The organism is Hyphomicrobium sp. DMF-1 (assembly GCF_027886585.1).
GTDB classification, from domain to species: Bacteria; Pseudomonadota; Alphaproteobacteria; order Rhizobiales; family Hyphomicrobiaceae; genus Hyphomicrobium_C; species Hyphomicrobium_C zavarzinii.
On the sequence record NZ_CP115706.1, the window covers coordinates 974,328 to 1,031,998 of the forward strand.

Genomic DNA, 57,671 nt, shown 5'->3' on the forward strand with positions numbered 1-57,671 from the left:
AGGAGGCCGTTGGGCGATTTGAGACCTTCGCCTTCGACCCACTTCTCGAACTTGCCGTCGGCGAGGCGCCAGATAGCGTTGCCCGGCCAGTCGGACGTGTAGATCTGGCCGTTGCCGTCGGCGGCTACGTCGTTCAGAATTTTGGCGCCGGGGGCTTCGTGCTTGGCGACGATGGTGCCGTTTGCGGTATCGATCTCCACGAGCTTGTCGATGTCTGCGACGTAGAGCTTGCCGCCGAACAGCGCGAGGCCCTTGGGGGCGTCGAGCCCGGTCACCCACTTTTCGGCGATGACCTTGCCATCGAGGGACAGCTTGGAGATGTAGCCGTTGCCGTCCCGATCACCCGGGCCGCCGGCCACGTTGCTCACGTAGATGACATTCGCGGCCGTATCGGGCAAAGCGGATTCGGGGTTCTGAAAGCCGGTCGCCTCCCACAGCTTGGTGGGCTCTTTCGAGCCGCCGCACGCCGCAACGGCGGACGCCAGGGTTAGAGCTGCAACATGGTAAAGCCGCATGGGGAAATGACCTCCGCTAGGGCCGGCGCGCGAAGGCCCGGCAGATGTTGAGGATTTGTTTTATCGGGCGTGAACCGTCGAGCGGTTGCCCGACATATAGGCAATAGCGGCGCCTGTTGCCAACGCCTACGATCCCTGCGGTGGAACGGCGCTGGTATGCATTTTTCGATGGCTCCGGCGCTGCCGATATCAAATAATCGCAATGCTGGGGCAATGGTGCGTATGCGTGCTGGTTGAGCGCTCGCCAGCCCGGTTGTCGGTCGATTGCGCCCCCGGGGATGTCTTTATGGACTGGGACAAACTCAGAATTTTTCATGCCGCCGCCGCGGCCGGCAGCTTCACGCACGCCGGCGACGCGCTGCACATGAGCCAATCGGCAGTAAGCCGACAAGTTTCCGCGCTCGAGCGAGACCTCAAAGTGTCTCTCTTTCACCGCCATGCCCGCGGCCTGGTGCTGACGGAGCAGGGGGAGCTTCTCTATACGACGGTCGCGGAGGTGATGAGCAAGCTGCAGACGGCGGAAACGCTGCTTGCCGACACCACCACCAAGCCGTCCGGACAGCTCAGCATCGCCGCACCCGTGGGGCTCGGCACGGTCTGGGTATCTCAGCGGCTCCGGGAGTTCATGGATCTCTATCCGGAGATCAGCATCGAGCTCATTCTTGATGACGATCAGATCGATATCGCCATGCGCGCGGCCGACGTGGCGATCTGGACGCGCGAGCCCGAGCAGTCCGATCTCATCCGCCGTCCCCTGTTCTCGGCCAGCGTGCGGCCGATGGCGTCCACGAAATATACGCGCCGCTTCGGCGTGCCCGAGACTTTTGCGGATCTCGATAGCGGCAATCATCGCGTTCTCTCCTACAGCGGGCTGCCGCCTCAGCTCCTGCCGGCCATAAGCTGGCTGGAGACTGCGGGCCGGGAGGGAAAAGAGCCGAGGGCGCCGGTGCTGCGCACGAACAGCGTGGTGGCGATCAAGCAGGCCGTGCTCGCAGGCATCGGCATCGGCATGATCCCCGACTACATGACCGAGCAGGACAGCGATCTCGTGCCGGTGCTCACCAAATGCGAAGCCGACAAGCCGAGCCTGCCCGTCCTGTTCGTCTATCCGGAAGAACTGAAAAGCTCGAAGAAGGTTCAAGTACTGAGGGATTTTCTCGTCGCGAAGGCCCGGCACTGGCGGGAATAGGAGTGACGAAAATTTAAGCCTCGGGCGCTGATCCAAAGGCGCGATTGGGATGTAATAATGTTATCCGGACAGTCCGTGCTCCAGGGTTATTTGCCACCACCCGAGAGCGTCGGATACCGGTGTCCTTTGGGTCGGATGCACGGGGTTTTCCGGGTGTCCGGCCCATTTCATTGGCCGGACGGTCAAAAAGTCGCGCAATCGCCGCTTCGACTTATGGACGGAACAAGGCCTGCTGATTTGCAACACGGGCCGCGAGACGCTATCTGATAGGTCTCATTTGATTGTCGTGCTTCTCACCGGAAAGCTGCTCCCGCTTTCTGGAAGCACCTAAGTCTCGGAAAATAGAGCCTTATCCATGGCCAAGACGCTTTACGACAAGATCTTTGAAGACCACGTTGTCGACCGGCAGCCGGACGGTACGTGCCTGCTTTATATCGACCGCCATCTCGTACACGAGGTGACGAGCCCGCAGGCGTTCGAAGGGCTTCGGATGTCGGGGCGCAAGGTGCGCGCGCCCGAGAAGACGCTGGCAGTGGTCGATCACAACGTGCCGACGACCGACCGGCGCAAGGGCATTGCCGACGAGGACAGCAGGATCCAGGTCGAGACGCTCGCGACCAACGCGCGGGATTTCGGCGTCGAGTACTACAACGAGCTCGATAAGCGCCAAGGCATCGTCCACGTGGTCGGGCCGGAGCAGGGCTTTACGCTGCCGGGCACCACGATCGTGTGCGGCGACAGCCACACGTCGACGCACGGCGCATTCGGCGCTCTGGCCCACGGCATCGGCACGAGCGAGGTCGAGCATGTGCTCGCCACGCAGACGCTGGTGCAGAAGAAGGCCAAGAACATGCGCGTGTCCGTGGACGGGAAGCTTCCCGCGCACGTGACGGCGAAGGACATCATCCTCGCGATCATTGGCGAGATCGGCACGGCCGGCGGCACCGGCTCGGTGATCGAGTACGCGGGTGAGGCGATCCGCGATCTCTCGATGGAAGGCCGCATGACGGTCTGCAACATGTCGATCGAGGGCGGCGCGCGCGCCGGCATGATCGCACCGGACGAGAAGACTTATGCGTTCATCAAGGGCCGCCCGAAGGCGCCCAAGGGTGCGGCCTGGGACATGGCCCTCAAGTATTGGGACACGCTGCGCACGGACGAGGGCGCACACTTCGACCGCGAGGTGAAGCTCGACGCCGCCAAGCTGCCGCCGATCGTATCCTGGGGCACGAGCCCGGAGGACGTCGTGTCCATTTCGGGCCTGGTTCCCAATCCTGGCGATGTGGCCGACGAGAACAAACGCGCCTCGATGGTGCGCGCGCTCGAGTACATGGGGCTCCAGCCCGGCACGAAGATGACGGACATCCCGCTCGACGTGATCTGGATCGGTTCGTGCACCAACGGCCGCATGGAGGATCTGCGCGAGGTCGCGAAGATCGTGGAAGGCAAGAAGATCTCGGATCGTCTCGCCTATGCGATGATCGTGCCCGGCTCCGGCCTCGTCAAAGAGCAGGCAGAGGCGGAAGGTCTCGACAAGATCTTCAAGGCGGCCGGTTTCGAGTGGCGTGAGCCCGGCTGCTCCATGTGCCTTGGCATGAACCCGGACCAGTTGAAGCCCGGCCAGCGCTGCGCCTCGACTTCGAACCGCAATTTCGAGGGACGCCAGGGCTATCGCGGCCGCACGCACCTCGTCTCGCCTGCAATGGCTGCGGTCGCGGCGCTTGCCGGCCATTTCGTCGATATCCGGACCTGGCAGGCCTGACGTCCGTATTCTCACCCCCATGGCTGGGCTTGCAGTCGTGGGGGCGAAGCGCCTATCTCTCCCGTTCGCAAAAAGAAGAGCGGGAGGCGAATAATGGCGGGACCTATCGATTGGAAGTCAGCAGCGGCACCGAGCCTGGCTGATTTCGAGGTCATCGCGGCCAGTGCCTGGGAACGGATCCAGCCCGAGTTCCGTGAGGTTTGCGGCGATCTCGTCATCCGCGTCGAGGACTTCGCGCTGGATGAGGTTCTTGACGAGCTCGATATCGAAAGCCCGTTCGATCTCATGGGGCTCTATCAGGGCCTCAGCCTCGACAAGAAAAGCGTGCTCGACGTGCCGCGCGAGCCGGACATGGTGTTTCTGTACCGGCGCGCGATCCTCGACTACTGGACGGAGAATGGCGAGGAGACGCTGGGCGAGATCATCACCCATGTGCTGATCCACGAGATTGGCCATCATTTCGGCTTCTCCGACGACGATATGGAAGAGATCGAGGATCAGGCCACTCACTGAGGGGGCACGAGGACACGGGAAGAAACTCCGCCGTTTAATTGGTCATGCGCGGTAATTCCGCCACACGGCCGGAATGTCGCCTCGTGCGCGCCTTGTCTGGGTGATTGTTAACTTTTGCAGCGGATGTTGGACCTGCTAGGGTGCCGGGGCTTTCGATGCAGCGCTCGGATCATTCTGCCGTCCGATGGACGTACTTCTCATCGGAAAACGAAAGCTAAATCAGATTCTCCGGGGCGCGTGCGGGTGTCACGTAGAGGTGCTCAGTTGACGACGGCTTGCCGTCCAGTGCTCGGCTTGTTCGGGCGTGTGGCCTTGGGCGTTTGCCTCATGGGTCTTGCGTTTTTTGCGCCATCCGTCGCGATGGCCGATGACGTTCCAACACCTGAGGAATATGCGGAGCATGTGGGCGGGGACGCGCACGTGCTGAAGCCGGGCGAGCTCAAGCTCGACGGGCGCCAGCAGGTGTGTGGGCAGCGGCCGACCGTGATCGACAGCCAGCTCGACGACTACGGCGCGGCCTATCCGGGCTTTCTCATCCTCAACCCCAGGCTGCTTTCGAAGGTCTCCACGCCGGTGAAGCTCTGGATCTTCGCGCACGAGTGCGGCCACCAGTTCCGCGGCCCGGACGAGGAGACGGCCGATTGCTTCGCCGTGCAGCGCGGGCGCCGTCAAGGCTGGCTCGACGAGGGCGGGCTCGAGGAGATCTGCCAGTTCATCGCGCCGGCCAAGGGCGACAGCATGCATTTCGCGGGATCCCATCGCTGCGAATACATGCGCAAGTGCTTCGCGGATCCTTCCATCCGCTGACGGGCGATGTTGTCCCCGCACGTACGTGAGGGCCTAGGATCGGGCGTCGATCCCATTTTGGCCCGCGCCCCATGCAGCTCGTGGACTTTCCCAAACGTCTGCTCTCGATTGCGGAGACGCTAAACCGGTGGGCCGGCGCGATCAGCGCGCTCGACCGGAAACGGCGCGCCAAGGTCGCGCGTTACGCCGATGCGGTGGCGGAAACCCTGGCCCGGGCGGGGCGATTTTCCGTAAGATTAACGGCGAAGCCTGACGACAAGTCGGCCCAGCGGGGTCTCATGCGCGAGTTGGGGCGGATTTCCGGGTATCTCGAGACACTGGTTGGCGTGCTGCAACACCATCTTGACGGACGAAAGCTAGCTGGCGTTAAAAGACGGCTTGAACAGCTCGGTCCCCATGGACAGGCTGAGGAACCATCGGCGTCGATGTCTCTAATCCGGGTCGACCGCCTACTTGCCGCCGAAGGATATTTTCGAGCGCTGGCCGACAGCTTGCGCGTCTAACGCTCCCAGGGACGATAAAAAATGCAGAAGTTCACGAAGCTGACGGGTGTCGCGGCTCCCTTTCCTTTGCGGAATGTGGACACTGACATGATCATCCCGAAGCAGTTCCTGAAGACGATCAAGCGCACGGGTCTCGGCAAGGCGCTTTTCTACGAGCTGCGCTACGACCAGTCGGGCAAAGAGAACCCGGATTTCGTGCTCAACAAGCCGGCCTACCGGAAGGCCGAGATCCTGATCACGGGTGAGAATTTCGGCTGCGGTTCGTCGCGCGAGCATGCGCCGTGGGCGCTTCTGGATTTCGGCTTCCGTTGCGTGATCGCGCCGGATTTCGCCGACATTTTCTTCAACAACTGTTTCCAGAACGGCATCCTGGCGATCAAGCTGCCCCAGGAACAGGTGGACAAGCTGCTCGACGATGCGAACCGCGGGGCCAACGCGACGCTTTCGGTGGATCTCGAAGCCCAGGAAATCCGCGGGCCGGACGGCGGCGTGATCCGCTTCGAGATCGATCCGTTCCGCAAGCACTGCCTGCTGAACGGTTTGGACAACATTGGCCTGACGCTCGAAAAGGAAAAAGCGATCAAGGATTTCGAAGGGCGCGATGCGGTTGCGCGGCCGTGGGCCTAGAGACTTGGCGCTCTCTTTTGCGTTAGCATGACCACATGTGCGGGGAATTGCGCCCGCTGCGGATTGCGACTGCGCCCCCGAATATGTTAGGTGCCGAACTCGTCTCGGCATTCTCTAAGGAAGGCCATGAGAGCCAGGTGGATCCTTGCCGCTTTGTCGGCGCTGACACTCATGTCCGGCGGGGTTGCTGTGCTCTCCGCCAGCTCCGCGCGGGCCGGCGGCCCGGCGCTCGTGTTTGATGCGGCCGACGGCAAGGTGCTCTACGCGGAAGACCCCGACGATCACTGGCACCCCGCGTCTCTCACCAAGATCATGACGGCCTACGTGACGTTCGAGGCCCTCAAGAGCGGCAAGCTGAAGCTCGATCAGCGCATTCCTTATAGCGAGGCTGCTCAATTGCAGCCGCCGAGCAAGCTCGGGTTGCACGTGGGGGCGAACCTCACGGTCGATCAGGCGCTCAAGGCGCTCATCATCAAGTCGGCCAACGACGTGGCTGTGATGCTGGCCGAGGCGATCAGCGGATCGCAGGCGGCGTTCGTCTCGCGCATGAACGAAACCGCGCGCGGTCTCGGCATGACGCGCACCATCTTCGTCAACCCCAACGGCTTGCCTGCGCCGGAACAGGTGACGACGGCCCGCGATCTCGCCAAGCTCGCGCGCGCGGTCATCAGGGACTATCCGGAGCATCTCGCCTACTGGTCGATGTTCGATGCACGGATCGGTAAGATCCGTATCGGCACGCACAACGGTCTCCTTCGCTCGTTCGAAGGCGCGGATGGCATGAAGACCGGCTTCATCTGCGATTCCGGGTTCAACGTGGTCGCCAGCGCGACGCGCGACGGCCGGCATCTGATGGCGGTGGTACTCGGCGAGTCGACGAGTGCGTTGCGCACAGTGCGCGCCGCCAACCTTCTGGAGCACGGCTTCCAGAGCTATGAGTGGAAGCAGCTCTTCAATCACTCGGCGAGCCTCGACACGCTTCCGCTCGCGGACAGTGCCAAGGGCGTCATGAGCGTGCGCAATGACGTGCGCTCGTTCGAATGCGGCACCGGGCACCGCAAGACGCCGCGCAAGAACAAGATCGTGAAAAAGAAGCGCTCGGACGGCGCCGAGCAGCAGACGCTGGACAAGGCTCCGTCCGGCACCACCAAAGTCGCGGCTGATCCGGACAATGCGCCCGCGGGCGCGAAGGCCAAGGCCGAGGTATCGCCGGGGGATCGGCCGCGGAAGCCGGTGCACGCCTCCTCCGAGGCCCAGGCGCCCGCTGCCAAGCCTCTGAAGGCCAATTCGGCTTTGCCCTAAGGGCAAAAGGCATTTCCCCGCGACAAGCTGACCACATGCTTCGGGCGTTCGTTAACGGCCGGAAGTGGAATTTCAGGCTGGGACAGGTGGGCGGCGAGGCGGGTTGGCTTTTCGCCGAAAATGGGACGTTAACGCTCGCGCCGGGCGCTGTTTTCGGCTGCGGGGCGGCTCAAACCCGGTATTCGGCCCGGTTTGGCTGGCATGGCCAGTTGGCTTCGATCTTGCTCCTCACTTCGCGACAACGAATTCAGAGGACCGCAATGCGTAGCTCGTCGCCCGAAAAGAAAGAGGATCTGTCCACGCTCCAGGACGCCGAGCTGATGGCCGTTGTGCTGGAAGGCCGGCATGGCTCGTTCGCGGCGGATGTCGCGGAGTTCTTCGCGCTCCTGCACCGGCAGCTCGGCGATCTCACGCGCTCGAAGGCGTGGGGCGGCGTGGCACGGATGGTGAGGCGGCGCGAGCACGACCGGATGCTGGCCGCTTAGATCGGCGTCTAGCCGTAAAGGATCACGCCGAGGCGGCGGGGCCCGTGGGCGCCCTTTACGATGCGTCCTCCGATGTCGCCGGTGCGCGATGGGCCTGACACCAGATTGACGGCGCGCGGGAAGCGCTGGTCCACACGGCTTTCCGCAATGCGTTGGAACGCTTCCTCGAACGAGCTCACGATGCTCTCCCGTGCCAGCGCGACGAGGTGAAACTCCGGTAGGAACGTGAGCGAGGCGGGGCTCGCGGCTCCCGAGAGGAGGACGAGCGTTCCTGTTTCCGCGACCGCGCCCCAGGCGTGCGTGAGAGCGGCATCCCCATCCTCGAGCGGCGCGCTGGCGTCCCATTGTTCAGGGCGTGCGGTGAGGCTCGTTTTCTCCCATGACAGCCCGGCAAGGCGCGCGTCGTCTCCAATCACCAGACGCGGCGGCGTGGGCTGGCTTCGGCCGAGCAGGGTCGCGACCGCTGCCGGTACGTCGCCCAGGGAGGCGACTTCGATCACATCCGTGCCCTGGGTTTCGAGCGCCGCGATCAGGCGGGCGTGGCGTGCCTCTCCGGTCAGGCTCGCAAACGCAGGCCGCGGATGGTGGGGCGGGTTTGCCAGGCGTTGTGCGACGGCGCGAGGACGTTCGTCCTTCCGGCCCGCTGCAGCGGGAAGGGCGCTTCTGATGCGGGCAAGAATGGTCTCGCGGCTCATCGAGGCACACCCCGCTGGTGCTCAGCCCAGAGCTGCTGGAACGTGCGTCCTTGCGGAGCGGGGAAGTCGCGGCGTGCCGTCCAGCCGCCTGCGAGCGGCAGGCGCTTGAACGCACCGCGCGGACGGCCGAGCACCGAGAGCGTGGCTACGGCAAAGCGCGTTGCCAGATGGTACAGCCGCGGCCGCCTCGCGAAGAATGCCCAGGCGCCGAGCAGCCAGCGCTCGTGGCGCCGCTTGCCGGTTTCCAGGCTCTTCTCGCGCCAGCCTCTCAGCAGCCGCGTGATGGGAATCTTCACTGGGCACACCTCCTCGCATTTTCCGCAGAAGGTGGAGGCGCTGGGCAGGTCCTGCGCCGCGTCTATTCCGAGAAACGCGGGTGACAGCACCGCGCCGATCGGCCCTGAATAGACCCAGCCATAGGCGTGGCCGCCGATGGCATTGTAGATGGGGCAATGGTTGAGGCAGGCGCCGCAGCGGATGCAGCGGAGGGCTTCTCCGAGGCCGTTCTTCAGCATTTCGCTGCGGCCGTTGTCGAGGATGACGATGTGGCATTCGGCCGGCCCGTCAGGATCGCCCGGTGCTTTCGGGCCGGTGAGCAGGCTGGTGTAGGCCGTCATGTCCTGGCCGGTGGCCGAGCGGGCGAGCACGCGCAGCAGGGTGGCGGCATCCGCGAGCGTGGGCACCACCTTGTCGATGGCGGCGAGCACGATGTGGGTCTTCGGAAGATGGGCCGAAAGATCGCCGTTGCCTTCGTTGGTGACGATGATGGCGGAGCCGGTTTCGGCGACGAGGAAGTTCGCGCCCGTGATGCCGATGTCTGCTGCCAGGAAGCGTTCCCGCAAGACAGCGCGCGCTTCGGCGACGAGGGATTCCGCGGTCGTGAGGACGCGATCGGGCGCGAGGTGGTTGTGGTGGACGCGAAAATCCGCCTCCACCTGGTCCTGGCTCAGATGGATGGCGGGGGCGATGATGTGGCTCGGCGTCTCGCCGCGGATCTGGAGCAGGTATTCGCCGAGGTCGGTCTCGACCGCCGTGATGCCGAGATCCTCGAGATGCCGGTTGAGGGCGATCTCCTCCGACACCATGGACTTGCCCTTGGTGACGAGGCGTGCCCCGCGTTCCTGGCAGAGGCGGGCAATGATGGCGCGGGCCTCCTCCGCGGTTTCTGCCCAGTGCACGCGGCTGCCAGCCGCTTCGGCTTTCTGGGCGAAGGCTTCGAGGTAGAGATCGAGGTGTGCGAGCGTGTGGTCGCGGATGTCGCGGGCGGTGTTGCGGAGGGCCTCGAACTCGGGCACGCGCCCCTTGGCGGCCGTGCGCTGGGCGACGAGCCCGCCGGGCAGACCGGCGAGCGCCTTGGCGAGCTTGGCGTCGGCGAGGGCGGCTCGCGCATTCGATTTGAATGTCTCGGTCGATGGCGTCACCGGGCGTCCTCTTCTCCCCAGGCTATGGGGGGATCGTGAAGCTCGCCGGCCAGAACCTCCGCCACATGGCGGCAGGGCAGGTGGATGCCGGTGCGGCGCAACCGGCCCGCGAGGTTCATCAGGCATCCCAAGTCGCCGCCGGTGACGAGATCGGGCGCCGGGGCTCGCAGATCCTCGATCTTGCGGTCCGCGACGGCGCCAGAGATCTCCGGGTATTTGACCGAGAACAGGCCGCCGAAGCCGCAGCAGGGGCTCACCTCGCGCGCCTCCACGAGCTCCAAGCCTTCGACGGCAGCGAGGAGCTGGCGCGGCTCGCTACGGATGCCGAGCTCGCGCAGGCCCGAGCAGGCGTCGTGATGGGTGACGCGGCCCGAGAATTTCGCGCCGGTCTCGGTTTTGTGGCGCACGTTCACGAGGAAGGATGTCAGCTCGTGGACGCGCGCGGCGAAGGCTTCGACCTCGCTTTCGACCCCTCCGCGTCCCTTGAAGAGCGCGGGATAGTGGATGCGTAGCATCGCGGCGCAAGAACCAGACGGCGCGACGACGAAGTCGCATCCCTCGAAGGCGCGGACGGTTTGCAGCGCCAAGTCGCGGGCGGTTTCGGGATCGCCCGCATTGTAGGCGGGCTGACCGCAGCAGGTTTGACCGGCAGGGACGACCACGACGCATCCAGCCTCCTCGATGAGACGGGCGGCTGCGAACCCGACAGAGGGGCGCATCAGATCGACAAGGCAGGTGACGAACAGCCCGACACGTGGCTTCAAGGCGCGCTCACGAATTGCTGGAGGTGGAGCTGCCGTTCAGACTACAGCGGCGGCGCTATCTCCGCCACAGGCTGTGAAATTTTCCGATCGCGTCACGAAACGGCTTGGGATTGGCCGCCCGTCGCGTGCGCCGGAATGTTGCCGCTTTCCCCTGCGCATGCGAGACTCCCGCGCGAATTGATCGCGCATCGCGAAACGGGGCGCGGTTTCCGCGCGTTCTCCGTTTGGCGCAAATCCGTTTGCCACAGTCCGGTTTCGATCCGAGAGGAACAGAAAGATGTCGTCGATCGAGCTGCCGCTTCCCGATCTGTCCATCGTCGGGCGACGGGATGCGATCGTGCGCGATCTGGTGGCCCTCTGTGGCGCTGACGCCGTGATTTCTGACGAGGACGGACGGCGCGCGTTCGAGACGGACGCGTTGACCGCCTATCGGCGCATGCCGCTGGCGGTGGTGCTGCCGACCTCGACGGAAGCCGTCTCGGCCGTGCTGAAATACGCCAAGGCCAACCGCATCCGCGTGGTTCCCCGGGGCGCCGGCACGTCTCTCTGCGGCGGCGCGCTGCCGCTCGAGGATGCCATCGTGCTCGGCGTCTCGAAGATGAACCGCGTGATCGAGATCGACTTTCAGAACCGCTTCGCCCGGGTCGAGGCGGGCATCACCAACCTTGCCATCTCGGGAGCTGTGTCGGCCGAGGGCTTCTTCTATGCGCCGGACCCCTCCAGCCAGCTTGCCTGTACGCTCGCCGGAAACCTGGCGATGAACTCGGGCGGTGCCCATTGCCTCAAGTACGGGGTTACGACCAACAACGTGCTTGGCGTGAAGATGGTGACGATGGACGGCGAGATCGTGGAGATCGGCGGCTCGCACCTCGATGCGGAGGGGTACGATCTGCTTGCGCTGATCATCGGCTCCGAAGGTCAGTTCGGGATCATCACCGAGGCCACCGTGCGCATCCTGCGTGCCGCGGAAGGGGCGAGGCCGATGATGATCGGATTCGAATCGAGCGCGAAGGCGGGGATCTGCGTGGCGCGCATCATCGCGTCCGGCATCATTCCCGTGGCGATCGAGTTCATGGACAAGCCGGCGATCGAGGTCTGCGAGGCGTTCGCCAAGGCGGGCTATCCGACAAACGTGGATGCGCTGCTCATCATCGAGGTGGAAGGCTCGGAACAGGAGATCGCCGACCGGCTCGCCTATATCGCCAGCATCGCCCACGAGCTGAAGCCGGTGGCGCTGGCCGTCAGCGGATCGGCCGAGCAAAGCGCCAAGATCTGGAAGGGCCGGAAAGCCGCGTTCGGTGCGATCGGGCGGATCTCGGACTACTACTGCATGGACGGCACCATTCCGCTCGCGCATCTGCCGCACGTGCTTGAGCAGATCTCGGAGATCTGCCGCCGCTATGGCCTCAGGGTGGCCAACATCTTCCACGCCGGCGACGGAAACCTGCATCCGCTGATCATGTACGAAGCCAACACGCCGGGAGAGATGGAGAAGGCAGAGCAGGCAGGCGCCGAAATTCTCAAGCTGTGCGTCGCGGTCGGCGGATGCCTCACGGGCGAGCACGGCGTCGGCATCGAGAAGCGCGATCTCATGCGGGTGCAATTCAACGACGAGGACATGGCGGTTCAGCTTCGCATCAAGTCGGTGTTCGATCCGGACTGGCTGCTCAATTGCGGGAAGGTGTTTCCGCTGGATGCGGTGGAGACGGCCAAGGCTGCCGCCACAGCGCAGGGCGTGCCCGCCGGACACGTCGACGGCAATCCCGCGGCGGCGGCTTGAGGGCAGGCATCATGGACGACATCATGAGGCCAGCGACCGAGTGGGAGCTCAAGAGCATGATGACCGCGCTCTCCGAGCGCGGCATTCCCGTCGAGATTCTGGGAGCCGGGACGAAGCGCGGTGTGGGGCGTCCGGTGGCGGCGCCCGTTGCGATGACGACAGGGGCCATGCGCGGCATCTCGCTCTACGAGCCGTCGGAACTGGTGATGGCTGCGCGGGCGGGAACGCCGCTGTCGCAGATCGAGGTGGAGCTCGCTTCGCGCGGGCAGATGCTGCCGTTCGAGCCGATCGATCTCGGGCCCGCGCTCGGGACCGATGCAGGGCTGCAGACGATCGGCGCGATATTCGTGGCCAATATCTCGGGCTCGCGCCGTATCGCGGCGGGGGCGGCGCGGGACTATCTGCTTGGCGTGAGGGGCGTGAACGGGCGGGCGGAGATCTTCAAATCCGGCGGGCGCGTCATGAAGAACGTGACGGGCTATGACGTGGCGCGCGGCCTTGCCGGGAGCTGGGGCACGCTGGCCGTTCTCTCCGAAGTTACCTTCAAGGTGCTGCCGCTGCCGGACGACGTGCTCACGCTCGTCTATCCCGATCTTACGGAGGATCTCGCCGTCGAGCTGATGAGCCTTGCGCTCGCGCAGCCCTACGAGGTGTCGGGCACCGTGCATCTTTCGCAGGCGCTCGCGGGGCGGCTCGCGCACAAGGGGCTTTCCAAGGAGCCGCGGTCGCTCACCGCAATCCGGCTCGAGAACTTCACCCGGTCGATCAGCTATCGCAAGCTGAAGCTTCGCGAGGTGCTTTCGGCCTATGGCGCGCCGCTCGAACTCGAGCTCGAAAGCTCGCTCGAGTTCTGGGCTGAGGTGAGGCGGCTGTCGTTCATGCCGCCCAACGGCACACACCTGTGGCGGATTTCGACCACGCCAAGCGCGGCGGCTCCTTTGGTGGCGGCGATCCGCAGGCATATGAAGGTCGAAGCGTTCTACGACTGGTCCGGCGGCCTCGTGTGGCTCGAAACGCCCGCGACGGCAGATGCGGGCAGCGCCGATATCCGCCGCGCTGTTGCCACGCACGGCGGGCATGCGACGCTGATCCGCGCGGATGAAGCCGTGCGCCGCACCGTCGAGGTGTTCCAGCCGCTCGGACCCGCGGTGGATCGCATCACACGGGGCATCAAGCAGGCGTTCGATCCGTTGCGCCTGCTCAATCCCGGCCGCATGTACGCAACGATGTGAGCAGGACGCGACCCGTCACGGCGAGATCTCTTCGGAGCGAATGACCAACGATGCAGACCAACTTCACGTCCGAGCAGCTCGCTGATCCGCGTGTGGCCGAGGCCGACCGGATCCTGAAGCGGTGCGTGCATTGCGGGCTCTGCACGGCGGTCTGCTCGACCTACGTGGTGCTCGGGGACGAGCGCGATTCTCCGCGCGGGCGTATCTACCTGATCAAGGACATGATGGAGCGCGGGACGGAGCGCGCGCCGACGCATCAGATCCGCCACCATATCGATCGTTGTCTTTCGTGCCTCTCGTGCATGTCCACCTGCCCGAGCGGCGTCGACTACATGCATCTCGTGGATCTGGCGCGCGCCGAGATCGAGGAGAAGACCCCGCGCAGCTTCAAGGAACGGTCGCTGCGCAATCTGCTCGCGTTCCTCATTCCCTATCCGAGGCGTTTCCGGCTGGCGCTCAAGGCCGCGCCGCTCGCGCGTCCGTTCATTCCGCTGTTGGAACGGGTCGGCCTCAAGGAAGTGGCCGCGATGCTCGCGCTGGCACCCACTGCCGCCATCACGCGGGAGGCGCGCTTCGGCGGACCGGGAACGGCCGTGACCCATAGCGAACGGCGTGCCCGCGTGATCCTTATGACGGGGTGTGTGCAGCCGGTGCTTCGCCCGGACATCAACGATGCCACCATCCGGCTGCTTGCGCGGCGTGGCGTCGACGTGGTGGTGGCGAACGGATCGGGCTGCTGTGGCGCCATCGTGCAGCACATGGGCCGCGAAGCCGAGGCGATGAAGCTCGCCCGGCGCAACATCGACGCGTGGTCGAAGGAGATCAACCGCGGCGAGATCGATGCCATCATCGTCAATGCCTCAGGCTGCGGCACGACCGTCAAAGACTACGGGCACATGATGCGCGGCGATCCGGCCTATGCGGAGCGGGCGGAGAAGATCTCGAGCCTTGCGAAGGACGTGTCGGAATTCCTCTACGAGTACCAGCTCGGCGCGCCGGAGCGCTGGTCGTCGCTCAGGGTGGCCTATCATTCGGCCTGCTCGCTGCAACACGGGCAGCGCATCCATGACGAGCCGCGCGCTCTCCTGAAACAGGCCGGTTTTGCTGTGGTGGATGTGCCGGAAGGTCACATTTGCTGCGGGTCGGCCGGAACCTACAACATCCTCCAGCCTGAGATCGCGGGCCAGCTCAAGAAGCGCAAGCAGGACCACATTCGCTCCACGCGGGCCGATGTGGTGGCGGCCGGGAACATCGGCTGCATGACCCAGCTCACCACGGGCCTCGATATTCCGCTCGTGCATACGGTCGAGCTGCTGGATTGGGCCTATGGCGGCCCGGTTCCGGCGGGTCTCGCGCACCTTGCGCCCTTCGTGACGGACGTTCCGCGCCCCAGGCGGCAAGTCGAAGATTTTATTGAAACTTAATCGTCATGTGCGCGACATTGTGCGCACGTATCTGACCATCGCCATGACCGACATCGAGCTTGACGATCCACGGGCCCGCTCCGACCGGAGAGAGGTTAGCGGTCCGTTCGACATCATCGGAGACGTGCACGGTTGCGCGGGTGAGCTCGAGACGCTGCTCACGCGTCTCGGCTACGATGTGCGCTGGAGCGGAACGCCCGGCACGGCTTCCGTGGAGGTTGTTCCGCCTGCTGGGCGCCGGGCCATTTTCGTCGGCGATCTCGTGGACCGCGGGCCGCGCTCGCCCGACGTGCTGCGTATCGTCATGAGCATGGTGGAAAGCGGGGCGGCTTTTGCGGTGCCCGGCAATCACGACGTCAAGTTCCTGCGCTGGCTCGACGGCAAGGACGTGAAGCCGACGCATGGGCTCGACCGCACGATCGCGCAATTCGAAGGCGAGACGAAAGCTTTCCGCAATCGCGTGCGGGAGTTCTTCACTACGCTCCCGATCTACGTGTGGCTCGAAGGCGGGCGGCTTGCCGTGGCGCATGCCGGCATCAAGGAGGAGATGCTGGGGCGCGTGTCCGGCGAGGTTCGCCGCTTCTGTCTCTACGGGGAAACGTCGGGGGAGACCGATGAGTTCGGGCTTCCGATCCGCTATCACTGGGCGGCCGAATACCGGGGCCGCACAGCCATCGTCTACGGTCACACGCCCGTGCCTGCGGCGGGCTGGGTCCACAACACCATCTGCATCGATACCGGATGCTGTTTCGGTGGAAACCTCTCGGCCTTGCGCTGGCCCGAGCGGGAGATCGTCGCCATCGCGGCGGAGCGCGTCTACACGGTGCCGGTGCGGCCGTTCGGCCATCCGCCGCTACGCCCTGGCGCAATGGTCTAAGTCTTATCGCCCAGCTTTAGACGGCGGCGGCGCGCTGCCGGCAGCGGGTGCGGCGTCGGTCGCGGCCACGTCCTTCTCGGGAGGCGCCGCAGGGCCGGCATTCTTACTCGTATCAACCAATTGAGCGGGCTCGGTCGGCGGCACGTTTCCGCCTGCCGTCAGCACCGTGCGGCAATCGGCCGGAAGATCGGCGAGCGTCATCTCGGGCTTGGGCGGCGCAGGCTTGGAAGGCTTCGGCGGCGGCTTCGACGCATCGACCGGCGGCTTGGGCTTCGGCGCGACTTTCTTCAGCCAATCCTTCAGTTCCCCATCGCAACCGTCATCGCCGGGAACGGGGGGCTGATGCTGGCAATTGGCGGATCCTTTCGGGCAGCCGATGCGCATGTGGAAATGGTAGAAGTGCCCGAAGTAGGGGCGCACCTTGCTCAGCCACGCCCGATCATCCTTGGGGGCGGCTTCGCAGAGCGCTTTCTTGATCGCGGGGTGGACGAGAATGCGCTCCACGGCAGAATAGGACGCGGCGCGCTTGATCAGCTTCACCTGACCTTCGCCCCAAACCTTCGGATCGACCGAGCTGTAATTCGAGATCATGGAAACGGCCGACATGTCCTCACGCTCGCGGCGCGTGAGCTTGCGGTCCGGCATGGGCGTCAGCCAGATGTCGGCGTCGAGCCCCACCTGATGGCTTGCGTGGCCCGAGATCATCGGGCCGCCGCGCGGTTGCGAAATGTCGCCGACGAGAAGACCCGGCCATTCCTTGTTGGCGGTGCTCTCACGTGCTAGGCGTTCGATGATCTTGATGAGATCGGGATGTCCCCACATGCGGTTGCGGGACAAGCGCATCACCTGCCAGCCGGGGCCGTCGACGGCGAGCGGCTTGGCGCCTGCCAGGCAGCCTTTGGCGTACCAGCCAACGGCGCGGGCCGCGAGGGGAGCTGCCGACTTCACGGAGCCGAAAAGCTGCTTGGCGGAGAGAGCCGGCTTCTTCGGCTTTTCCTTGTCGGCAGCGGCGTCCTTTGTATCCTTCGGGTCCGCCTTCGCGGCCGCGGCCTTTTCGGCGGGTGCGGCGGCAGCCGGCGCTTTTGCGGGGGGTGATGCCGGGGCGGCAGCTTTTGCGGGCGCTTGAGGAGCGGGCCGCTCTGCAGGCTTGGGGGCGGGCGGAACTACGGCGTCCTTGGCGGCCTCGGCCGCTGCGGCGGCTTCAGCGGTGGCCGCGGCGGGGCCGTGCCACGTGCGCGCGGTTTCCTCGCTCGCGGTCTGGCTCGCACCTCGGCTGTCCTCGGCCGCGACGGGTCCGGACAGCACGAGCAACGGCGTGAACAGCCAAATTGCGACGCGTCGGGCGAATGCCATGAAACCCCGCAGCAAATCAGATGGGGTCATCCTAGCCGATGGCGGGGCCAAATTGCGACGACCTCGTCGAATCGCGTGGAAATTGTTCTGACGGGCGATCAGTTTTTGTCGTCGCGACCGTGACCGGACCGAGAGCCTATGTGATGATCCGGAGGCGTTGTCGCGAAATGTCTCGCGCGGCTCGTCTGCGATCCATCAGCCCCGCAAATCCGAGTGTGCCGTGACCGATCTGCTCATCACAGGACCTCGTAACGCCGAGACAGTGCTGGTGCTGGCGCCGGGTGCGGGCGCGCCGATGACGAGCCCCTGGATGGGGCGCGTTGCCGAGCTTCTGGGCGAGGCGGGTCTTCGCGTGGCGCGGTTCAATTTTTCTTACATGGCGGCGCGCGTTGCCATGGGATCGCGCAAGCCGCCTCCGAAGGCAGAGGCGCTGATCGCCGAGTATGACGCGGCGCTCGCGCGGATTTCCGCTGAAGCGGGGGCTGGAAAACGAATCCTGATCGGCGGGAAGTCTCTGGGCGGGCGTGTTGCCAGTCTCGGGGCACAGGCCTTTTTCGACGCCAAGCGAATCTCGGGGCTCGTGTGCCTCGGCTATCCGTTTCATCCGCCGAAACAGCCTCATGCGCTGCGAACCGCCCACCTCCTCGGCCTCACTTGCCCGACGCTGATCGTGCAGGGCGAGCGCGATCCGTTCGGCGGCGTGGAGGAGGTTGCGGCCTACGGCTTGCCGCCTTCGATCGCGGTTGCTTGGGCGCGGGACGGCGACCACGATCTGGCGCCGCGGCGCAGCTCCGGCGTGACGCTGGAGGATAACCTCGCCATGGCAGCGGGCGAGATTGCGCGTTTCGCCGAGCGCTGCGCTCAGACTGTCTGATGGCGCGCGCGGGCGCCACGCAGGAGCGCGGCGCAGGTCGGCTTTTCCAGCTCAAGCGTGTCCGCGAGCAGGGTCAGGAAGCGCTCCTCGTCATTGTGAACAGAGAGATCCGACACGGCGACCTCTGCGCACAGCACGTAGGCGGTCTCGTAGAGGCGCGGTGACAGGCTCCGCTTGACGATGGCGAGGACGTTGTCAACGCCGCCTGGCTTCTTCAGAAGCTTGCCGCATTCCTGCGCGGCATCCGCCAGCCAGTTGTCCGTATAGGACTGGAAGGGCGGCAGCTCGCGCACGATGGACCCGATGCGGGCCAGTTCCTCCGTTGTGATGGTGCGGTCGGCGGCCGACACCGTCACCATTGCGTAGATCAGCGCCTCGGGGGCGGAGATGCGGTCTGGCGTGTGCGTGCGGGTTTCGGGTTCATCCGGTGAGGACATGGAACGGTCAGGGCTCAAGGGGTTGAAGGAAGCGATGTGAGGGCATCGAGCAGCGCGGCATTGAATGCCTCCGGCTCCTCAATGTGGGGGGCGTGTCCGAGCTTCGGAAAGGCGATCAGGCGCGCGCCCTTGATACGGCTTTCGGCTTCACGTGCAAGCTCGGGGTAATTGCCGAGTGTCTTGGCGACCTCTGGGGATGCGCGGTTTTTGCCAATGGCGGTGGTGTCTTTCTCGCCGATCAGGAGGAGCGTGGGCACGGCGAGCCTCGGAAACTCGTGTACGACCGGTTGCGAGAAGATCATGTCGGAGGCGCGGGCCTGCGAGAGCACGACGCTGTCGCTGCCGGGCACTTGGTACATTGATGCGAGCATTTCCACCCAGCGATCGAACTCCGGTCTCCAGCGGCCATCGTAGTAGGTTTTCTGCTGATAGGCCTTGATACTCTCGGCCGTGGTCTTGCGTTCGCCTTCGATCAGCTCGTCGATGGTGCTCGGGGGGACGCCCTTGGCGCTCCAGTCCTCGAGCCCGATGGGGTTGACGAGAACGAGAGCTGCGGTCGCGGCCGGGAAGCTCAGCGCGTAGCGGGCCGCCAGCATGCCGCCCATCGAGTGACCGACGAGGATGGGGCGGGTGACGCCGATGCTGTCCAGAAGCGCGTGCGTGTTGGCTCCGAGCTGGTGCAAGCTCATCTGATAGGCGGCGGGCTTGGTGGACCGGCAGAATCCGATCTGGTCGGGCACGACCACCCGATAGCCGGCCGTGGCCAGCGGCGCGATCACGCCCTCCCATGTGGCACCGCAGAAGTTCTTGCCGTGAAAGAGCACCGCCGTTTTCCCGTTGGGGGTGCCTGCGGGGGCGATGTCCATATAGACCATGGTGAGCGGCTGGCCCTGGGAGGTGAAGACGAACTCCCGGACCGGGTGCGGATAGGGGAAGTCCTTCAGCATGGCATCCGCGCGGGCCTCGCCGGCGAACATGGCTAATCCCATCGCCAACACGAAGGCGCCTCGCCAATCCATCGTGTCCCTCTCTGCCTGTTTTCTGCGTCTCGGCGGGATATGGCGTCTATCTTGCGGTGCACAAGGTTGCGGCCTGGTGCCGCGTTCCCGCATTAAGCATGGTGCGAGCGGGGCGCGCGCAGGGGCGGCCCAACTTCTTTTCTTTCCCTTTGGCGACACTATGTTATTGGGAGGCCAAACGTCAGGCTTCCCTTTATTTTCCGGACCTCGTGGGGCGGATCGCAGGGTGCTTTCCGTGTCCCGCGAAACTGATCCGGGACGGCACCGGTTTCGTAACACACGAGCAGTTCCGTTATTTCTCTACAAGGCAATCGCCCACACCCATGAAAAGTAAGATCATCAAAGCTCCCGCCGCCGAGGCGCCTGCTCCCACGCGTGCCGAAGCCGAGGAGGCCGTGCGCACGTTGCTTCGCTGGGCTGGCGATAATCCGGAGCGGGATGGACTGCTGGAGACGCCCTCGCGTGTCGTGAAGGCTTACCAGGAGTATTTCCGCGGCTATCACGACGATCCGGAGGCCATCCTCCAGAAGACGTTCGAGGAGATCGAGGGCTACGACGAGATGATCGTGCTGCGCTCGATCCGTTTCGAGAGCCATTGCGAGCATCACATGGCGCCGATCGTCGGGCGTGCCTGGGTGGGTTACATCCCGAACGGGCGCGTGGTCGGCATATCGAAGCTCGCGCGTGTCGTCGAGACCTATGCGAAGCGTCTCCAGATCCAGGAGAAGATGACGTCTCAGATCGCCAACACGATCGACAAGGTGCTCAACCCGCAAGGCGTGGCCGTGGTCATCAAGGCCGAGCACCACTGCATGACGACGCGTGGCGTGCACAAGCCGGGCACGGACTTGGTGACGAGCCGCATGCTCGGCATTTTCCGGGACAACGCGATTACCCGGCAAGAATTCCTTTCCATGATCGACTGAGTAAGTCCTGGGTTTCTTTGGAGTTGTCTGCGTGAGCGCCGACAAGACTGTACTTATTACCGGCGCATCCAGCGGAATCGGTAGAGCAACGGCAGAGCTTTTCGCACAGCGCGGCTGGACCGTGGCTGCAACCATGCGCAAGCCCGAGACCAGCGATCTCGCCAGCAAGTCGGATCGCATCCGCCTGTTCAAGCTCGATGTGACGGATCAGGCGTCCGTGGATGCGGCCGTCGCCGACGTGATCGCCCAGTGCGGCGGCATCGACGTGGTCGTCAACAACGCGGGCTATGGCCTGATGGGGCCGTTCGAGGCGCAGACGGACGAGCAGATCCGACGCCAGTTCGAGACCAATCTGTTCGGTGTGTTGAACGTGACGCGCGCTGTGCTGCCTCACATGCGCGAGCGCCGTCAGGGGCGGATCGTCAACGTCGGATCGGCGGCAGGCCGCATGACGCTGCCGCTCTATTCGATGTACAGCGCCACCAAGTGGGCGCTCGAAGGTTTCTCCGAGGGGCTCTGGTTCGAGCTCCGCCAGCACAACATCAAGGTCAAGATCATCGAGCCCGGCATGATCAAGACCGATTTCTTCGAGCGCTCCCGCGAGGTGGCGACGAAGCCGGGGCTCACGGCCTACGACGACTTCGTGGCGCAGGTCGCGCCCAACCTGAAGGCGTGGGAAGAGGCGGGCGCAGAGTCCGATGTGGTCGCGCGCAGCATCTGGCGCGCCTCCACCAGCATCTGGCCGCGCCTTCGCTATCAGCCCAACGCAACGTTTACCGTGTGGGGCCGCGGGTGGGTGCCAGGTCACCTCTATGTGCGCCTCATCCGGCGCCTCTTCAATGCGTGGTAACGAGGCGCGCAAAACACGCGCGTTTGTTGAAGCATTTTCTACAATGCTCCGCGTACCCGTTCAGTAATCGTCCTTTCGGTTGATCTCACTCAATGTCTGCTATGATGGTCGCTGCGATCCTGTGATCCGACGAGCGAAAGTCAGTAGGAAAGAGGTGGATCATGACGAAGATTCTCTGCGCAGTTGACGACACGGAGCATAGCAAGCCGGCAATCGATCTCGCCGCGAAGCTCGCCCTTGCTCTCAAAGGGGATCTCACCGTTGCGACGGTGAACCAGTTGATCGGCGGATACGGCCGGGGTGGAGCGGCAACGCTCTTCTGGACCGAAAACGAGCTGCAGAACGTCCTTCAGAAGGCAGCCGCAGAGGCGAAGTCCGCAGGCATCGCGAACGTGAAAGCGGTGAGCATCGAGAGCCGCGATCTTGCGCTGGCGATCACCGACTATGCCCGCGAGGGCAACTTCGATCACATCGTAGTGGGTACCGGCGGCAAGAGCGCCGTCTCTCGCATGATGCTCGGATCGGTGTCGCGTGACGTGGTGCATCTGGCGCATTGCCCGGTGACGGTCGCGCGTTAATCCGCGTTCCATTAACGGGATCGTTGTTTCGTTTTCAATCAGTCGTGGCAGACGGGCCGTAGTCGACCGCCATCAGGTAAAGGCCTGATGCGGGGGCGACCGGCCCGCAAGCCGTTCTGTCGCGCGCTTCGAGTGCCTGGCGAAGATCGTCACGGGTCCATTTTCCGTCACCCACGAGCTTCAAGCTGCCGACCATCGAGCGCACCTGATTGTGCAGAAACGAGCGCGCGGAGGCGGTGATGCGAATTTCCTCTCCGTCCAAACTCACATCGAACCGGTCGAGTGTGCGCAGCGGCGACTTGGCCTGGCATTGAGCGGCGCGGAAGGTCGTGAAGTCGTGGCGGCCCACAAGCGCGGAGGCGGCATCCCTCATGGCTTCGCCGTCGAGCTTGCGCGGAACCCACCATACCCGGTTGCGATCGAGGGCAGGCGGCGAGCGCCGTGCCAGGATGCGGTAGAGATAGTGCCGCGCGGTGGCGCTGAAGCGCGCGTCGAAGTTGCCCGGTACCTCCGCGCAATCGATCACGACGATCGGCTGCGGCTTGAGATAAAAGTTGATGCCATCGCGCAGGCGCGAAGCGGGCCATTCCTTCTCAATATCGAAATGAGCGACCTGCCCGCGGGCGTGTACGCCTGCGTCCGTGCGGCCCGCGCCACGGATGCCGGCGGGCGATCCCGTGAGCTTCAGGATTGCGGTTTCGAGCGCGCCCTGCACGGAGGTGCCGGCAGATTGGATCTGCCAGCCGACAAACGGCGTGCCGTCGTATTCGATAGCCAGGCGATAGCGGGGCATTGCGGAGACTTGCTTGTTGGCGAAGGCCCCTGCCTACTCTTTCAGGCGCAGCACCTCAAGGGCGCGCAGAAAAGGGGCTCGCCCGGGCTCAGCGTGCCGCCACGGCCTCAGCGCGGGGCGGCGCCGCGGACGGGAACGCCGGTGACGGGATCGTAGTAGTTGAGGCTCAGCGGCGTGCGGCCGCCGGGGTTCACGATCACATGGCGCTCGGAGGGCAGCGGGCGGAAGACGCGGACGCCTTCCTCAATGGTTACGGTGGCGCCGTATGCGTTCGACGGCTCGATACGGGTGGTGTGGGCGTCCTGCGCCTGGACGGTTGCGGCGGTGAGGAGAAGGGCGGCAGCGCCGGCTGATAGGCTACGGATCATCGTCGGCTCCAAAAGCTCGTTTTGCCGCGAGTTTAGGAGACAACGGCGCTCTGTGCTGGACGTTCGCGCGCGATGCTTAATGCGGCGCGCGCCGTCAATCCGCGCGGCCGATGCGGGTGCCGCGAGGAATGGTGAAGCCGCGCAGGAATTCGTCCGCGGTCATGGCCCGCTTACCGGCGCGCTGGATCTCCACCAGGCGGACAGCGCCATCCCCGCAGGCGATCGCGAGCTTGTCGTCGAGCACCGCGCCGGGGTGGCCCTGGCCTTCCACGAGGGTGGTGCGCAGCACCTTGATGCGCTCGGGCTTGCCGCCTTGGAGCGTCGCCTCGAACCAGGCTCCGGGAAACGGCGAGAGGCCCCGGACGTGGTTATGGACCTCGGCGGCCGGCTTCGAGAAGTCGATCTGGCTTTCCTTCTTGTCGATCTTGGCGGCGTAGGTCACGCCTTCCGCGGGCTGCGCGAGCGTGGCGAAGGTTCCGGCTTCGAGGTCCGCCAGCGCCTTCACGATCAGGGCGGCGCCGCGCTCGGAGAGCAGGTCGTGCAACTCGCCGGCCGTGAGGTCGGGCGTGATCGGCACCACGTCCGTCAGGCCGACGGGGCCCGTATCCAGCCCCTCGTCCATGCGCATGACCATTACGGCGGTGTGCGCGTCGCCTGCCATGATGGCGCGTTGGATGGGAGCGGCGCCGCGCCATCGCGGGAGCTCCGATGCGTGCACGTTGAAGCAGCCCAGGCGGGGGGCTGCGAGCACGGCGGCCGGAAGCAGCAAGCCATAGGCGATGACTACGGCCGCATCGGCACCTAGGCTCGCGAAGGCCGCTTGCTCTTCAGGCGATTTCAGGGATTGCGGCGTCCGGACGGGGATGCCGAGAGCCGCCGCCTTGGCATGAACGGGAGTGGGGCGTTCGGCCATGCCCCGCCCGGCCGGGCGGGGCGGCTGGGAATAGACCGCGACGACGTCGTGGCCCGCGGCCACGATCGCCTCCAGGGCCGGGACCGAAAAGTCCGGCGTTCCCATGAACACGAGCTTCAAAGGCATGAGGGCTCCGGCTGTCCCGACGGGGTGGCGGCTCAGGCCGGGGCTTCGCCGCGGGCCGCCTTCTTGAATTTGCGGACGACCATATCGCGCTTCAGCCGCGACAGAAAATCGATGATGAGCTTGCCGTTCAGATGATCCACCTCGTGTTGGATGGCGGTGGCGAGCAGGCCCTCCGCCTCGAGTTCACGCGGCTTTCCCTCACGGTCGATGTAGCCGAGGGTCAGGGTGGCCGGACGCTCGATATCGATGCGAAAATCGGGAATCGACAGGCAGCCTTCCTCGTGCACGCGGGTGGCCGTGCCGAGCTTCAGGATCTCGGGGTTGAAGAGGGTCAGCGGCCGCGGCTCGTTCTCGTCCTCGGAAACATCGAGCACGATCAGACGTTTCATGACCCCGACCTGGACGGCTGCCAGCCCGATGCCGGGGGCGTCGTACATCGTCTCCAGCATATCGTCGGCGAGCTTCAGCAGCTCGGCATCGACCCTCTCGATTGGGTCCGAGATCTTGCGCAGCTTGGGATCGGGCAGGGTGATGATGGGCAGCGTGGACATGGTCTTGAAATAGGGAAGTCCGGGGCGGCGGTCAATCTGCTGACCTGGTACAGTCCGGTGCGACCTCTTCTTCGTTAATGGCTAAGTACTATTACCAAGCTCGACAATCCTCCTGCATTCGTCTTCAACTCTCATGTAATATTGCGTGAGTCCCGCACTGAGACGGACGCATGAAGCATGATCTCAAACCGCTGATCATCGGACGCCGCGAGTGGGTGGCGCTGCCGGATCTCGGGCTTTATGCGATCAAGGCAAAGGTCGATACCGGAGCCAGGACATCGGCGCTGCATGCCGAGGCGGTCGAGACCTTTGGCCCCATTTCCGCGCCGCGCGTGCGGTTTCTCATTCACCCTCTTCTGGAACAGCCCGAGGTCGCAGTCTGGTGCGAGGCCGAGCTGCTCGGCGCGCGCGACGTGACAAGCTCGAGCGGCGAGCGGGAGAACCGCTGCATCATCCGCACGATGCTGCGCGTCGGTATGCGGGAGTGGCCGATCGAACTCGGGCTCACCAATCGCGAAGGGCTCGCGCACCGGATGCTGCTAGGCCGGCAGGCCATTAGACCGGGTATGCTGGTGGACCCGGCGCGCTCGTTTCTGCTGCCGAAGCTGAGCCCACGGCTTTATCGCGCGCCCGCGTAACCGGGTTTTTTCAATCGAACCAGATCAAGTAAGGCCCAGCGTGCGCAGCAGCGCGGCGTTGACATCGTTCACGTCGAAGCGGCGCTCAGCCTTGAGACGGGCGGCGCGCGATCCGGCGGACAGAAGGCCGGGGTTTCGCAGATAGCTCTCCATGGCGACCACAAGCTCTGCCACGTCGGCGGGAGCCACGAGGCAGCCGCTCACCTTCTCGTCGACCGTTTCCGCGCATCCGGGTGTGCGCGTGGTGATGACGGGTCGTCCCGTCGCGAGCGCTTCCAGGATGGAGCGGGGCATGCCCTCGGCGTAGGAGGGATAGACGTAGACATGGCAGGCGGCGAGGGCGGGGCGCACGTCGTCCAGTTGGCCCAGGTATTCGAGGGTGCCGCCATCGTCCAGGCTCTCGGGGGGCACCGCGTCGCGTGCGTCGCTCGGTGAGCCTGCAAGGCGAAAGACGGCGTTCGGCCAAGCTTTTTTTATGCGCTGGGCGGCCGCCTTGTATTCCAGGACGCCGCGGCGGCGCTCCAGGCGGCTCAGCATCAGGAAGACGAGGCCTTGATCGAGTGTGGGGAGCGGCTCGGCTCTGAACTCGGTCAGGTTTATGCCGCTGCCAGGCACGACCACGGTTTCGAGGCTGGGCCTCAGCAGACCGAGCCTTGCGAGCGTGCGCTCGTCGTCGCGGTTGTGGAACACGACGGCGTCGCTGGCGCGGAGCGCCTCGGCGAAGCGGCGACGACCCACGCTTTCGATGCCGTCGCTCGGCAAGCCGTTGACCATGGTGACGACGCGGCGGACATCGGCCCGGCGCGCGGCGTGGGCGGCCAGCATGGACGTTCTCAAGCCGAAGCTCACGACGACGTTGGGCTGCCAGTCCTTGAACTGGGTGACGAGGCTCGAAATCATCTGCCAGTCGGTCACGAGGCGGAGCGGGGAGGGAGGCGGTTCGAGGATGCGCTGCTGGGCACCGGCGGCCCGCAGGATGCGCGCATATTTTCCAAGGCCGGGCGGCGTGAGACAGAGCACGCGATGGCCGCGGGCGGTGAGCGCCTCGATGAGATCCCGCCGCAGGATGGCGGCTGACTCGGCCGATGGGGCGACCAAGGCGATGCGTTCCGATACTGGTTTGGTCACTGCGCGAGGCCGCTCATGTCGATTCGTATATCGGGGTAAATCCTATCCCACGGCAGCGCGCATCGCCAAGGAAAGGCGACCGGTATAAGCGCCGGGATATGCACAGCTTCAGATGTGCCGGAAGGGCTCGGATAGCAGTTTCTCGATGAGGTGCCTGCAAAGCCAGACGCTGAGGCACCCGAACAGGATGCCGCCAACCATGTGCCCGGCGAGTGCGCCCTCCGCTCCCGCGAGCGAGCTGCCCAGGTGAACCACGGGGATGGTTCCGAGCGTGGCCCGGCCCCAGTTCAAGAGCGTCGCGTAGTGGGGGAAGTCCAGCGTGTTGAAAACGGCGTTTGCGACGAACAGGGCGCCCATGAAGGCAAACAGGGGGGCGAGCCAATAGTTGAAGAGGTTGATCAGAGCTGCGGCGTCGCCTGTCGCTCCGAACAGACGGACGAGATGGGCTGACAGCAGCGCCAGCACGATCCAGGCGGCGAGCGTGAACGCGCCGTTGACGGCGAGCGCCAGCCTGAACGCTTGTCGCACGCGGTCTCCCTCGCGGGCCCCGTAGTTCTGGCCGATGATGGGGCCGATGGAGGACGAGAGCGCGTAGATGGTGCCGAACGCCACCGGAAGGATGCGGCCGATGATGGCCCAGCCCGCGACCGCGTCGTCGCCGTGCGTCGCGATGGCGGCGGTGACGTAGGCGTTGGAAACGGGTGTGGCGACGTTGGTAAGGATGGCGGGGACGGCGATGGATGCCATGGCCGGAATGTCGACGAGGAGCGCGGGCAGCCGGGGCCTAGCGACGAGCCCGTGCACGCCAATGACGCCGTAGAGCCCCACCAGCATGAAGACGATGCGCGCGATGACCGTGGCCCACGCCGCGCCTTCGATGCCGAGGCCCATCACGATGATGAAGATGGGATCGAGGATGGTGTTGATGATGGCGCCGTAGAGCGTGATGTTCATGGCGCGGCGCGCGTCTCCGATGGAGCGGAGCACGGCGGCCGACGTCATGGCGAGCGTCAACACGGGGATCGACGGCACGAGAATGTAGAGATACCGCGCGGCGAGATCGTGCGTGCGCCCGGTTGCGCCGAAGAGCGTCAGGAACCACGGTATGGCGAAGTAGATGAGAGCGGCGGCAGCGAGGCCAGCGACGAAGTTTGCAATGTGTGCGTTCACCGAGAAGCGGCAGGCGCGCAGGCGGCGGCCCTCTCCGAGGGCGCGGGACACGAGCGTCGTCGACGCGATCGAGAGGCCGATGCCGGTTCCGATCATCAGGAAGAGAATGGAGCTCGCATAGCCGACGGCGGCCAGCACGGCCTGATCGTCGAGGAGCGAGAGGAAGGCGATGTTGGCGAGATCGCTCAAGAAGATCGCGCCGAGCCCGACACCACCCGCGCCGCTCATGACCAGGATATGGCGCAGGAGCGATCCCACGACGAACTTCGCCGGGGCGCGTGGGAGAGCTTCCGCTTTTGTGGGGGCGTTCATCGTTGTCCTTGCGGGCGGATGCTCGGGGTGACGCGCGAGGTGTTTCAGATGCGTGCTGCTCGGCCGGCTTTGCCCGGGGCCTTTCGCTCAGATCCGTTTGCGGGATTTGATGGCGGCGGCCAGCGTTCCTTCGTCGAGATAGTCGAGCTCGCCGCCGATGGGGACACCCTGGGCGAGACGCGACACCACGACGCCGGTGGGGGCCAGTTGCTCAGTCAGATAGTGCGCGGTGGACTGTCCTTCCACGGTGGCGTTGAGCGCCAGGATGACCTCCTTCACCTCTCCGGAGGCGGCGCGGTCGATCAGCGTCGCGATGTTGAGGCGGTCGGGTCCGATGCCGTCGAGCGGCGAGAGGTGGCCGCCGAGGACGTGATAGGGCGCGTTGATGACGGCGGCTCTTTCGAGCGCCCAGAGATCTCCCATCTCCTCGACCACGACGATGAGCGACCTGTCCCGCCGCTCGTCGCGGCAGACGGTGCAGGGCGCCACGGTGTCGAGGCTGCCGCATACGGGGCATTCGACAATGGTGCGGACGGCGACGGCAAGGGCATCCGAGAGCGGTACGAGCAGATCCTCACGCCGCTTCAACAGGGCCAGCGCCGCCTTGCGGGCAGAACGCGGCCCAAGTCCGGGTAGACGTGCTAGGAGCTGGACAAGCCGCTCGATCTCGGGGCCGGCTATCTTTTTCGACATCTAGGCTTCTTGCAGGTTCTCAGAGCGAGGCTCCGAAGCGGCGTTCGGCTTTGGCTCGCACCGATGATTGGCTATTCGGAGGCATTGGGTCCGAAGCGAGCTTCGGTCTAAGCACGCTCGGCGCACGTTGTCACCTTGCGTCACGGCGCACTGTTCGTCCGCCGTCGGGGGAGATCAGCTTCCGGGAAGGCAGAGTGCCGAAGTTCTCTGGCCCTTGCGGATGCGGGCTTCCAGCGCCTGCGCGCTCTCCGTTTGCCGCTCCATGTGGCGGCGGAAGTCCGTCGGCGTCAGGCCGTAACGGCCCTTGAAGCGCCGGCCGAAGTGGGAGAGATCAGAGAAGCCCCATTTGAACGCGATCTCGCCGATGCTGCGGTGGGACTGAGCCGCATCCTCGAGCGCATTGCGGCATCGCTCGAGCCGCCGGTCGACCAGATAGCGCTCGAGAGACGTGTTTTCCTCGGCGAGCAGGGCATTGGCGTAGCGTACGGAAATACCCGCCTCTGCGGCAATGCGCTCAGGCTTGAGGCCCGGCTCGATCAAGAGCCGCTCGATGGTGGCTTTCAGGTGAAGGAGCGCGGTCGCCTTGGGCGAGGAGAGCGTGGTCTTGCGCTCGCGGCTGCCGTTCAGCGTGAGAGCTGCGAGATCGAGAATCTGCTCCGCCACCTTTAGCCCCGATACGCCGTCGAGCGTTTCGGCCTGTTGGGGAAGCATCTCGATGAACCCCATCGTCAGCGATCCGATGCCCGTGGAGGTGTCGATAGGACGGCCGGTCAGATCGGCGGTATTGCCGATGCGCGCTTCGAGCGAGGAGCGCGGGATCTTGACGATGACGTGTGTGCAGTGCTCGCGCAGCGTCAGCTCGAAGGGGCGGACGGGGTCGACCAGGTAAAGGCCGCGGCCCTGGAGCGTGCTCTCGCGGCCGTCCTGCATGAAGCCGACCTCTCCCGCGAAGAGGCCGCTGAGCAAGAGGTCGCCGCTGTCCTCGTGGGATGCGTTGCGCTCAGAGCGCTGCACGTGATGCGCATCTGCGTTAAATGTTGAGAGGCCTAGCCCGGGCAGGCTCGTGATCTGCACGCTGCCCCGGAACGAGGGGGCATCGCCGGGCTGGAAATCGTGCTCGACGTAGCCGCGCGTGGCAACCTCACGCCAGTAGCTGAGCCGCTCTCTCGGGTGCACGCCCTGGGTCGAATAGATCATAGCGATCGTCTTCTCGTGCTCGGATTGCCGTGTCAGTCGACAAATAGCGCCGCGTGGTGCGAGCGCCCTGCTCCCCTTTGCATTTCAATACAATTTCTCCACTGAGGAGTCGAATGGCGTTTTCCGCTTTCCCATCTTGGTTTCCGCCCACTGTCGATCCCCAGGCCAGGACTACCCCTGCGAGCAAAGGACGTTTAGAGCAGCCATGACGCGAAAAACTACGGGGCCCGATCTCGGACAGTCTCCTTTGCACCTGTTCCACCGAGCCGTCCAAGTGGTCACCGAGATCTATCAGACTGAGATGTCGTCTTACGATCTGACGGCCCGGCAGTATGCCGTGCTGTTCGCCCTCGCCCATTCGGAAGGGCTCAGCCAGAGCAAGCTGGTCGATGCAACGGGCATCGACCGCTCTACGATGGCGGACATCGTGCGCCGGATGCTCAAAAAGGGCATTATTCAGCGCAAGCGCGACAAAGAGGATGCGCGCGCCTACGAGGTGAAGATCACCGAAGAAGGCACGCGCCTGTTCAAGGCCGTGACGCCGATCGTGCACCGCATCGAGGAGAGGCTTCTTTCCTCGCTGAAGGGCGGCCGGGTCGAGGAATTCCTTGACGATCTCGGCACCATCGTCGGCGCAGTGGCGCCCCCGGCGGCGCCGGCCGCCAATGGTCACTTCGCCGAGAGCGAGGCCCGGTAACTCCGGACAAGACGAGCGCGGAACGGGCTGTCCCGTTCCGCTTTTGACCCCGTCTTTCCTTTTCCAAATTTTTCCCTTCCCCGATCGTTCCTGCCGCTCTCCCAGGTGGCCCGCCCCGCGATTTGCGGCAGGCTCGCATAAGCTCCTGACCTTATAGCTCGGCAAGCTGCCTGCGTGATTCGCGGCCTGTGGCCCGTCGTGCCGTGCTCCGGCCATCCGCGCGCCTGATCGCGATCTGCTTCAGCGACACACAGAGGCTGGGCGCGATTCGGAAAGCCGAAATGGTTTCCACATACCTCTCCTACAAGATGTACACCTCCGACCTTTCGAAGAGCGTCGCGCGCACGCTCTCGGATCCGCAGGTGTCGCGGGAGCAGACCTACTATCGCGACAACATCGGCAAGGTTACGTCGGTCGACGACTTCCTCAAGGATCAGCGTCTCTATTCCTACGCCATGAAGGCGTACGGCCTCGAGGACATGACCTACGCCAAAGCCTTCATGCGGAAGGTTCTGGAGAGCGATCTCACGGACGACAAGAGCTTCGTGCGCAAGCTCGTAGACCAGCGCTACATCACGTTTGCCAGGGCCTTCAATTTCACGACGACCGGAGATGTCGCCTCCGGCACGACCATCGCGCAGGACGCTTCGGACGAGGAGGACACTGTCGGGCTTTACTCCGAGCAGCGCGTGCGCAAGGGCGCCGCGGTTGCGGCGGAGGTCGAATACTATCAGGCCCGCATCGGATCGATCACCACCGCGGATCAGCTCGTTTCGGATTCGCGGCTGTTCTCGTTCGCACTCAAGTCCTTCGGGATCGATCCCAGCACCGCGTCCGAGGCAACGATCAAGAAAGTGCTGACGAGCGATCTGTCCGATCCGGACAGCATGGCCAACAAACTCAACGACAGCCGTTATCGCGAGCTTGCCGCCGGATTCTCTTTCGAGAGCGACGGGAGCGTTCCGGCGGGCCAGACGGCGCAAACGGCCGCGCAGCGCCGCGACACGATCCTTCTGCACTATGAAGCCACCGGAAACGGCACCTCGCCCGCCGCCGCGGCATTCAAGTCCCAGGCTTATGCCGAACTGATGGCGGGCGTCACGTCGGTCGACGATGTGGTCAACGACGATTTCCTGAAGACCTACGCCGCGACCGCCGCGGGGCTGGATCCGATCCTGCTCTCGCCCCTCACCCTGCGCGAGGTTCTGACCAGCGATCTTTCCGATCCCGACAGCCTCGCCAATTCGCTGGACAGCTATCGGACGCTGGCAGAGGCCTTCAATTTCAACACCGACGGTACGCTGGACGATGGCGTGCCGGCGCAGACGGCGGCTCAACTCGATAATTTCGCCGATGGCTATATCGAGAACTACGACAACAAGGTGGTGAGCACCGAGGAGCAGGAGACCAGCTACTACAAGCTCGCCATGTCGGAGGTGAAGTCGGTCGACGACCTTCTGGCCAACGCGAAGCTCTACAATTATGCGCTGAAGGCGTTCGATCTGGATCCGACGCAGGAATCGGCTTCCAAGATCAAGCAAGTGCTGAAGAGCGATCTTTCGAACAGGGACAGCTTCGCCAACAAGCTCGGCGATTCCCGCTATACCGCGCTGGCCGCCGCCTTCAACTTCGGCACCGATGGCGAGGCTCAGGGCGCCATCCGCGCGCAGATCACTCACTCCAAGTCGGAGACGATCACCCGCTACACCGTCACGCTCGGCAAGGAGGAGGCCGACCAGGCGCGTGGCAAGACCGAGAGCGAGTACTACAACCAGCAGATCGACACCATCACGTCCGTCGACGAGCTGCTCAAGGATACGCGCGTCGTCGCGTACATCAAGAAGGCGTTCGGGTTCGAGAAGGAGAGCATCTCGGATCAAACGCTCAGGCAGATCCTCACGAGCGATCCGTTCGACAGCAAGAGTTTCGTGAACAAGGGCGCTAACACCAAGTACCGGGATATGGCGGCTGCCTTCAATTTCGGCGCCGATGGCAAGGCGCAGCGTATCGCGTTGGGAGAGGCGCAGGACAAGGACGAGCGGATCCGTACTCAGGACATGTACATCCGCCAAACGATGGAAGAGCAGGCGGGCAGCCAGAACGAAGGCGTGCGGCTTGCGCTCTACTTCCAGCGCAAGGCTTCCAGCATCGTGTCTCCCTACTCCATCCTCGCCGACAAGGCGTTGCTCCAGGTGGTGCTCACGGCGCTGGCATTGCCCGACAGCATCGCGCAGGCGGAGGTCGACACTCAGGCCAAGGCTATCTCCAAGCGGCTCGACGTTGCCGATTTCAAGGATCCGGCGAAGGTCGAGAAATTCCTGGCGCGCTTCACCGCACTCTACGACGTCAACAATCAGCAGACGTCCTCATCGCCGGCTTCCATCCTGCTCGGCCAACAGCAGGGGGGCGTCATCAGTGACGCGCTCTTAAGTTCGATCCAAGCCACTAAACTTCGCTTCTAGCTAAAGTTGCGCCGTTGCTCGCGCGGGATCTCCGCTGCTTCTCGCGGAATGGATGCCCGCGCGCCCCGGGCAATTTCGAATTCCCGCTTCGCTATCTCATAAGTCATATCCTGCAACGGTTATCCATCATCCTGCAGCGATCCGTATGCTTTCGAAATGTAAGAAGAAGCTCAGTGAATGGCTGTTTAAATATACAATTTATGGTTGCATAAATGTGTTCTCACCCCTAAGACTTTTTACGAGCAAAGGCCGCTTCGTGAGATTGTCAGTTTGCTGAACGCAGCGTCGCTGAGGCTCGCTCTCAAGAGCTCGGGGGATCGGCATGCCTGATTTGGAAACACGCCTTGCGGCTCGTCCGCTCTATCTGCAGGTTCGCGACGTTCTCGTTCAACGCATCGTTGTCGGTCACTGGAAGCCGGGTGCTACGCTTCCCAACGAAACACAGCTTGCTCAGCAGCTCGGTATCAGCATCGGCACAGTGCGGAAGGCGTTGGACCTCATGGAGGTCGAGCGCATCGTCACGCGGCGGCAGGGGCGCGGCACCTTCGTCAACGACTATGCGGCTGCTGAAAATACCTTTCCGTTCTCGATGTTCCACGATTTCTCTGGTCACCGTATCTCCGGCCAGAAGCGTGCGCGGTCGGTGACGCGCATTCAGGCGTCTCTGCACGAAGCCGAACGGATGGGTGTGCGCAAGGGTGATGAGCTGATCAAGGTCGATCGCGTGCGCGAGCATCAGGGGCAGATCTTCTTGTCGGAGATCTGTTTACTGCCTGCGAAGCTCTTTTCGCGCATTCCGGAGGATTTCGGCAGCTATCGTCTTTCCGCGCTTGCGCAGCTCAACGCCATTCTCGTGGGGCGCGCGGACGAGAGCGTGGATATCGTGATGGCGAGTGAGGAGGACGGAGAGAACCTCAATGTTCCGCCCGGCACGCCTCTCCTGCGGCTGGATCGCCTCATCTACTCGGACCACGAGGATGTGCTCGAGTGGTGGGTGGCGCACTGCTTCATGCGCAATGAACGGTATCTCGTACGCTTCAACTGAGAGCAAGGCCGCGTGTCTGGAGATCCGCCGCGGGTGAGCATTCTCCATCCAACAACGGACGGTGGATGCGCGTTCTTCTTTAAATGATGTCCTTCTTCTCTTTAGCAGCAAAATAAGTTTGTCATGACTTCATCGATGGTTTTCCGTCGATCCGTTATTCGCCGTTTAGCATTAGGCGCCTAGGTTGTGACGCATGTCATGGCGAGGGTGTGTGATGCGTAATTTTCACAGACGGGTGCGAGATGCGGCGCAAGCCGATGCGGGATCCGCAGCAGTGGAGTTCGCGCTAATTTTTCCGGTGGCGTTGATTTTTTTCTGCGGCCTTCTCGCCTACGGGCTCTATTTCGGAGCTGCGCACTCCGTCCAGCAACTCGCCGCCGATGCGGCGCGTGCGTCGGTGAGCGGCCTCAACGATTCGGAGCGGGCATCGATCGCGAGTGCGCATGTGGCGGCGAGTGGCGGGGTCTATCCCTTGTTGCGTGCCGACCGCATCGCCGTTGCGGCGCATCCTCTCGCCGCCGATCCCTCGCAGTTCGAGGTGAAGGTCTCCTTCAACTCGCAGGATCTGCCGATCTGGCTTCTCTCCGGACTGGTTCCGCTGCCGGGAAAAGTCATCGAGCGAACAGCCGTCATCAAGCGCGGCGGCTATTGACCGCCTTTCTCAGTCCCCCAGGAGGAGGTGCATCCCGTGGCCCTCAAATCATTTGCGAGAAGAATATGCCGTAACCGGCGCGGCTCCATCGGCGTTCTGATGGCGCTGTTTCTCACGGTCAGCGTCGGGTGCTGCGCGATCGCGGTCGATATCGCATCGCTCTACCTAGAGCGGCGCACAGCGCAGGGTGTGGCGGATCTCGCCGCAATCGCGGCCGCAGGCGACATTGTGCGCGCCCAGGAGGCCGCGCACGCCACGCTTGCGGCAAACGGTTTCAGCGCGATCCGCTCGCTCGATGTGATCAAGGGGCGTTACGAGATGGATCCGGCGCTGTCGCACGAGAGGCGTTTCGAGGCCGGCAAGCAGCCTTTCAATGCAGTTCGCCTCAATGTGGCGATGGGGGGACAGCTCTATTTCGCGAAGTCGTTCATGCCGGAGCCCGAGATTTCTGTGTCGGCGATCGGTACTGCGGATGCGCAGGCGACGTTCTCCATCGGCAGCCGATTGGCTTCGGTTCAGGGCGGACTGTCGAATGCCATTCTCGGCGCGTTGCTCGGCGGCAACGTCTCTCTTTCGGTGATGGACTATCAGGCTCTTCTCAACGGGAACGTCTCGCTGTTGAGCTTTCTCTCGGCGTTGTCGACGGAGGTCGGCGTGACGGCGGGGACCTACAGCGACGTGCTCAATGCGAACGCGACGGTGGGACAAGTTCTCTCCGCGTTGGCCAAGGCCGCGGCTTCGAGCGGTCAGTCGCAAGCAGCTCAAGCGGCAACCGTGCTGCTGGGCCAGGCTAATGCCTCCGTCACGGTGCCATTGCACTCGCTGGTCGATCTCGGACCCCTGGCGCAAGCCGCGGTCGGACAGCCACAGGCGGGGCTGGCGGCGGACGTCAACGCAATGTCTCTCGTTACGGCGCTTGCTTCGCTCGCCAACGGGAACAAGCAGGTCGCGGTGAACCTCGGCACGACCATTCCAGGTCTGCTCAGCCTCAAGGTCGATATCGCCATCGGCGAAGCGGCCCAGCATTCGGGCTGGGTCGCGGTGGGGCAGCCCGGCGCGATCGTGCGCACGGCGCAGACGCGGCTCCGGCTGCTCGCGGAAGTCGGCGGAAGCGGGATCCTGAGCGGGGTTCGGATCAGGCTGCCTCTCTACCTCGAGATCGCGAGCGCCGAGGCGCGCTTGAAGAGCCTTGCGTGCACGGGGGGAGCCTCCAACGCGCAAGCGACCGTGGAGGCGCGTCCCGCGGCAGCGAGGGCCTGGATCGGCGATGTCGCCCCGGGCGGGCTTTCCTCCTTCGGGTCGAGCGTTCCCGTGACGAGCGGCACCATCGTGCAGGCATTGCTGGTGAAGGTAACGGGGAGCGCTTACACACAGATGAGCAACACGTCGGCGACGGATCTCACTTTCACCATGAGCGATGTGAACGGGCACGTGATAAAGAGCGCGGAGGTTCGCGACTTTCTCTCTTCGCTGACCTCGCATCTTTTGCAAACGATGGACCTTCACGTCGACATTCTGGGCCTCGGCGTTGGCCTCTCGGTCTCCGCCGTTAAAGGCGTGGTTCTTGCGGCGCTGACGCCCGTCACTTCGACGCTCGATGCTCTGCTGGTGCCTCTTCTTCAACTCGTGGGCGTGCGCCTGGGCGAAGTCGATGTGCAGGTGAACGGTATCCGGTGCGGCGGGGCCGTGCTGGCTGGATAGATGGATCGCGAGTGGCGCGAGGCCAGAGATCGCCGCTCAGACTTCCTGTCCGCGCTCGCTCAGCACGCGATTGATCGCTCGTGCCAGCTCTTCCTGCCGGTAGGGCTTCGAAAGACGGAACAGATCCGGCATGGCGTTTTCCGGCAGGTCGGCCCAGCCCGTCGCCAGAATGATCGGCATGTCGGGCCGTTGCTCGCGGATTTTCGCAACGAGCTCTATGCCTGTCATGCCGGGCATGGCCTGATCGGTGATCACGATGTCGACGGGTGCGCCGGAGTCGAGAACGGTGAGTGCCTTTCGGCCGGACGAGACCTCAATGGTGCGATAGCCGAGATCCTCGAGCATGGCGACGGTGCCCATGGATACGAGCGGATCGTCGTCGACAACGAGGACCTGGCATTCCTTGACGGCCTCGTACATATCGGGCTCGGGCGGCGAGGGGAGGGTCGCTTCACCGTCGGATGCGGGTATCCATACGCTCACGGTGGTGCCTTTGCCGACCTCGCTCTCGATTTTCATGGACCCGCCGGATTGTGCGGCCAGGCCTTGCACCATGGAGAGTCCCAGTCCAGTTCCCTTGCCGATGCCTTTGGTCGTGAAGAACGGCTCTATGGCGCGGCGCAGCGTATCGGCGTCCATGCCGGTGCCCGTATCCGTGACCTCAATCAACACGAAACGGCCGGGTTTGAGCTCGGTGCCCGGCAGGCTCTGCGTCACGATCTCGTCGCTGATCTCGATGGTCAGCGATCCGCCGCTCGGCATGGCGTCGCGGGCGTTGAGTGCAAGATTGAAGAGGGCGAGCTCGAATTGTGTGGGATCGACGGTCGCCATCGTGCGGTCGCTATGTAATCTCGTCGTAATGGCGATGGAGGGGCCGATCGAACGGCGAAGAAGCTCGGTCATTCCGGCGATAAGCTTCTGAATGTCGACGGTTTCGGGCTTAAGGTCCTGCCTGCGCGCGAACGTCAGAAGGCGCTGTGTGAGGGAGGCGCCCCGTTCGGCCGCGCTCAAGGCATTGTCGAGCAGCCGTTTCGATTGCGGCTCGGCGGGAAGCTTCTTTTCGAGCAGGCGAAGGCTCGAGATGATGGCGGCGAGCAGGTTGTTGAAGTCGTGCGCGACGCCCCCCGTCACTTGTCCGATGGTTTCCATCTTCTGGGCCTGGGCGAGCTGATCGCGCGCTTTCTCCAAGGCGAGCATCGCTTCGCGCTTTTCCGTCACGTCCCGCGTGATCTTGCCGAAGCCGACGATGTTGCCGTGGGAATCGTGGATGGCGTCGATCACGACGTTGGCCCAGAAGCGCGTTCCATCCTGGCGCTGCCGCCAGCCTTCGCCTTCGTAGCGTCCCTCGCGGGCGGCCGTTTTCAGGGCTGTGCCGGGGAGATCGATCGCCTTGTCCTCGGGCGTGTAGAACATGCTCACGTGCTTACCGAGCGCCTGCTCGCGGGTGTATTGCTTGATGCGGGCGGCGCCTGCGTTCCAGCTCACGATGCGGCCCTGCGGGTCGAGCATGAAGATGGCGTAGTCGTGAATACCGTTGATCAGGCGCTGGAGCTGATCTTCGCTTTCACGCAGGCCGGTATCGCCGTCCTTTGCCTCGCTGGCACCGCTCGTCTCCTCGTAGTCCGCGAGAGCCAACTTCTGCTCGTTGGGCTTGGAGCGCCTCTCGGCGGACAAGGCGAGGCTCGGAAGTGCGATGCTGGCCAGGAAGACGAGTCCGGTCAGCAGGGCATTGTTGAGAAAGAGGGGGCTCAAGGCGTTGCTTCCGGCGAGCGTGGCCCAAATCATGCCGGCGGCGAGAACGAGCGCCACGGCGGCGGTGTTGCGCGGGCTCTGGTAGAGCGCGGCCCACAGAAGCGGGATGAGGGCGATGAACGCCAGGAGCCCGCGATCGAGCCACGCCGCCAATGCCGGGCTGAAGGCGATGACGCCTGCCAGGAAGGCGATCGCCAGGATTTGCAGCAGCGGACGAAGCTCACCCGATGCCAGGGGGTCGCGCAGGAAGAGGACGATAGCCGGCGCGACGAGCACTGCGCCGGCAAGATTGCCGAGCCACCATGTCAACCAAAGCGAGGGGGCTGATTGCGAAAGCGTGCCCTCTGCAACTTGGAGCGCGCCCACGCCAACGGTTGCGCTGATGGGGGTCGAGATTAGAGCGACGACGAGCGCGAAGACGGCAATGCCCGGGGCGGTGTCGAAGGTGCGGATGCCACCGGAAAAGCGATTGATGAGGAGCCCGGCGGCGATGGCTTCGAGCGTATTGCCGGCGGCGATAGCGAGGGACGGCGCCACGGTGCCGGTGGTGGTAAAGTCGGCGAGGAAGGCCGCGACAAAGATCGCGGGCGAAATTCTCAAGCCCCATATCAGGATAGCAGCCAGAGCCAAGCCCGCCGCCGGCCAGATGGCGCTGGCGCTCGGATGTGCCGCTGCAAGCAGCATTCCGCCCTTAGCCAGCAGGAAATAGGTGATGCCCACCCCAACCTGGTCAAGTGCACGGGCGGAGCCAGTCGTCAACGCGATCTCACTTGAATTCATTGGGATGCCTCAGGAGCGAGACATTCGCACTAAATTCCGGACCGCGAAAACGGTTCCTGCCTTTCACAACTATTTCTTTGCGCGCTGGCTCGGGGATCCCGCGGCTTGAACCCGGGCTTTGCGCGAGGGCTCAGCCGGCCTTCCGGGTCGCCGGCTGATGGGGATCTACGGTGACCACCTCGGGGTCAAGTCCGTCGAAGATCTGGAGGCGGCGCAGGATGATCTTTTCCATCTCCAGAATGACCATGAGCAGGACGCCCGCACCCGCGATGACAATGCCATCGGCGAAAGCGATGGGACGCGTGTCGAACAGCTCCTGCATGAAGGGTGCGTAGGTGAACGCGAGCTGCGCGATGACGACCGCGGCAAGGGCGAGCAGCACGGGCGGGGTGCCCATGGTGCCTCGGAAGGTAAACGACGTCATGTGCAGATAGCGCACGTTGAAGAGGTAGAAGATCTCGAACACAACGACGACGTTGACTACCATCGTGCGAGCCATCTCGATGCCGAGCCCGCGATTGAGGGCATAGAAGAAGATTGCAAGCGCGCCGATGGTGAAAAGGGCCGAGACGAAGAAGATGCGCCAGACGAGGAATTGAGAGAGGAGCGGCGCGTTGGAGCGGCGTGGAGGGCGGCTCATGACACCGGGCTCGGTCGGCTCGAACGCCAGCACGAGCCCCAGCGTCACCGTCAGGATGAGATTGATCCAGAGGATCTGGGCCGGCGTCATCGGCATGGTGAAGCCGAACAGAATGGCCGCGATCACCGTCAGAGCCTCGCCGCCGTTGGTCGGGATGGTCCAGGCAATTACCTTGCGGATGTTGTCGTAAACCGTGCGTCCTTCGTGCACGGCCGAGACGATCGAGACGAAATTGTCGTCCAGCAGCACCATCTCGGAGGCTTCCTTCGCGGCCTCGGTGCCTTTCCGGCCCATGGCGATGCCGACGTCTGCCTGCTTGAGGGCGGGGGCATCGTTGACGCCGTCTCCGGTCATGGCGACGATCGCGCCGGTTGATTGCAGCGCGCGCACGATGCGAAGCTTGTGCTCGGGGTTCGTGCGGGCAAATACCTGCGTGCGGGTGGCGATGGTCCGCAGCTCGTCGTCCGTTGCCTTGTCAAGCTCGGCGCCGGTGACGACTTCGGCCGTGCTCGCGAGGCCGAGCTGGCGTGCGATAGCGGATGCCGTTGCCGCGTGGTCGCCTGTGATCATCTTGACGCCAATGCCGGCGGAGCGGCATTCGGCGATGGCGTCGATCACCTCGTCGCGCGGGGGATCGATAAAGCCGACGATGCCGAGAAATACGAGGCCGTGCTCGACGTCCGCGAACGTGAGGCACTGGTCCGTGCCTTCCGGGTGCTTCATGGCGAAGCCAAGAACCCGCTCGCCTTCCGCTGCGGCGCGGGCGATCTCCTCGCTCCAGTAGGCGGGATCGAGGGGCTGGGTGGCGCCGGACGCGGTGGCTTCGGCCGAGCACATGGCCAGGAGCGCTTCCGGAGCACCCTTCACGAAGATCGCGTCGCCGTGATGGTGCTTCGTTCCGTGGTTCGGCGTGGTGGGAGCGGGCGAGACGCTTGCCGCCGTGGCATGGCGGGTGGCCATGAAGCGATGCTGCGCGTCGAAAGGGATCTCGTCGGCGCGCGGCCACTCGGCGCGCACGTGCTCCGGGTTGAGCCCGGCCTTCATGGCGAGCGCGACGAGCGCGCCCTCCATGGGATCGCCCTCCACACCCCAATGCCCGTCCGCATGGCGAAGGTGCGCATCGTTGCAGAGCAGGCCCGAGCGAATGAGCGGCGCGGCGGCTTCGAGCGCTGCGACGTCGTCATCGCCGTCGAGTGCCGTGAGGTCGCCCACGGGCTCATAGCCCGAGCCGCTGACGAGGAGGGCATAGTCCGGTGTCACGATCCTGCGCGCCGTCATCTCGTTGCGCGTGAGGGTGCCGGTCTTGTCGGAGCAGATGACGGAGGTTGCGCCGAGCGTTTCCACGGCGGGGAGGCGGCGGATCACGGCATTGCGGGCCGCCATGCGCTGCACGCCGATGGCGAGCGTGATGGTGATCACGGCCGGCAACCCTTCCGGCACCACGCCGACTGCCAGGGCTACGACGGCGATCAAGGCATCAGGCCACGGGTAGTCACGCAGGAGCGTGGCGAACGCGAAGAGAAGCGCGGCGGCGGTAATCGCGACCCAGGTGAAGCGCTCTCCGAAGCGGTTGATCTGGCGAAGCAGAGGTGTCGTGAGCAGCTCGACGCCCTGGATCAGCGCGCTGATGTGGCCTATCTCGGTTTCGCCGCCTGTGGCCACCACGACTCCCGTTCCCTGGCCCGCGGCGACGAGCGTGCCTGAGTAGGCCATACCAGTGCGATCGCCGAGGGGGGCGTCCGTGGCAACGATGCCCTCGCGTTTCTCTGCCGTGACGGATTCGCCGGTGAGCATGGCTTCGTCGATCAGCAATCCGCGCACGCGTATGAGGCGCAGATCGGCGGGTACGCGATCTCCCGCCTCGATAAGCACGACGTCTCCCGGAACGAGGCCGGCTACCGGAATGCTGGTGCGGTGGCCGTCGCGCCAGGCATTGGCATGGGGCGAGATCATTTTGCGGATGGCGGTGAGCGCCTTCTCAGCCTTGTCCTCCTGGATGAAGCCGACGATGGCGTTGATGGTGACGACGGCGACGATCACCGAGGCGTCGATGTAGTGGCCAAGAATCCAAGCGGCCACGGCGGCCATCAGAAGGAAGTAGATCAGGACGTTGTTGAACTGTGCCAGGAAGCGGAGCAGGGGATGGCGCCGCGCGGGCTCGGGGAGGCTATTGGGCCCATAAGTCTTGAGGCGGCGGGCCGCTTCTGCCGTCGTCAGTCCGGCAGTTGTGGTTTGCAAAACGCTGAAGAGGGTTTCGGCCGGTTCCGCATGCCAGGGGCGCAAATGCGAGCTCGTTCCCTGGTTGCCGGTTGTGACTACGGTCTCTCCACCCATTCAGATATTCGCTCCGTGTTTCGTGCGCTTCGCCTTCTAAGAGGATCGAGCCCTATGCCGCCGCCGGATCGCAAGGCTCGTCTCCCTCGGTGTGAGTCCGTCGGGATCGCGATATCACGAAACCGCATACGCCCGAACGGTCGGCGTTCGAACTCTTCTCACTCTTGTCCGTATAGGTGCGAGGGGAGAGGCAAACTTTGATCTCCATCAACCGGTGCTCGGATCCTTCCTTTTCTCCAAAGAGATCGCGCTCGCGAAGCCCATTGGACGGACCTCGCGAGCGCGCAGCTATGCGGATTTTAGGGAGATCGGCTCAGAGCCGTATCACACGCCGGTAGAGGATGATCAGATAGAAGAGAATGAACATGTAATAGAACGTCTCGGTGACCTCGCTCGGCCGAGCGATGATCTCAGAGATCAGGCTGTTCTTCTGCAGCCGGTCGGTCCCCTTGAACGCGATGGCGCCAAGCGACACCGGCAGCATCGCGAACGGCGGTGTCAGGAACGCAATGAGGTCGCCTCCTACAGGGCCGTGGCGTCTCGTCACGAAGGGCGCGATCACGCCGCCTGCGACGATGGCAATCTCCAGGATGAGTTGGGGTAGCTGGTTGAAGACATAGGAGGTGTTGTGAAGATTGGTCTCGTCCTGCCGGTTGTGCTGAGACCACGCTTCAGGCGTCTGCCACTGGAACAGGTGCTGGCCCCAGCTTTCCTCTTCGCCTGCGATATAGATGCAGGCGATCGCGAAGACGATGATCGCGGCGCGCAAATAGGTCAGGCGCCGGACTTGCTCCATCGTCAATAGCTTGAAGCATATGACGGCGCCTGCCGCCGGCATTAGGAAATGCAGGCGTTCCAGGTATCCGACGTGCTCGGGCAGGACGTGTGTCTCGTAAAACGCGGGTGCGAACGTCGCAACGGCCATGACGATCGCGGCTGTCGCGAGCGGGATCGCCCACCACCACACCTCGCCGACGCCCGGCCCCCACATCGTCGCTGCGCGAAGCCTGCTTGCGGCTTCAGGAGGCCGGTTGTCAGTTGTCATGACGCCCTTTCCTTCCTCCGAGTCCGGGAGACTTGCGGGCGGAGAGCGGAGCGGGTTCGGCCTTCGGCAGAAGGAAAAGCACGACGACGAGCGGGGGCACCAGAAGGCACCAGGCTGACCACGACGAGAGATTTCGGTTTCTGTTCTTTGCGAGGATGGCACCAGCGATCGCGGCTGAAAAAGCGATGGCGCCCCAAATGACGATTGTGAGCATGGAATGTGTCCGTTGGCTTGAAAGGGTGAGGTTGGCGATATGGCCTTGCGCATGCCGCAGACGGGAGGCTGCGAGCGATCTCGGCGGGCGAGACGCGGTTGCCGGATTGTCGTCGGCTTGCGCAGGCGAGCGGATCAGGCGGCGCGCGGAGGGGCTCGCGGTGCGTTGCTCGTCTCGCGGAGGTGATAGGTCAGCGTGCCAAGCAGCGACGACGCGCCCGGCTGAACCCCTTCAGCGGCGCGAGACGGTTTTGGGCACGGAACTGCGGGCGGCTGCGTTGCCGGCTTCATCGTGTGCAGGCGATGGCAGGTTGCGACGGGGGTGTCCTCGTCGCTGGTGTCCTCGCCCTGCTCGGCGTGCCGCGGTTTATGGAGCGGGCGCTCGTAGCCCGTGGCCGCCTGCCAGGATCGGAATTCATCCGCGCAAGCAGGCGTCGATCCCGCCGCAATCCAGGTTGCGACGAACAGCGCCAGTGATGCCAGCAATGTTCGGGCGATCGGCAGGCTAGGCTCCGTGGGTGCGGCGACGGGGGTGTCGGGGTTTTGGCGGATGGCACGCTCGCAACGCGCCGTATCCAGGTTCACAAAGTAGGGTTTACCGCGATCCTGGTCCAGGCCCGTGTCATAGGCAAGGCGAGCGCTTCTGAAGCGCGGGAGTGGGCCAGCCGGCCATGGAGCGGGGTCTCCGGAGTTAAATTAATATAATAACGATCAAAGGCTTGCCGGACGACGGCAAAGCCTTCTCTGGTCTGATCGGTCTTGCGCTTTGCGCGAGGTCCTGACGCCGGAGTTTCTGCCTTGATCTCGTTCCGTCCCGCCTTGCACGCGCTGAAGCAAGCCTGTGGCCTGCCGCAGGCGGAGATCGAATCCGCTGCGGTCGAGCGGTGGGTGGTGGCGCCAAGTGAAACCCGCTTCATCCCGCCCGCCAAATTCCTGCCTGGGCAAATCGAGCGCATCCGCGAGGCCGAGTTCGGGTCGGTCGCGAGCGTCGTGCGCGATTTTCGTGGCGGATACGACGCCGTTCAGGAAGACACGCTCGGGTTCCGCCTCAAGGATGTGGACCTGGTGGATGGCGTTCTCTACGCGTCGGGCGCCATCAAGCATCTGAGGCCTCGCCACAGCAAATGGCCCGCGTATCTTCAGCCGCGGGAGGTCGTAAGCGGGGCGCTCTATGAAAGCTGGGTTGGCAACACCTGGTTCGGCTCCTGGCTCTCGGACGATTGCCTGACCTATCGCCTGGCTGAAAAGTACGGCGCGCCGGTCACCACGACCATGACCACGGGCGGGCACGTTCCAACCTATGAAAGCAAGCTCGGGATCAAGCCGCGCCGCATCAATCGCGCGCATTTCGAGCATCTGATCCTGTTTCGAGATCTCTCCCAGAATAGCCACAAGAAGGCGCGCGCCGATCAATTCCGGGAGCGGGTGATTGCCGGCATTCCTCATGACGCTCACGCCGGCGTCTTTCTGCTGCGCGGGAGCACGGGCATGCGCCGGGTGCTCGCAAACGAGCGCGCAATCGCGGAGGAACTCGCGTCAAAACGGGGATTTCGCATTCTCGATCCGTCGATGGCGCCGGTGGAGGAGATCGTTTCGGCTTGTGCGGGCGCGCGGGTCGTGGCGGGCGTCGAGGGCAGTCATCTCGTCCACGGCCTACTCGTCATGCCGCCCGATGCGACGCTGTTCGTCGTACAACCTCCGGAGCGGGCGGTCTCGGCGCTGAAGGTGATCACCGACCGGCAGGGTCAGACGTTCGCGTTCGTGGTCGCTACGGGCGGGGAGAACGAGTTCATCGCGGACGCCGGAGAGATCCAGCGAACTCTGGATCTCGTTTCGGGCTGATCGCGCGCCTCAATTTTGGGCAGAATGTTAACGGCGTTTCCCTGGTATTTCCGGCGTACATGGCGCCAATCTCTGCGGCCGTTTACTTCATTTCCCGAAACAGAAGTTACAGAATCCTGTTTCTCATAAAAGTACTCCCAATTGTCATATCATGGAAATGACCTGGGGCTTGAGTGGGCTGTCGTTCTTGGCTGTCCGGCAGAAGCGGGCTCCAGATAATTCAGGCGGTCGAGGGCTGCGCCGACACATGATTGTTCCGCATGACCATCACGCATGCTGGGGGCTTTTCTCACCGGGAGCCTGTGGGAAATGTCCGTGAAATTTTTGAATCTGGTGCGGGGAGATTACGAGCGGCATGGACGCTCGGCTCTCAATGCCGCCTTCGTCTCGCTTCTGGTCTATCGTTTCGGGCGCTGGGCGATCGAATTGCCCAATCCAATCGCGCGGCGCGTCGCACAGAAGATCTATGGCGCGATCAATGTCGTTGTCGCGAACGTTACCAAAATCTGGATTCCGCCGCAGGTGACCATCGGCGACGATTTTCACATCATCCATGCGGAGGGCTCGCTTTCGATCCATCCGGAGGTGGTGATCGGAAAGCGGCTCGGCGTGATGCACAACGTGACGATCGGCACCAATATGGGGCCGGGTACGCCCGTGATCGGCGATGATGTTTTCATCGGCGTCAACTCGACGGTGCTCGGCGGCATCAAGATCGGGGACCGGGTGCGTATTGCCGCCAACACGGCGGTAACGACGAATGTTCCCTCGGATTCCATCGTGGTCGGCTCGCCCGCAAAAATTTATCCTCGTCTCACTCCGTTTCCCAAGAAGGACCGTGCTCAAAGCGCCGGCCAGGGATAGAGCGATTGCGGGATGAAAGACTTCCCGGAGAGTTTGTCGTGAACGCGCTGACAACGACTTTCTATCACCTTCTCGCGGACAACCTGGAGGTTCGTCCGCACAAGCAGGCTTTGGTGGATGCCGACCGTTCCGCGACCTACGAGGAGGTGTCCTCAGAGGTCGACCGCATCGCGGCTTATCTCAAGGCGCAGGACATAAAGCCGGGAGACCGGGTGATCGTGCACCTGCGCAAGAGCATCGCCGAGGTTACGGCGATGTTCGCCGTCTCGAAGATCGGGGCGGTGGTCGTCAACGTGAACACGCAATGGACGATCGAGCAGCTCGGCTATGTGGCGGACGACTGCGAAGCGCGTCTGATCATCATGGACCCGCGTCCGGCGAAGGCGCTGGCGCGTAGTGCGCTTCCTGCCTCCGTCGCGCGTGTGCTCGTTCTCGGTGATGCGCCGGACGACGCGCGTTTCGACGGGTGGACTGCCACGGCGGCGAACCCGAGCACGCCGGAGGTGGCGCGTCTCGAGACCGAACTCGCGATGATCATCTACACCTCGGGATCGACCGGCAAGCCCAAGGGCGTGATGTTGAGCCATCGCAACATCGTGGCTGGCGCAAGGTCGGTCGCGCGCTATCTCCAGCTTGCCGAGGACGACCGCCTGCTCAGCGTGTTGCCTTACAGCTTCGATTACGGCCTCAACCAGCTCACTACGATGATGCTGATGGGCGGCACGGTGGTGCATCAGCCGGTCGCGATGGCGACCGAGATCGTGCAGGCGATCCAGCGCTATGAAATCACCGGCGTCGCGGCGGTGCCGCCGCTCTGGAACCAGATCGTGCGGCTACTCGACGAGAAGCCCGCGAACCTTCCGATGCTGCGGCGGATCACCAACTCGGGCGGAAAGATCCCGCTCAATATTCTCGAGCGCATGCCGGATGTGTTTCCGGACGTCGACATCTACCTCATGTACGGCCTGACGGAGGCGTTCCGCTCAACCTATCTCGCGCCCCAGAAGTTCAGGGCGAAGATGGGCTCGATCGGCCGGGCCATTCCCGGATCAGAGATCTACGTGATCAAGCCCGGCGAGGGTGTCGCGGGGCCGGGGGAGCAGGGCGAACTCGTCCATCGCGGTCCTCTCGTGAGCCTCGGCTATTGGGGGAAGCCGGAGATCACGAGCGAGAAGATCCGTCCTTGTCCGGAGCTTATGGATCTGATAGGTGCCGAGCCGGTCGTCTACAGCGGCGATACCGTTCTGGTCGACGCGGATGGTGATCTCTGGTTCGTCGGGCGCAACGACGCCATGATCAAGACCAGCGGGTTCCGGTTGAGTCCCGACGAGGTCGAGGATCTGATCTACCGGAGCGGGCTCGTGGGCGAGGCGGTTGCTTTCGGTGTGAGCGACGACGATCTGGGCGAGGTGGTGCATGTCGCCGTCACGCCGCTCGCGGGCTTCGACGAGGCGGCCTTGCTCAAGCATTGCCGGATCGCCATGCCACACTACATGATCCCGCGCTCGATCCATGTGTGGGACACGGCCATGCCGCGCACGTCCAGCGGCAAGCTGGCGCGGCCCGACGTGATCCGAAGCTGCAAGGAGCGTATTTCCAGGCAAGAGGCGCTTTCGGGCGCCAGCGTCTGATCTATTCGTCAAACTGGTGAGTGAAGGGCACTCGAGTGGACACAATGACTTTGACTGAAACGCAACTTCTTTCATTCCTCAAGGACACGCTCAACGTGGATGGCGACGTGAGCCTCGAGAGCGAGCTGTTCTCCTCCGGCGCGCTCGATTCCGTCGCGATGCTACAGCTCATCACCTTCGTCGAGGAGACGGCAGGGGTGCGTGTGCGTCCCGAAGACGTCACGCTCGAGAATTTCGATTCCGCTCAGCGCATCCTGAGATTTGCAGAAAGCCAGCAGTGATATGAGCGGCGCTTCCGTCGACGAATGCCTCCTGTGCGTCGCTACGTCGATCGGCACGCCGTCGTTCGTCTATTTCACGGAGCCCATCGTGGCACGGGCGGCGGCCTTGCAGGCCGCGTTCGGCGGCCGCTTCGCGCTCAGCTATGCCGCGAAGAGCAACCCCAATCCGGCGTTGCTCGGCTGGCTCAAGGATCATGTCGCATTTCTCGACGTGTCGTCGATCGGCGAGTTCCGGCTCGGAACGCAGGCCGGGTGGGAGCCCGCGCGTGCGAGCTTCACCGGCCCCGGCAAGCGCTGCTTCGAGCTCAAGGAGGCCATCGAGGGTGGTCTCGGCGAGCTGGTTCTCGAGTCGGTTCGCGAGGCGATTGCGGCGGACCGGATCGCGGGTTCGCTCGGGCGCGTTCAGCATGTTCTGGTGCGTATTGCGCCCTCGCGCGTGCCCAAAGGGTTCGGCGACCAGATGGCGGGACGGCCGAGCGCATTCGGCATCGACGTGGAGGAGATCTACGAGGCGTTTCCGAAAATCCTGGCGCTTCCCAACCTGCGCGTCACGGGGCTGCACATCTACTCCGGCACGCAATGCCTCAAGCCCGATGCGATCGCTGAGAACTACCGCACCTTCCTTTCGATTTTCCGCGAGGTCTGTGACCGCTACGATCTCGCGCCGGAAAAGCTGGTGTTCGGATCGGGGCTCGGCATTCCCTATCACGATGGGGACAAGCCGCTCGATCTCGCCGCGGTCGCGGGCGGCATCATCGGCGATCTCGACGCCTTGAAGGGTGAGGCGCGCTTTGCAAGCACCCAGCTCGTTCTGGAGCTTGGCCGCTATCTGGTGGGTGAGGCCGGCTACTTCGTGACGCGTGTCATTTCCGTCAAGGAGTCGCGCGGGAACCGCATCGGCATTTGCGATGGCGGCATGAACAATCACCTGCCGGCTTCCGGTCACTTCGGGATGGTGATCCACCGCAACTACGCCATGCACAAGGTTGGCGGCGGAGATCCCGCAGAGAAGATCGACCTCGTGGGCCCGCTCTGTACGTCGATCGACCGGCTCGCCAATGGCGTCGTGCTGCCCAGGATCGAGGAAGGCGACCTCATCGCCGTCCACAACAGCGGGGCGTATGGGCTGACCGCCAGCCCCATCCACTTCATCAGCCATGCGGCTCCGCGCGAGGTGCTGGTAGAGGCGAACGCACCGCGCGATGTGACGCGCCAGCTCGGCGATATCGCCTAGCCTCCCGCTCCGCCGTGGCGCAGCGGCCGACACGGCCGGAGGACGCGACAGCATCGCTCGGCGCAGGCAGGCTCGGTCCGTATTTTAGAAGATGGATTTGTAGAGGATGTTGGTTGCGGGAGTAGGATTTGAACCTACGACCTTCAGGTTATGAGACTTATGATCTGATCCTTTGTGGACTTTTCGACACGATCTGCATTTCTGCAACCACGCATAAATTATATATGCAACATATGTAGTTGGCCTATCCTGGTCTCATATTAGGTTTTCCTTTTGTCAACCGGTAGGGCCAGGGATGATCAGCAATGAATGCCAGGGGAATACCAGGAATTGTTGACTGTGATGTGGTGTTCCTGGCATCATTGACCTGAAGATCATTCAGCGAGGGCTGCAAATGCCGAGGGTCAGCACAAATAACTTTTCAACGGACGGCGAGCTTGCGGCGATAGTCAAAAAGTCGCTCAATCAGCCGCAAAAGGAATGGCGGGACACGACCACTAAGGGACTCGTGTTTGTCACGCAGCCGAGCGGCAATCACGCTTGGTATCTCTTCTATGTCCCTAAAACGGGCGAGCGGCTGCGTAAACTAAAGCTCGGAGACTACAGCCGCGAGTTCGGGCTGAAGAAAGCCCGCGAAGTTGCAGTGGCTCGACGCGCGGAAGTCGACCAAGGGGCGGACCCTGTTGTGGTGGCTAGGCAAGCCAAAGCCCGTCAACAGGGTCTCAAGTTCCAAGGGCTGGCTGAGCGCTTCCTCGCTGAGAACCATCGCCTGTCCGCTTCAACGCGAAAGGTCTACGAGTATGCATTGAAGAAGGACGCCTATCCGCGCATCGGCTCCAAGCTCGTCGACGATGTGACGCGCGAAGACATTATCAGCATCTGTCAGGCAATCGAGAAACGCGTGAAGGTCGATAAAGAGACCAAGGTGCGCCACAAGCCTACTTCGCAGTCCGACCACACGCGCCTGACTATCAGCGCTGTCTACACGTGGGCGGCCGAAGAAGGGCTCGCGAAAGCCAATCCGGCTCGTGATATCAAAAGGCGTGGCGAGAAGCTTGCCCGTGACCGCGAACCGACTGCCGACGAAATCAAAGCTCTATGGAACGGTGTTGAAGGCGGGAAGCTTTCGGATGCCATGCGGTACATCATTCGGCTGTCGATCCTCACCGGCCAGCGGCGCACTGAAGTAGCCGGTGCCCGTGTCTCTGAAGTCCAAGGGCTCGACACAGATGCGCCAATGTGGGTAATCCCAGGCGACGTGAACAAGCGCGGCAAGGTCATTGAAGGCCGAACCAAGAATGGGCTTACGCAAACGCTGCCCTTGTCTAAGCAGGCCGCTGCCCTGTTCAAGGAAGCTATCGAGAAGTGTGCGGCTGAAGATCAGATATTCCCCGCCGATCTGAGCCGGGTGAAGACGGGCAAGGCGTCTCGTCTGCCGCATATCCACGGCGAAAGCGTCACGATGGCCATGCGCAGGCTTCGTGAAGACATGGAGTTAGACGATATCTCCATACACGACATGCGTCGTGGTGTGTCCAACTGGCTCAAGAATGAAGGCGTCTCGCGCGAAGTCCGCGACCTGATCCTGAACCATAAGGACCAGAGCGTGACGGAGAAGAGCTACACGCAGAACGCTCGAATGGAGAAGCAAGTTCGGGCAGCGCTACAGGCGTGGGCCGATCATGTCTGCCAGATCACCGGTCAATCGGCAGACACAGCGTCGAACGTCGTGGCGCTTCGCGCGTAAGTTCTCCGAGTCATCGATGCATTGAGGCGGCCGGCTTTCTGTGAGCTGCCGCCCTTTTTGTTTGGGCCGGCCTCGCGCGTACACGTGCGCGTAGGGCGTCGTTCCCCCCTCAGAATGCCCGTTCCTGACTCGTAGCGAGTCCTGGGCTGGGTTTTGAGGGGCGGCGGCTACCCATGTAGCCAAGAACGCAAACGCCCGCCTGCGACTCTCCTAGGAGTCTGCGCGCGATGTGGGGGGCAACGGGGAGCCGGGGAGAAGCTTTGTCACCACCTGTCACCACCAAAAATCAGCCGGTGGTGACAGTAGTGGTGACAGTAAAAACCCAATAAAATCAGTCATATCTATCTATATCTATCTACTGTCACCACTGTCACCACCACATTTATAACGCCTCGCGCGATTTCAAAAAGCGGCTTATATCGCCGGCAAAAAGTGGTGACAGCTCCGGACCCTCCGGAAGCCCAGCAAATACGGGCTTTTCGACGCCAATTTTGTCACCACCGGAAAGTGGTGCCGCATATTTTCGGGTCCTTTGGTCCCATTATTCGCCACCAACGCACCCCTTGAAATGCTCGCAACGAGTATAATATGAATGTTCAACGGTTGCTTGGGGTTGCCGGCTTTTGTCTTGAGAGGATTTTATGGAAAACGTAACGGTCGCTAGCGCTTTAACGGCGGAGCAGTTGGCCGTCCACTTTGATATTTCAGTGGTCAATGTCCGGCTTTGGAAGCGCTTTCGCGGCTTTCCTGATGATGCGTTTTGGGTAGGCCCAGACCGCCGCGGCTATTACGACCTTGAAAAGGTTACGGCGTGGCTTCGGTCACGTGATTTTTCGAGGGGTCGCAAGCCGAAATGGCTGGCGAAAATTGGACATCCGTTGGCGGTCTCAGAGTCGACAGGTGGTCGCCGTGCTTAGCTCGCCTGATGATATGCAACTCGTCGCTACTAATTCTGCGACGACGGTCCTGCCTATATTTGTAGAGGCCGAAGTGTGTCCTGAGCCGCGGAAAAGGCGAACCAGTAAGCCTAAGACTCTGGTCCCGGAGAACTTCAAGAGGCACCTTAAGCCGAGCACTGCGGCGCTTGCGCTGGCCAAAGCCGATGGTTTGCCGCGGTCAGAGCTGAGTCGGCTTGCGAAGGCTGCGACGACCTTCAAATGGAAACTCGGGGATGCGCCGCTTGCGGATGCAATGGCGCGTGCAATCCGAGCGGACCGAACCCTTAGCCCGCGGCAGCGCGAAGACAGGCTCAAGCGGCTGACCGCGGATCTCAAGGCGGCGGCACAAGCGGAATACGAAGCCCTGCGTGTTGAGGCCGCTGCATGGGTTGAGCGTGTCAACGCATTTGAAGCTGACGATAAGGCCCGCCAGCGGAAAGAGGCGGCAGAGAAGAGGGCTCATGAGTTGGGCGTTCAGACCCTCTTGCGCCAATTCCAGACCTGGAAAGACGAGGCTGGCGACTACCGCCCTCAGTACGCTGTGTACGGCGATGCCCATATGTGGGCGATGAAAAACTCAGAGCACCAGCGCGTCTCCCGCATGAACTCTGTGGGTGCCAGCCGCGGCGTACAAGAAATATTTCGGGAGGCAAACGTCCGTCCCGCAAAATCTAAAGGGAAAGTCAATGTCAACTGATCTCAACTCAAGCGCGACGCTCGTCAACGTCGCAGAAGCCGCCACGTTGAGCGGCTGTTCTCAATCTCTCATTGTCTCGCTGGTCCATAGCAAGCGCTTCCCCGAGCCGGTGCACCGCCGTCCCTGGCTTTGGGACGCGGATGACGTTGTGCGTTGGGTCCGCGTGACCAGTGAGACGGCGAAGCGCACAGCCCCACGTCCTAAGCGGAAACGCTAGGCCGGCAAACGCCACACCCGAAAACAAAAAGCTCTCGCCGCGCCAACGGAGAGAGCCTTTGATTTAAGCCGCACCGTGCGACCGGTGCATTATTCTTCGAGAGAACACTGATGCATACTACACAAACTGACGAAAAAATCAACGCGCAGGACGCGCTTTATCGGTGCGGTTTCGACCCGGACATTCAGGATGTGACACGCTGGGCCAAAGGCGCGAGCATGTTGCTCGATCTCTACTTCCCTGAGGGCTCCCTTGCGAAGTCAAAGATGGGTAGAGAGCTGGCCGAGGTTAGCCAGTTCCATGCGGCCGGCGACTACTTCTCGGACGGCAGCTACAATCCGCTGTGCGGTTTGTTCACAGTCTACGGCGAAGCTGTCGACCCGATGACCGGCGAGCGAGCGCTCTACATCAGACACCTTGACGCGTACGGCCGGCCAGTCACGACGCGGGTTCCTTACAACGATATTGCTACGGGTGGCTCGACACTCGCAAAGACGCTCGCGAATGCCGGGCTGTGGGTGACGAGCACGAAGAAAGGCCGGGAAAGCCTTGCTTCCATGCTCTCCGCGATCAAGCCGCCACGGCTAACGTTGGCCACGTCTTACGGGTGGCTTCCAAACCGGAATGTATTCATCCTTGGCAACAGAGCTATTGGTGCCAGAGACGGCGAGCGCATCCACGTTGACAACGCATACGTTGGGAAGGTCAAGCTTGCCGAACGCGGCACGCTGGAAGATTGGCGCGCGTCAGTCGGAAAGTATGCGTCGGGAAACTCGCGACTGATATTTGCGCTCGGAATGGCTGTCACTTCTCCTCTTCTTAAGTTCGCTCCCGGTCAGACATCGTTCGTCGCAAACCTTCGCGGTGATAGTTCCGTAGGCAAGAGCACGGCTCTCAATGTCTTCGGCTCCGTGTGGGGTGGCGCAGAGGGCGGGCTCGGGTTTAATCATGCATGGGACATGACGGACAAAGACGCGGCAAAGAAAGCCGCTGCGCACTCGTACATCGGTCTCGGTCTTGATGAACAAGGCCAAATGGGCGGAGATCCCGCAAAAGTTGCCTACTCGATTGCGAGCGGCATTGAGCGCGGGCGGCTAAACAAGGACGGCTCGGAACGTGAGCAAGCTAATTGGAGGGTCTGCGTACTCAGTACCGGCGAGCGCTCGATAGCCGAAATTATGGAGACAAAAAATCCCCGTGAGCGTCAGGCCAGTGGCACCGAGGTTCGCAACTTCGACGTACCGGCCGACACCTCGGCTCACGGCATCTTTGATGAGTTGCACGGCTTCGCGGATGGTCGCGCGCTGGCTGAGCACTTGGCGGACGCGACTAACGAAACTTGTGGTACGGCCGGTCCCGCGTTCGTTGAACAGCTAGTTCGGAACGTTGACGCGGTTGGGCCGGAGGCTTTCGCGAGAGAGCTGCGTTCCAGTACCGACGAATTTCTAGAGTCGCTTCTGCTCTCGGATGAGACGGACGCCGCAGTTCGCCGCATCGCTAAGCAGTTCGCACTTGTGGCTGTTGCGGCACGATTGGCTTCGCGCTTCGGTATCTTTCCGCTCGGAGAGTCGGAGGCATTCGACGGGGTGCGCAAGTGCTTCAATGACTGGCTGCGCGCTCGTGGCAGCGTCAAATCGTTGGCAAAGATTTCGGATCTGGTAGCGGTTAGAGACTTCCTTCAGAGCAACGGCGGTAAGTTTCCGAAAAATCCGTCCGGAAAGCCAACCGCTGAAGAACGGGAGAAGTTCGAACATGCGATGCGTAACGGGAGCGGCTTCGGCTTCCGGCTTGTCGCGAAGATCAACGGGACGAAAAAGCAGTGCTTCGGTATCACGGCTGCGGGGTGGAAATCGTTACGTCTCGCTCGCGGCAATGCCTTGGGACAGCTCGAAGACCTAGGGCTGATTGAACGCAGAGGTGATCTGAAGCACCCCTATAAGACGCAGGTTCGTCTTCCGGACGATACGCGGACTTGGCTCTATGTCATAGACGCAGCGGTACTTGAGATTTCGGACAGTGGTCACCTTGAGCCGGACGTTCAACGTTCTCCGCTTCCGATGCTCGATGACGATAACAACGTAATCTATCTCGAAGCGCCCAGCGTCGCAGACACGTTACGTTCGGCAATCTACGGCCGTGAAACTTCGTCGGATGATTTGAACGCTCTGGCTTAACGGTCACCTTCCGCCCTCAACGTCGGCTTCCCTGCATCGGCTTCTCTCCCGGTGCGGACGCTTCGTCGTGACGTTGAGGGCGGCTCTTTTCTACAAGCCGCCGTCAGCCTCGCCCTCGTTCTTGTGGAGCGCGGCCTTCGCGTTCTCTGGAGCCCTGATCTTGTAACTTATGTCCGGAGCTTATCCGGCCAATCAGTCGAGTAGTCACCTAATGGAACCTAAGAAGAAACGAGCCTACACAAAACCAAACCCTAAGCCCAAGCCAACACCCGTCCACTTGCTGCCACCAACTCACATGCGCCACGGTGTCATGGGCTTCATGACCAAATGTCCAGCGTGCGGCGTTGCGCATGACTTCGGGCCTATACGGCAGTTGCGAGACGGTAAGCCGCATAAGATGCCGAGCTGCTGTGTGCCGATGCTCGACGGCGTGTCGGCTTCAAAGATCGATTGGTCGCCAAAGGAATACAAGCTTGCTGGTCCGATCCCGCCAAAGCATCGAGCCCTCTATCTTGGTAGCCTTTGCTCCGCCCTTGACGTTGCTGTGACCAACACGGAACGCCGGAAGGCGAAGGCGCTGAACCGTCGCGTGGAAAAACGGCGTCGTAAGATCGCGATAGAAAGGCGTGCTGTGGGAAAGATCGCTGCCGCAAGGGGATAGACTCAGCTTGAGTCTTACTGATTGTCGCTTGTTGCGTTCGAGACCGTCGCCAATTCACATTCTATGCAAATCAGTTCAACCAAGTAGCTGACAACGCTTACCAATGGAGAACTGACTATGTTGCACAGACTCACGATTAACGCTGCGGGCCTAGCCGCTTACGTTGAGGTTATGGCTAGTGATCCCTGCGGCTATCTTGGCGACGGCACTGCGAACGCGTGTATGCGGCTCGCTTCGACGCTGCACCGGATTTCACATCTGGCCGATGTTGCTAACACGTGGTTGTCACGCGTTCGCCGTGCGTTGGTCGCGCCCTTTAAGAGTTTGAGAGTCGAGGTCGCGTAAAACGAGCGAACCCCCGCAGCCCGGCAAGGCTGGCGAGGGTTCTTGAAACTGATCCTGGCTAAGAGGACCAATTCCCATGCCTAACCACATCACCATTGCGACCAGTTGTAAAGACTCCCAATCTTTCTTGAGTCGGCTCAAACGGCTATTGCCCACCGGCTCACACAGCTCTCAGCAAATCACATCTAAGACTTCGGCAAGGCTCGCGAACGCGGCAGCTATCTCTCTGGTCACTGCATCCACCGGACTAGGCGCATATTACGCATGGTTCGTTGGTGCGCATCACGGTTGGCTTGTAGCCGGCTTGTTCGTGTGCTTCGCGGCCGGCCTTGAGCTGGCAAAGCCGTTGAGTGTCGCGGCTGCGTTATCGGCGTTCCGCTCCTTATCGCTTGTTCGCGGGGTCGCTTTTGCCGTGCTTGCTCTCGTTGCTGTGGTCTACAGTCTCACGGCCGAACTTTCCCTTATGGCTGCGTCACGCTCGGACACGGTTGCTCAACGCGAAGCCGTGCTCAAAGCTGCGGCGGACGCAGAGTCCACCGCTCGCCGCGCCGCTGAACGGTATGAGCGTGCGAAAACTGAGCTGGCCGCACTGCCCGCGGCGCGCCCGGTCGGGGAACTTCAAGCCGAGATCGATGCGCTGTTACTTCGACCCGGTGCCAACGGATGCGTTGCAGTCGATGGCCGCGTTACACGTGAAGTCTGTCCCAAGGTTGCTGACCTGCGAACTGAGAAGGCCCGAGCCGAACGCCGCGCCGAGCTTGAACAGCTTCTTGCCGCCCCGCTTCCCACGGCCGACGCGAGCCAGCCGGCAGTCGGTAAGCCGGACCCGGCGGCCTCTGCCTTGGCCGCTTACCTTGCCTTGCTTGGTATCGTGGTCGCCCCCGCCGTGCTTTCGGAATGGTTTGTGCTCGTGCCGGTGCTTGCTCTCGAAGTCGGCTCGGCATTCTCAGTGCTGTTAGTCCAGTCCGTTGCGCCAGCGCCCGGAGTCGCTGCAACTCGTCAGGTGGTTCAGGTCGCGGCCAATCGTAAAGAGCCGGTGGTTCAGCCCGCTGCTCAAAAGCCCGCGGTTCAGGTGGTTCGCCCTGCAAACTTGGCCGTCTCCAAGGAAGTGGACCACGTACGCGAAAAAGTTAAGGTCGCGATTGTGGACCAGCTCAAAGCGAGCGGCGGGTTCGTATCTGGCGGGGAACGCGGACTGGCGAAACTCGTGGGCGCAAACCGCTCAACGATGCGGCGCGCAATCAATGGCCTCGTGATGGCTGGCGTTGTCGTCGCTGAGGCTACCCGCAACGGAACTTTGCTACGGCTTGCGGCTTAGATACTGCCTTCACTTCAACAACCGAAGCCTTGCTCGCCACTCGGCGGGCGAGGTTTTTTTTAACACGTAACAAGTTATTTATACTCGCCGTGCGCGAATGTTCAATTTACTCTGATCTAGGTCGTTCAGTTAGCACCTGTGAGGGGTAAGGCGCTATGTTGGATCGTCTCTTCTTCGAACTAGTGGAAGACCTTGATAATGTGGCGAGCGAGAATGTCGGGGCCGACAGCTTGTCCAAAATGGCCGAGAAATTTGGTCTGACACATGCGTCATACTTGGGCGTCAACATCCCCCTAGCGAAGCAAGATGTGTACATTCTGACGACCTACACTAACGAGTGGGTCCACCAATATGTAAGCAAGGACTACGTTAAAATTGATCCCGTCATCCAACTTGGGTTGCGTGGAATAATGCCGCTCGATTGGAAAGACCTCCGCGACAAAAACGAGACTACAAGGAATTTTTTCGGAGAGTCCCGAGAGTTCGGATTGGGCCGCCAAGGTTTGACTATACCAATGCGCGGCGCACACGGCGAAATCGCGATGTTCAGTTTAAATGTTGATATACCTGATCGCCGGT

Annotated in this window: 52 protein-coding genes (2 of these 52 cut by a window edge); 33 read left to right on the top strand and 19 right to left on the bottom strand. The window is 63.0% G+C overall.

Annotation, left to right across the window (positions count from 1 at the left end):
• A protein-coding gene (locus PE058_RS04395; protein WP_020084149.1) for an SMP-30/gluconolactonase/LRE family protein crosses the window boundary here: on the bottom strand, positions 1–515 show its 5' portion. The gene continues 352 nt to the left of window position 1, outside the view; only the first 515 of its 867 coding nucleotides appear in the window; it begins with the start codon at positions 513–515; the stop codon falls past the left edge of the window.
• 286 nt (positions 516–801) lie between these two features.
• On the opposite strand from PE058_RS04395, the gene PE058_RS04400 reads away from it, so the two are divergent.
• The 8 genes from PE058_RS04400 (at position 802) to PE058_RS04435 (ending at position 7,703) form a co-directional block, all read left to right on the top strand.
• Positions 802–1,704 carry a LysR family transcriptional regulator gene (locus PE058_RS04400; protein WP_020084150.1) on the top strand — a complete coding sequence of 301 codons (903 nt, stop codon included), beginning with the start codon at positions 802–804 and terminating at the stop codon, positions 1,702–1,704.
• A gap of 355 nt (positions 1,705–2,059) precedes the next feature.
• A complete protein-coding gene (leuC, locus tag PE058_RS04405) occupies positions 2,060–3,466 on the top strand; it encodes a 3-isopropylmalate dehydratase large subunit (protein WP_020084151.1) in 1,407 nt (468 codons plus the stop codon).
• 93 nt (positions 3,467–3,559) lie between these two features.
• On the top strand, positions 3,560–3,979 hold the full coding sequence (locus tag PE058_RS04410) for a metallopeptidase family protein (protein ID WP_020084152.1): 420 nt from the start codon (positions 3,560–3,562) through the stop codon (positions 3,977–3,979).
• A 327-nt stretch (positions 3,980–4,306) separates the two neighbouring features.
• Complete coding sequence (locus PE058_RS04415) at positions 4,307–4,786, top strand: hypothetical protein (protein ID WP_051113757.1); 480 nt, start codon at positions 4,307–4,309, stop codon at positions 4,784–4,786.
• 71 nt (positions 4,787–4,857) lie between these two features.
• The gene (locus tag PE058_RS04420) at positions 4,858–5,289 is read left to right on the top strand and encodes a hypothetical protein (protein ID WP_020084154.1); all 432 of its coding nucleotides are present in this window, start codon (positions 4,858–4,860) and stop codon (positions 5,287–5,289) included.
• Between the two features lie 21 nt (positions 5,290–5,310).
• A complete protein-coding gene (gene leuD / locus PE058_RS04425) occupies positions 5,311–5,916 on the top strand; it encodes a 3-isopropylmalate dehydratase small subunit (protein WP_020084155.1) in 606 nt (201 codons plus the stop codon).
• 126 nt (positions 5,917–6,042) lie between these two features.
• Positions 6,043–7,218 (top strand): D-alanyl-D-alanine carboxypeptidase family protein, encoded by a 1,176-nt coding sequence (locus PE058_RS04430; protein ID WP_156827167.1) that lies wholly within the window; start codon positions 6,043–6,045, stop codon positions 7,216–7,218.
• A 260-nt stretch (positions 7,219–7,478) separates the two neighbouring features.
• The gene (locus PE058_RS04435; protein WP_040497816.1) at positions 7,479–7,703 is read left to right on the top strand and encodes a hypothetical protein; all 225 of its coding nucleotides are present in this window, start codon (positions 7,479–7,481) and stop codon (positions 7,701–7,703) included.
• Positions 7,704–7,711: 8 nt separating this feature from the next.
• Here the strand turns inward: PE058_RS04435 and PE058_RS04440 are convergent, their stop codons facing one another.
• Genes PE058_RS04440 through PE058_RS04450 form a run of 3 tightly spaced genes read right to left on the bottom strand, consistent with a single transcriptional unit; the run spans position 7,712 to position 10,583 of the window.
• Positions 7,712–8,398 (bottom strand): LutC/YkgG family protein, encoded by a 687-nt coding sequence (locus tag PE058_RS04440; RefSeq protein ID WP_271029975.1) that lies wholly within the window; start codon positions 8,396–8,398, stop codon positions 7,712–7,714.
• Positions 8,395–9,819 (bottom strand): LutB/LldF family L-lactate oxidation iron-sulfur protein, encoded by a 1,425-nt coding sequence (locus tag PE058_RS04445; RefSeq protein ID WP_020084159.1) that lies wholly within the window; start codon positions 9,817–9,819, stop codon positions 8,395–8,397. The genes PE058_RS04440 and PE058_RS04445 overlap by 4 nt, the downstream gene beginning before the upstream one ends.
• Positions 9,816–10,583, bottom strand: coding sequence for a (Fe-S)-binding protein (locus PE058_RS04450; RefSeq protein WP_271029976.1), 768 nt, complete (start codon positions 10,581–10,583; stop codon positions 9,816–9,818). Before PE058_RS04450 ends, PE058_RS04445 begins: the two co-directional genes overlap by 4 nt.
• Positions 10,584–10,860: 277 nt before the next feature.
• Between PE058_RS04450 and PE058_RS04455 the strand changes: the two genes are divergently transcribed.
• From PE058_RS04455 to PE058_RS04470, 4 genes are read left to right on the top strand one after another with little or no spacing between them, the layout of a single operon-like run.
• Positions 10,861–12,363 (top strand): FAD-linked oxidase C-terminal domain-containing protein, encoded by a 1,503-nt coding sequence (locus PE058_RS04455; RefSeq protein WP_271029977.1) that lies wholly within the window; start codon positions 10,861–10,863, stop codon positions 12,361–12,363.
• A 23-nt stretch (positions 12,364–12,386) separates the two neighbouring features.
• A complete protein-coding gene (locus tag PE058_RS04460) occupies positions 12,387–13,595 on the top strand; it encodes an FAD-binding protein (RefSeq protein WP_271029978.1) in 1,209 nt (402 codons plus the stop codon).
• Positions 13,596–13,645: 50 nt separating this feature from the next.
• Positions 13,646–15,019 carry a glycolate oxidase subunit GlcF gene (gene glcF / locus PE058_RS04465; protein ID WP_020084163.1) on the top strand — a complete coding sequence of 458 codons (1,374 nt, stop codon included), beginning with the start codon at positions 13,646–13,648 and terminating at the stop codon, positions 15,017–15,019.
• Entirely contained in the window at positions 15,009–15,896 is an 888-nt protein-coding gene (locus PE058_RS04470; RefSeq protein ID WP_245257601.1) for a metallophosphoesterase, read from the top strand. Before glcF ends, PE058_RS04470 begins: the two co-directional genes overlap by 11 nt.
• A 3-nt stretch (positions 15,897–15,899) precedes the next feature.
• Here the strand turns inward: PE058_RS04470 and mepA are convergent, their stop codons facing one another.
• On the bottom strand, positions 15,900–17,249 hold the full coding sequence (mepA, locus tag PE058_RS04475) for a penicillin-insensitive murein endopeptidase (RefSeq protein ID WP_020084165.1): 1,350 nt from the start codon (positions 17,247–17,249) through the stop codon (positions 15,900–15,902).
• A 220-nt stretch (positions 17,250–17,469) separates the two neighbouring features.
• Between mepA and PE058_RS04480 the strand changes: the two genes are divergently transcribed.
• Positions 17,470–18,123, top strand: a complete 654-nt coding sequence (locus PE058_RS04480; protein WP_271029979.1) for an alpha/beta family hydrolase — start codon at positions 17,470–17,472, stop codon at positions 18,121–18,123.
• Here the strand turns inward: PE058_RS04480 and PE058_RS04485 are convergent.
• Both PE058_RS04485 and PE058_RS04490 read right to left on the bottom strand, forming a co-directional pair.
• Complete coding sequence (locus PE058_RS04485; RefSeq protein ID WP_271029980.1) at positions 18,111–18,560, bottom strand: tellurite resistance TerB family protein; 450 nt, start codon at positions 18,558–18,560, stop codon at positions 18,111–18,113. The two genes, PE058_RS04480 and PE058_RS04485, sit on opposite strands and share 13 nt — an antisense overlap.
• Positions 18,561–18,574: 14 nt before the next feature.
• The gene (locus PE058_RS04490; RefSeq protein WP_271029981.1) at positions 18,575–19,579 is read right to left on the bottom strand and encodes an alpha/beta fold hydrolase; all 1,005 of its coding nucleotides are present in this window, start codon (positions 19,577–19,579) and stop codon (positions 18,575–18,577) included.
• Between the two features lie 323 nt (positions 19,580–19,902).
• Between PE058_RS04490 and folE the strand changes: the two genes are divergently transcribed.
• From folE to PE058_RS04505, 3 genes are all read left to right on the top strand, one after another.
• The gene (gene folE, locus PE058_RS04495) at positions 19,903–20,505 is read left to right on the top strand and encodes a GTP cyclohydrolase I FolE (RefSeq protein ID WP_020084169.1); all 603 of its coding nucleotides are present in this window, start codon (positions 19,903–19,905) and stop codon (positions 20,503–20,505) included.
• A gap of 31 nt (positions 20,506–20,536) precedes the next feature.
• The gene (locus PE058_RS04500; RefSeq protein WP_271029982.1) at positions 20,537–21,355 is read left to right on the top strand and encodes an SDR family oxidoreductase; all 819 of its coding nucleotides are present in this window, start codon (positions 20,537–20,539) and stop codon (positions 21,353–21,355) included.
• A gap of 161 nt (positions 21,356–21,516) precedes the next feature.
• Positions 21,517–21,933 carry a universal stress protein gene (locus PE058_RS04505; RefSeq protein WP_020084171.1) on the top strand — a complete coding sequence of 139 codons (417 nt, stop codon included), beginning with the start codon at positions 21,517–21,519 and terminating at the stop codon, positions 21,931–21,933.
• A gap of 34 nt (positions 21,934–21,967) precedes the next feature.
• On the opposite strand, the gene truA is transcribed toward PE058_RS04505, so the two are convergent.
• The 4 genes from truA to def all read right to left on the bottom strand — a co-directional run bounded on the left by truA (position 21,968) and on the right by def (position 24,684).
• Positions 21,968–22,726 (bottom strand): tRNA pseudouridine(38-40) synthase TruA, encoded by a 759-nt coding sequence (truA, locus tag PE058_RS04510; protein ID WP_271029983.1) that lies wholly within the window; start codon positions 22,724–22,726, stop codon positions 21,968–21,970.
• Positions 22,727–22,833: 107 nt separating this feature from the next.
• Positions 22,834–23,094: a hypothetical protein gene (locus PE058_RS04515; protein WP_271029984.1), complete on the bottom strand. Its 261-nt coding sequence runs from the start codon at positions 23,092–23,094 to the stop codon at positions 22,834–22,836.
• A 94-nt stretch (positions 23,095–23,188) separates the two neighbouring features.
• A complete protein-coding gene (gene fmt / locus PE058_RS04520) occupies positions 23,189–24,133 on the bottom strand; it encodes a methionyl-tRNA formyltransferase (protein ID WP_271029985.1) in 945 nt (314 codons plus the stop codon).
• Between the two features lie 32 nt (positions 24,134–24,165).
• Positions 24,166–24,684: a peptide deformylase gene (def, locus tag PE058_RS04525; protein WP_020084175.1), complete on the bottom strand. Its 519-nt coding sequence runs from the start codon at positions 24,682–24,684 to the stop codon at positions 24,166–24,168.
• Positions 24,685–24,854: 170 nt separating this feature from the next.
• On the opposite strand from def, the gene PE058_RS04530 reads away from it, so the two are divergent.
• The gene (locus PE058_RS04530) at positions 24,855–25,322 is read left to right on the top strand and encodes an ATP-dependent zinc protease family protein (protein ID WP_020084176.1); all 468 of its coding nucleotides are present in this window, start codon (positions 24,855–24,857) and stop codon (positions 25,320–25,322) included.
• 24 nt (positions 25,323–25,346) lie between these two features.
• Here PE058_RS04530 and PE058_RS04535 read toward each other — a convergent pair whose 3' ends face one another.
• From PE058_RS04535 to PE058_RS04550, 4 genes are all read right to left on the bottom strand, one after another.
• A complete protein-coding gene (locus PE058_RS04535) occupies positions 25,347–26,450 on the bottom strand; it encodes a glycosyltransferase family 4 protein (protein WP_083929024.1) in 1,104 nt (367 codons plus the stop codon).
• Between the two features lie 108 nt (positions 26,451–26,558).
• The gene (locus tag PE058_RS04540) at positions 26,559–27,932 is read right to left on the bottom strand and encodes an MATE family efflux transporter (RefSeq protein ID WP_271029986.1); all 1,374 of its coding nucleotides are present in this window, start codon (positions 27,930–27,932) and stop codon (positions 26,559–26,561) included.
• A gap of 87 nt (positions 27,933–28,019) precedes the next feature.
• A complete protein-coding gene (recR, locus tag PE058_RS04545; RefSeq protein ID WP_020084179.1) occupies positions 28,020–28,625 on the bottom strand; it encodes a recombination mediator RecR in 606 nt (201 codons plus the stop codon).
• Between the two features lie 174 nt (positions 28,626–28,799).
• Positions 28,800–29,822 (bottom strand): helix-turn-helix domain-containing protein, encoded by a 1,023-nt coding sequence (locus tag PE058_RS04550; RefSeq protein WP_020084180.1) that lies wholly within the window; start codon positions 29,820–29,822, stop codon positions 28,800–28,802.
• Positions 29,823–30,027: 205 nt separating this feature from the next.
• Here PE058_RS04550 and PE058_RS04555 point away from each other — a divergent pair, with 205 nt between their 5' ends.
• From PE058_RS04555 to PE058_RS04575, 5 genes are all read left to right on the top strand, one after another.
• Positions 30,028–30,519 carry a MarR family winged helix-turn-helix transcriptional regulator gene (locus PE058_RS04555; RefSeq protein ID WP_051113734.1) on the top strand — a complete coding sequence of 164 codons (492 nt, stop codon included), beginning with the start codon at positions 30,028–30,030 and terminating at the stop codon, positions 30,517–30,519.
• A 281-nt stretch (positions 30,520–30,800) separates the two neighbouring features.
• Positions 30,801–32,981, top strand: coding sequence for a DUF1217 domain-containing protein (locus tag PE058_RS04560; RefSeq protein WP_020084182.1), 2,181 nt, complete (start codon positions 30,801–30,803; stop codon positions 32,979–32,981).
• A 322-nt stretch (positions 32,982–33,303) separates the two neighbouring features.
• On the top strand, positions 33,304–34,026 hold the full coding sequence (locus tag PE058_RS04565) for a GntR family transcriptional regulator (RefSeq protein ID WP_271029987.1): 723 nt from the start codon (positions 33,304–33,306) through the stop codon (positions 34,024–34,026).
• 274 nt (positions 34,027–34,300) lie between these two features.
• Entirely contained in the window at positions 34,301–34,678 is a 378-nt protein-coding gene (locus PE058_RS04570; RefSeq protein ID WP_271029988.1) for a TadE family protein, read from the top strand.
• A gap of 36 nt (positions 34,679–34,714) precedes the next feature.
• Positions 34,715–36,379 carry a TadG family pilus assembly protein gene (locus PE058_RS04575; protein WP_156827169.1) on the top strand — a complete coding sequence of 555 codons (1,665 nt, stop codon included), beginning with the start codon at positions 34,715–34,717 and terminating at the stop codon, positions 36,377–36,379.
• A 36-nt stretch (positions 36,380–36,415) separates the two neighbouring features.
• Here the strand turns inward: PE058_RS04575 and PE058_RS04580 are convergent, their stop codons facing one another.
• The 4 genes from PE058_RS04580 to PE058_RS04595 all read right to left on the bottom strand — a co-directional run bounded on the left by PE058_RS04580 (position 36,416) and on the right by PE058_RS04595 (position 43,629).
• Positions 36,416–38,911 carry an MASE1 domain-containing protein gene (locus tag PE058_RS04580; protein WP_271029989.1) on the bottom strand — a complete coding sequence of 832 codons (2,496 nt, stop codon included), beginning with the start codon at positions 38,909–38,911 and terminating at the stop codon, positions 36,416–36,418.
• 130 nt (positions 38,912–39,041) lie between these two features.
• The gene (locus PE058_RS04585) at positions 39,042–41,885 is read right to left on the bottom strand and encodes a cation-transporting P-type ATPase (protein ID WP_271029990.1); all 2,844 of its coding nucleotides are present in this window, start codon (positions 41,883–41,885) and stop codon (positions 39,042–39,044) included.
• A 313-nt stretch (positions 41,886–42,198) separates the two neighbouring features.
• The gene (locus PE058_RS04590) at positions 42,199–42,930 is read right to left on the bottom strand and encodes a hypothetical protein (RefSeq protein ID WP_156827170.1); all 732 of its coding nucleotides are present in this window, start codon (positions 42,928–42,930) and stop codon (positions 42,199–42,201) included.
• Positions 42,931–43,278: 348 nt separating this feature from the next.
• Positions 43,279–43,629: a hypothetical protein gene (locus PE058_RS04595; protein ID WP_020084190.1), complete on the bottom strand. Its 351-nt coding sequence runs from the start codon at positions 43,627–43,629 to the stop codon at positions 43,279–43,281.
• Positions 43,630–43,941: 312 nt separating this feature from the next.
• Between PE058_RS04595 and PE058_RS04600 the strand changes: the two genes are divergently transcribed.
• The 11 genes from PE058_RS04600 to PE058_RS04650 all read left to right on the top strand — a co-directional run.
• Complete coding sequence (locus tag PE058_RS04600) at positions 43,942–44,985, top strand: glycosyltransferase family 61 protein (RefSeq protein ID WP_271029991.1); 1,044 nt, start codon at positions 43,942–43,944, stop codon at positions 44,983–44,985.
• Positions 44,986–45,294: 309 nt separating this feature from the next.
• Positions 45,295–45,849: a serine acetyltransferase gene (locus tag PE058_RS04605; RefSeq protein WP_020084192.1), complete on the top strand. Its 555-nt coding sequence runs from the start codon at positions 45,295–45,297 to the stop codon at positions 45,847–45,849.
• 38 nt (positions 45,850–45,887) lie between these two features.
• On the top strand, positions 45,888–47,480 hold the full coding sequence (locus tag PE058_RS04610; protein WP_020084193.1) for an AMP-binding protein: 1,593 nt from the start codon (positions 45,888–45,890) through the stop codon (positions 47,478–47,480).
• A 44-nt stretch (positions 47,481–47,524) separates the two neighbouring features.
• Positions 47,525–47,761 carry an acyl carrier protein gene (locus PE058_RS04615; protein WP_020084194.1) on the top strand — a complete coding sequence of 79 codons (237 nt, stop codon included), beginning with the start codon at positions 47,525–47,527 and terminating at the stop codon, positions 47,759–47,761.
• A gap of 1 nt (position 47,762) precedes the next feature.
• Entirely contained in the window at positions 47,763–48,995 is a 1,233-nt protein-coding gene (locus tag PE058_RS04620) for a type III PLP-dependent enzyme (RefSeq protein WP_271029992.1), read from the top strand.
• A gap of 394 nt (positions 48,996–49,389) precedes the next feature.
• Positions 49,390–50,742 carry a tyrosine-type recombinase/integrase gene (locus tag PE058_RS04625; protein ID WP_271029993.1) on the top strand — a complete coding sequence of 451 codons (1,353 nt, stop codon included), beginning with the start codon at positions 49,390–49,392 and terminating at the stop codon, positions 50,740–50,742.
• 641 nt (positions 50,743–51,383) lie between these two features.
• Entirely contained in the window at positions 51,384–51,659 is a 276-nt protein-coding gene (locus tag PE058_RS04630) for a hypothetical protein (RefSeq protein WP_271029994.1), read from the top strand.
• Complete coding sequence (locus PE058_RS04635) at positions 51,643–52,377, top strand: hypothetical protein (protein ID WP_271029995.1); 735 nt, start codon at positions 51,643–51,645, stop codon at positions 52,375–52,377. The genes PE058_RS04630 and PE058_RS04635 overlap by 17 nt, the downstream gene beginning before the upstream one ends.
• 327 nt (positions 52,378–52,704) lie before the next feature.
• Positions 52,705–54,768, top strand: a complete 2,064-nt coding sequence (locus tag PE058_RS04640; protein WP_271029996.1) for a DUF927 domain-containing protein — start codon at positions 52,705–52,707, stop codon at positions 54,766–54,768.
• Between the two features lie 1,082 nt (positions 54,769–55,850).
• Positions 55,851–57,092, top strand: a complete 1,242-nt coding sequence (locus PE058_RS04645) for a hypothetical protein (protein WP_271029997.1) — start codon at positions 55,851–55,853, stop codon at positions 57,090–57,092.
• Between the two features lie 155 nt (positions 57,093–57,247).
• Positions 57,248–57,671, top strand: partial view of a helix-turn-helix transcriptional regulator gene (locus PE058_RS04650; protein ID WP_271029998.1) — the 5' portion only. It continues 290 nt past the right edge of the window; 424 of the gene's 714 nt are visible here — the first part of the coding sequence; the start codon lies at positions 57,248–57,250; the stop codon falls past the right edge of the window.

Bases quoted from the DNA above. Each gene is read 5' to 3' on its own strand.
- PE058_RS04400 (WP_020084150.1), top strand. From the start codon at position 802: ATGGACTGGGACAAACTCAGAATTTTTCATGCCGCCGCCGCGGCCGGC.
- leuC (WP_020084151.1), top strand. From the start codon at position 2,060: ATGGCCAAGACGCTTTACGACAAGATCTTTGAAGACCACGTTGTCGAC.
- PE058_RS04410 (WP_020084152.1), top strand. From the start codon at position 3,560: ATGGCGGGACCTATCGATTGGAAGTCAGCAGCGGCACCGAGCCTGGCT.
- PE058_RS04415 (WP_051113757.1), top strand. From the start codon at position 4,307: ATGGGTCTTGCGTTTTTTGCGCCATCCGTCGCGATGGCCGATGACGTT.
- PE058_RS04420 (WP_020084154.1), top strand. From the start codon at position 4,858: ATGCAGCTCGTGGACTTTCCCAAACGTCTGCTCTCGATTGCGGAGACG.
- leuD (WP_020084155.1), top strand. From the start codon at position 5,311: ATGCAGAAGTTCACGAAGCTGACGGGTGTCGCGGCTCCCTTTCCTTTG.
- PE058_RS04430 (WP_156827167.1), top strand. From the start codon at position 6,043: ATGAGAGCCAGGTGGATCCTTGCCGCTTTGTCGGCGCTGACACTCATG.
- PE058_RS04435 (WP_040497816.1), top strand. From the start codon at position 7,479: ATGCGTAGCTCGTCGCCCGAAAAGAAAGAGGATCTGTCCACGCTCCAG.
- PE058_RS04440 (WP_271029975.1), bottom strand. From the start codon at position 8,398: ATGAGCCGCGAGACCATTCTTGCCCGCATCAGAAGCGCCCTTCCCGCT.
- PE058_RS04455 (WP_271029977.1), top strand. From the start codon at position 10,861: ATGTCGTCGATCGAGCTGCCGCTTCCCGATCTGTCCATCGTCGGGCGA.
- PE058_RS04460 (WP_271029978.1), top strand. From the start codon at position 12,387: ATGAGGCCAGCGACCGAGTGGGAGCTCAAGAGCATGATGACCGCGCTC.
- glcF (WP_020084163.1), top strand. From the start codon at position 13,646: ATGCAGACCAACTTCACGTCCGAGCAGCTCGCTGATCCGCGTGTGGCC.
- mepA (WP_020084165.1), bottom strand. From the start codon at position 17,249: ATGGCATTCGCCCGACGCGTCGCAATTTGGCTGTTCACGCCGTTGCTC.
- PE058_RS04485 (WP_271029980.1), bottom strand. From the start codon at position 18,560: ATGTCCTCACCGGATGAACCCGAAACCCGCACGCACACGCCAGACCGC.
- PE058_RS04490 (WP_271029981.1), bottom strand. From the start codon at position 19,579: ATGGATTGGCGAGGCGCCTTCGTGTTGGCGATGGGATTAGCCATGTTC.
- folE (WP_020084169.1), top strand. From the start codon at position 19,903: ATGAAAAGTAAGATCATCAAAGCTCCCGCCGCCGAGGCGCCTGCTCCC.
- PE058_RS04505 (WP_020084171.1), top strand. From the start codon at position 21,517: ATGACGAAGATTCTCTGCGCAGTTGACGACACGGAGCATAGCAAGCCG.
- truA (WP_271029983.1), bottom strand. From the start codon at position 22,726: ATGCCCCGCTATCGCCTGGCTATCGAATACGACGGCACGCCGTTTGTC.
- PE058_RS04515 (WP_271029984.1), bottom strand. From the start codon at position 23,094: ATGATCCGTAGCCTATCAGCCGGCGCTGCCGCCCTTCTCCTCACCGCC.
- fmt (WP_271029985.1), bottom strand. From the start codon at position 24,133: ATGCCTTTGAAGCTCGTGTTCATGGGAACGCCGGACTTTTCGGTCCCG.
- def (WP_020084175.1), bottom strand. From the start codon at position 24,684: ATGTCCACGCTGCCCATCATCACCCTGCCCGATCCCAAGCTGCGCAAG.
- PE058_RS04530 (WP_020084176.1), top strand. From the start codon at position 24,855: ATGAAGCATGATCTCAAACCGCTGATCATCGGACGCCGCGAGTGGGTG.
- PE058_RS04540 (WP_271029986.1), bottom strand. From the start codon at position 27,932: ATGAACGCCCCCACAAAAGCGGAAGCTCTCCCACGCGCCCCGGCGAAG.
- recR (WP_020084179.1), bottom strand. From the start codon at position 28,625: ATGTCGAAAAAGATAGCCGGCCCCGAGATCGAGCGGCTTGTCCAGCTC.
- PE058_RS04550 (WP_020084180.1), bottom strand. From the start codon at position 29,822: ATGATCTATTCGACCCAGGGCGTGCACCCGAGAGAGCGGCTCAGCTAC.
- PE058_RS04555 (WP_051113734.1), top strand. From the start codon at position 30,028: ATGACGCGAAAAACTACGGGGCCCGATCTCGGACAGTCTCCTTTGCAC.
- PE058_RS04560 (WP_020084182.1), top strand. From the start codon at position 30,801: ATGGTTTCCACATACCTCTCCTACAAGATGTACACCTCCGACCTTTCG.
- PE058_RS04565 (WP_271029987.1), top strand. From the start codon at position 33,304: ATGCCTGATTTGGAAACACGCCTTGCGGCTCGTCCGCTCTATCTGCAG.
- PE058_RS04580 (WP_271029989.1), bottom strand. From the start codon at position 38,911: ATGAATTCAAGTGAGATCGCGTTGACGACTGGCTCCGCCCGTGCACTT.
- PE058_RS04585 (WP_271029990.1), bottom strand. From the start codon at position 41,885: ATGGGTGGAGAGACCGTAGTCACAACCGGCAACCAGGGAACGAGCTCG.
- PE058_RS04590 (WP_156827170.1), bottom strand. From the start codon at position 42,930: ATGACAACTGACAACCGGCCTCCTGAAGCCGCAAGCAGGCTTCGCGCA.
- PE058_RS04605 (WP_020084192.1), top strand. From the start codon at position 45,295: ATGTCCGTGAAATTTTTGAATCTGGTGCGGGGAGATTACGAGCGGCAT.
- PE058_RS04615 (WP_020084194.1), top strand. From the start codon at position 47,525: ATGACTTTGACTGAAACGCAACTTCTTTCATTCCTCAAGGACACGCTC.
- PE058_RS04620 (WP_271029992.1), top strand. From the start codon at position 47,763: ATGAGCGGCGCTTCCGTCGACGAATGCCTCCTGTGCGTCGCTACGTCG.
- PE058_RS04625 (WP_271029993.1), top strand. From the start codon at position 49,390: ATGCCGAGGGTCAGCACAAATAACTTTTCAACGGACGGCGAGCTTGCG.
- PE058_RS04630 (WP_271029994.1), top strand. From the start codon at position 51,384: ATGGAAAACGTAACGGTCGCTAGCGCTTTAACGGCGGAGCAGTTGGCC.
- PE058_RS04640 (WP_271029996.1), top strand. From the start codon at position 52,705: ATGCATACTACACAAACTGACGAAAAAATCAACGCGCAGGACGCGCTT.
- PE058_RS04645 (WP_271029997.1), top strand. From the start codon at position 55,851: ATGCCTAACCACATCACCATTGCGACCAGTTGTAAAGACTCCCAATCT.